Genomic DNA, 57,671 nt, shown 5'->3' on the forward strand with positions numbered 1-57,671 from the left:
ACGTTAAAGTCAGTATCGATTTCCAATGCTGATAAGATACATACATCTAATTGATCAACCATCGCACCCTTATTATCAGGATCAGCATACCAAGAAGCATCGATTTCTTGTTGATCGCGGTTGTTCTTCATTGAATCGGCAGCACCTTTATCAAAGTCTTGAACGTCCATGACTTTCTTAACAAGACCTTCTTCTAAAAGCTTAACGATAGGTGTTGTAATTCCACCTAAAGCAAATGATGCTGTAATATTCTTATCAAGCATTGATTGGCGTAAGAACCGAGCAACGGCTAACGCAGCACCACCTGAACCTGTTTGGAATGAGAAGCCTTGCTTAAAGTATGGTGAGTGAACAATAACATCATTAACCATTTTGGCAATCTTTAAGTCCTTAGGGTTCTTTGTAAACCGAGTAGCACCAGAACCGATTCGATCTGGGTCACCAACCTTGTCAACTTGCACAACATAATCAACTTGTGTTTGCATGATCGAAGCTGGTGTATTAGGATAATCAACCACATTATCAGTTAATAAAACAACCTTATCTGCATATGCAGCATCAACTAAGGCATAACCTAATGAACCGAATGCAGCGTCACCCGTCATTCCATTTGCATTTCCTAAACGATCAGCATTTGGAACACCAAGAAAGGCAACGTCGATCTTAACATCGCCGTTTTCGATGGCACGGGCACGTGCACCGTGTGAACGTAGGATAACAGGATCTTTTAAAATTCCGTGAGAAACGGCTTCACCTAATGTTCCACGCATTCCTGAAGATTCAATATGAGTAACTGTTCCAGCTTTAATGGCTTCAATTACCTTATCGTTCATTACATTTGTTAATGATGAAGGTGCCAAAGTTAAATCTTTGATTCCTTGCTTAATGATTTCATCCATTACCATGTTAAAGATGAAATCACCTTCACGTAAATGGTGGTGGAATGAAATTGTCATTCCATCCTTAACTGTTTCACGAACGACGTCTTTAATTGAAGTTGTTAATTTATCGTTACCAGTTGAAACCCGAACTTTTGGTGCAACCCGTTGAACAACCGGATTCCCGATTTCGGTACTTTCAAATGGCTTATAATCCAACTTCTTCATTAAATCATCTGATAATTCACGTCCGATACTATTCTTCAATGAAATCACCTTCCTCATTGATCAAGTTTGAAGCCTTTGCTAAGCGGATAACCCGTTGAGCACGTAAAGCAACTGGACGGTCAACCATTTGACCATTCAATGCGATAACTCCAGAATTCTTCCGGTGTGCTTCTTCAAGAGCTGCTTCAACATCAAGTGCATTTTCAATTTCAGCACGTGTTGGTTCGTAAATCTTATTAACAACGTCAATTTGGCGCGGATTAATAATTGATTTACCGTCAAAACCAAGCTTGTAGATGTGTTCCGTTTCTTTCTTGAAACCATCCATGTCATCAACTTTTGTGAAGACAGTATCAAAGGCTGCGATGCCAGCTGCCCGTGCAGCATTCAAAATCATGTTCCGGGCAAATTCTAATTCAACCCCATCAACATAACGTTTAGTCTTCAAATCAGTTGTATAGTCTTCAGCTGAAAGCGCAAGGCCGATCATCCGATCAGTACTTTCGGCGATTTCAAGTGATTTCAAAACGCCCCGTGCACTTTCGATCGCTGCCATGACATGTGTTGACCCTGGTTCACGACCAAATTTCTTTTCAGCTTCTTCGATTACCTTAACCAAGTCTTGCATCATTTCTGCTGATTCAACTTTTGGCAACCGAATAACATCGATTCCGGCTTTAACCATTGCGAAAACATCGTCATGAAAATATTTAGTATCATTTCCATTGATCCGAACAACTAATTCAGCATCACCATAATCTTGAGTTTGTAATGCTTGATATACCAACATCCGAGCTGAATCTTTTTCTGCTAATGAAACCGCATCTTCGAGATCGAACATAATCGAGTCGGCACCATAAATTCCAGCGTCACGCACCATTCCGGCGTTGTTTCCTGGAACAAACATCATTGTCCGCCGTAATCTTTCTTCCATTTATAGCACCTCCCAATTTGGTTCATCCATACCTAATGAACGTTGAATTGCAGTAACCAGCCGGGCTTTAATTACACAATCTAAGGCACCCTTGTCAATTGCTTTAACCTTCACACTCTCAATGTTATAAGCTTTAAGAGTATCTTCAATTACTTGAATAATTTGCTTACCATATAAATCTTTTACAGGTGAATCTAAATCAATTTGAATTCCATTATCACTGGCACTCAACGTAAATTGAATATCTGATGATTCAACTGTACCTGCAAGAGCTGTTTTTTCAATTTTCATAATCACACCTCTTTAAAATCTATCCTTTAATAAACCAATGTTCTCTTTAATAAAATCAAACGTTGTCTCCGGAACAAAGTTTTTGATCATCGAAAGATCATCTCTTTGGATTGCTTCACGAACTTGTGTTGCGGTGATGATTTTTCCGCCAACGTTCTTTTTACGTTCAATGATCCGCACTTCAACTTCCGGAGGTAAAACTTTACTTAATTCATCATTGTAAACATCTGTCGTTTTTGAATAAGGTTCGCTTCCAAGATAGCGGCGCGTAATATTCAATGGAGCAGCGATTTTATTTTTAAATAATTCCGCATCGAGTTTTGCTTGAAACCGCCCAACATTTTGATCATCTTTTAAGAAGTATGCCGGAAATGTTGCATAACTTACCATGTATTCTTTACCAGGGACCACGATTACATTTTTCAAATCTTCAGTTCCTGCTTTTACCAATTTAAACCGTTCATCAAATTTGAACAGTGATACATCTTGGCTAACAACAAATACATAAACAGAATCATTTTCCCGACTTGCTTTTTCAACAAGATATCGATGCCCTAACGTAAACGGATTCGCATTCATAACGATTGCTGCAATCTTCTTATCATGTTGATCATTAATCTTTGGTAATTGATCAAGATAATCATTAATATCTGGAGTACCTGTTTCAAGAACAGCTCCATCTTCAACTTCAGCAAGTAAATGAAAGCCAACATAACTAAAACTTTTAATGTATTTAGGTTTGGTGAAAACAAACAAGTGAAAGCGTCCAAGCTGTGCGGCTTCGTTCATTAGCTTGCTGACAACTTGATTAAACATTGCACCTCCATTTTGGTAGGCATCGTCAATCGCAATGTATTTTAAAATGTTTCCCGCAATCGATCCGGTTGCAATGATCTGACCGGCTTCATTCCAAATAAATGTCCGATCGATCGCTGCGGTCTCTTGCGGAGCAAATCCGCTTATTCCATGTTCAATTAAAAATGAGTGCCACCGATCAAAATTCCGTTTAACGTGAAGATCAATTTCTCTAACTTCCATTGTTAACTGCGCTCCTTATTTGATCAAATTACATGAAATTAAGTAAAAGCATAATGACTGGGACAACAATTACGAACAAAGTTGAGGTTGCAACAACCAAATTTGTCGCAAATTGTACATCTCCATGATATTGATCAGCCAAAATCGGCAAAACAGCCAATGAAGGAGTTGCTGATTGAATGATCAATGTCTTCCGGAACATAGAAAACATTCCGATTCCCATGACATGCATTCCAAAGTATACTAATCCGAACATAATCAATGGTGATACAATGAACCGTCCAATTAATGAAATGTTCAAGTATTTATCAAAGCGAATGTTCGAAATTCCAAAGTCTTTTAACATAATTCCGATATACATCAACGATAATGGTGTAACCAAGTTACCCAATCCAGTTAATGTATTCGTAATAAAGGTTGGTAATGTTGTTGCCGCATTCGGCATCCAAATTAAGAATGGGATCGCAATAATGAATCCCCAAATTGGAGCTGGTAAAAAGTGCTTCCAATCAATTTGAACTCCCTTTTTACCATCGGCAGTTGGATCATCGCCAGCGATTACCCAAACACCTAATGTCCAAATAATAATTGTGTTTATGATATAATAAACAAGTAGATATGGAATTGATACTTGACCGAATAACGCAATATTCAATGGCATTCCAATGAATACTGTGTTCGCACCATTAATTCCGGTCATCATCAATCCGCGTTTTCCTTTTGGAACCCGCAGTACTTTAACTGCGATCCAACTGATAACGTAACCTATTAAAATGGCTAAAATCGTATATACAAGACCCTTCGAAAGCGATTTTAGCTGATTCAAATGAAAGCGCTTCAACATAGACGTGAAGATTCCGCAAGGTAACGCGATTTTCATAATTAATTGTGATAATCCCTTTGAGAACTTATCACTAAACCAACCTTTGGCCCGACAAAAATATCCGACGGCCATGAATAAGACAATTGAAATTACACTTTGAATAGAAGTCCAAAAGATTCTCATTACCATCATTCTTCTTTCCGTAGTGAATTATCAATTCTCCTTATCTCTTTGAAAAATCGACGACAGCCTTTGTTACTGTGTCGGCAACACCTCCTTCAAATACGCCCGAAATAATTCTTTCCGGTTCAGGATCAGTTACCATTTGGGCAAGCCCTTCAGCAACCGCTGTTTCAAGTTCAAACGTTACCTTTTTGATTCCTGATTTAAGTAATCCACGGAATAACCCTGGGAAGGCAAGAACATTATTAACTTGGTTTGGATATTGGCTTGAACCGGTTGCAATTACCTTTGCTCCCGCTTCCTTGGCAATTGCTGGATCAATTTCAGGTTTTGGATTTGCCAATGCAAAGATGATTGGATCATTTGCCATCTTTTGAACTTGTTCCTTGCTCAAAACATTAGCATCTGATAATCCAATGAAGACATCTTGACCAACGATTGCTTCGTCAAGATCCTTGAACTTCGTTTGAACCGCACTTTCTTTTGCAACTTCGCGTTGATACTTGTTGTAATTTTGACTATTCGCTGAAACCGGACCATCAATATCAACTAAAGTAATATTCTTGATTCCGGCATTCAAAAGTAACCGTGCAGTTGCCAATCCTGAAGCACCGACCCCATTCAATAAAATTTTGAGATCAGTCAACTTCTTACCGACAACTTTAGCAGCATTGATCAAGGCTGCTAAAACAACGATTGCAGTTCCTTCTTGGTCGTCATGATAAACCGGAATATCCAATTCATTTGCCAATTTTTCTTCAATTTCGAAACACCGTGGAGCCGCAATGTCTTCCAAGTGAATTCCTGCAAATGACTTTGAGATGTTCTTAACTGTTTGAACAAATTCATCAACTGGAACTTGATCAAGTGCTAACGGAATTGCATCAACATCAGCAAGATCCTTGTAAAGCAATGCTTTTCCTTCAATAATTGGCAAGCCGCCTGCTGGACCGATATTACCAAGTCCTAAAACAGCAGTTCCGTCAGTTACCATCGCAACTAATTTTCCGCTTGTTGTATATTTATCCTTAGCATCCGGATCTTTTTCAATTAATTTTGCGATTTGAGCAACTCCTGGAGTATAAGCCTTTCCAAGTTGCTCGCGATTTGTTACATTAAATCTTGGTGCAATACTTAAAACGCCTGGCTTTTCGCCACCGTGCATTTTGAGAATTTCATCTTCATTTTGAGTCATAGTATTAGCCCCTTTCATTAATTCCTTACATTTTTAATGCTAGCACTCATTTTAAAAATTGTAAATAAAGCGTTTATTTTTTAAAAATTTAAAATAATAAGTATAATTTATAGTCGTGGAGGTCTTTTTTGTGAATTCGGAACATGAAATTTTATTGGGCAACATTGCTCAAGATTATTACCTTAGTAATCTTTCAATTAGTGATATTTCAAAAAAATATTCAATCAGTCGATACCTAATCTTGAAATATCTTGACGAGGCGCGTTCGACGGGATTGGTCAGTATCAATATCCATACCATATACCAACGGAATGACGAACTCGAGCAAAGATTAATTAACATGTTTCCAATCAAAAATTTGTATATTCTTAAAAATCCAACGAATCCTGCTGAACGAGATGATTTGGCGAGTACGTTTGCGGCATATCAAATTCAAGCAGCAATCAAAAACGCCCATGTTGTCGGTTTAAGTTGGGGTGATATGATTTTCTCAACATTGAATAAATTCCGTCCAACGCAACAGGACGATTTGGTATTTACTCAATTTCTTGGCGAAAACATGAAGTATCATTCATTAACTGGTTCAACGCGAATGGTCCAACGCGCTGCCGTTAACTACAACGCTCCATACTTTACGATTCCTGGGCCGCTCTACATTTTAAATAAAGATGTTCGCAAACAACTTGCAAAAGAGCCGTCAATGGAAAAAGCGTTTGAACATGCAAAGAAAATGGACATGATCATTTCAAGTGTTGGAACACTGGATTCAATCGAAGCTAACCAACCTTGGTATGATAATATTGATAAGATTTTTCCAGGAGTTGATTTGGATAAAATTGCAGGAATGGTCTTTGCCCGTCCGTATGATATTAACGGACAATTCTTGATTGATGAAAAGGACAGCACTGCCTTTTCAGCTCCGCTTGAAAATATTTTAAATGTTTCAAGACGGTTTGGAATTGTTACACGGAAAAGTAAAACTAATGCTGTGCTTGGTGCATTACGTGGAGGATTCTTTACTGATTTGATCACAACAGAATCGATTGCGTTGAAGATTTTGAAGGAATTAGATAAAGAGTAAAGAAAAAAAGGTATTTCAGTTTGGGGCTGAAATACCTTTTTCACTATATTATTTTATATATTTTCTCATAAAATCAATCTCATCTTGCGTTGCCTTTTTCGCAAACGTACTTCGCTGATCGATCATGAAGTCATGTTTTAACGGATGCTGGTCATCACCATAAACTTTCGCAACATGCGGATGATGCTTTTCCATCAAAAATCCGGCAAACTTCATTGAATCATCGCGAAGATAATCCGCATTACCAGTCGCAATGTAAAGCGGTGGAATCTCAGGAACATAACTTTCTTCAGTTGCCATCATTTCCCGCTTTTGAGCAAGGACCTCTTCAGTAAAGTATGCTTTAGTAGCTGTCCAGAGCGTTTGAGTCAGCATGAAATAAGGAGCACAATTAAGAATGCCGGCACGAAATGTTAACTGTGGCTTTTCATAGCCAAAATATTTCCGATAACTCGGATTGGCATACACTGTTAAATACTGATATGCCATCTGACCGCCGGCACTATCACCGACTAAAAAAACATTATTTAAATCAAAATGATATTCTTCAGCATGTGCAACGACCCAATGAATATAGCAATCAATATCATCGAGTTCGCCCGGAAAGCTGACATCCGGTGCTAAACAATAACTAGCATTGACAACGGCAAAGCCATGCTGAGCTAATCCCATTCCATAATATTGGTATGTTTCCTTTGTTCCATAGCACCAGTTACCGCCATGAATTAAAATGATAACTGGCAACTTTCCCCTTTGATCGACTGGACGATAAATATCCAATAGATTATATTGCGGATCTTTGCCATATTGAAGATTGTCGATCCGTTCAATCCCTTCAAATTGATACGGTAACCCTGCATCCCGTTGATCATCTTCTACTTTCCAGTCATTTCTGAGTTTCATAATTGCCTGAATCTGCTCTTTTGTAGCCATTATTTTCCCCCGTGATTACAAATTGTTTATTAATCCATGATTTCCTTCATACTTGGTAAATACCTAACGACTTCTTCCTCTGTGATATATCCCTGGCTAGTAACAATTCCTAAGAACATACTGATAACATCACTAAAAATATCAACTAATTGAATGATCCCCATTTGGAAGAAACCTTGATGATATGAATAAACCATTTCTTGTCCAGGTTGAAGCTTAACGATATCGGTGCTGCTAAAGCCAATCTCATCGATTGCGCTTTTGGCACGATCAAATGCTTGTTGAAAATCAGCTAACCGGTCGGTGAACATACTCAAAATACTCTCTTCAATATCAACGTTTGGAGCAAGATTAATAAAGAAATCAACTGTAAAATCTCTTAGTAATTCTCCAATTTTATCCATTTGATCAAGCCATACCTTATCTGGATTAGGCTTCTTAATTGCATCCACCGTCAAATCTAATGAATCAGGAAGTTCCTTGTTGAGTGGAACCAATTCGTCTATAACCATTTGCTTAACAAGCTTTTTGAGTTGTTTGTTATCTAATTGAGAATCAGCTTGAGGGATAGATATTTTCTCAGGGATATCAATATCTGCATCCATGTTATCGTCATCAACGGAATCTTGATCTTCCATTAACATATCCCGTAAGTCATCTAATCCGGCATGCGTATCATCAAACAATAAATCATCGATTGGAATTGCGAAGGCATCGCTTAATTTGATCAATGTATCCACGCGTGGAATCGAAGTAATTTTCTTATTTGCAATTTTACTGATCGTTGTAGCACTAAGTCCCGTTTTCTCGGATAATTCTTCAATCGTCAAATCTAATGAATAAAGCCATGAGCTAACGTTTTCACCTAGTGTGTCAATAATTTCATTTTTATCAAAATCTTCTGTCATGTTGATGATCTCCTTATTTTGTTTATTCTCTTATTAAGTTTCACAATCATAAACTTTCATCAAAATTTATCATTGGAAGATATTCTTTGATTTGTTTTTCTGTAATAAATCCAGAATTAACCACCGATTCTAAAAACATCCCAATAATCTCACTACATCTTTCAGACAATTGATAGACCGCCATTAAATATGCTCCTTCGTGCAACTCTACGTTAGCATTTCCATCATTATCAAATCCAAAATTATTAGTCATTAATTCTTTGGTCATATCAAATGCTTTAAAAAGATTATCAAATTGATCTCCGATAAAATTTTCATATTCTGCATCGACCACTTCTAGAACTGAATTTGAAGCTGCCAAAGAAAAATCAATTACTAAATTGTAAATCTTATTGATTTCATCTAACCATACTTTGTCTGGATAGAAATCAATAATCTTATTTAAGGTTAGATCCAATGCCCCTTTTATTTCGTCGATTAAAGGTAATATATTCTCTTTGATGATTTCAATTACTTTTTCTTGATTATATTTTAAATCTTCTTGAGAATCTGAATCATTTTGAATTGCCAAACCACTAAATAACGAATCAAAAGCAATCCCTGAATCTCCAAATAATAGCTCATCCATTGGAATTTCAAAAGTATCACTTAACTTAGTCAGAATTTCCGTTGATGGAATTGAAGTAATTTTCTTTTTTAAAATATCTTCAATCGTTCTTATATCGACTCCTGACTGTTCAGAAAGTTCTTCAGGCGTTAAAGGTAGTGAATGAAGCCATGCTTTAACATTTTCACAAAAAACATCAATTGCTTGTTTTTCAAATTCTTCTTCCATTTAAATTGTCTCCTTATTTTACTTAAGTTAATTGTATCAGGTGTTGGCCCAAATTTATACAGATACTATAAAAGCAGTTCCGCTAACTTGCGAAACTGCTTCAAATCAACCATGAATTAATTCAATTTCTTTATAATCTTCGAAATTTTCAAGTTCTGCATTCCGAATATCAATGTCATTTTGTAAATTTAAAAAGTAATTGTCTGATACCCCAAAGAATTTTCCAAGACGGATTGAAGTATCCACAGTAATTTTACGATGATCATTTAAAATATCTTGAATGCGTGAAACGGGAACATGAATCGCCTTTGCTAAAGCGTATGCGGACAGATCAAAAGGAATCATAAATTCTTCTTTTAAAATTTCACTGATTTTAGGGGTTGGAATATTGTTCATATATTTACTCCTTATTGATTGCGAAAACCTAATGCAGAAAATTATTTAACTTTCAGAGACAAATGATTCTAAAACCGCTTTTTCATTAAGTTTAATCTGATAAATAATTTGTTCATTCACTGAACTGGGTAAAAACTCTTCTTTAACTTCAACGTGTTTTTGTACTTGTACCTGATTTTTATCGATTGATGGTAAACCAGGTAAAATAAGAGTGTTATAAGTTTTTTTAGCACGATTTCCGTATAGAAATCCATATATAAGTTGCTTATGATTTAATCCATTCAATTCCTTCATATATTTTGAATCAAATATATATTGAATATCACTTTCTTCATCAAGATAATAATGATCTGGTTCTAATACATTCTGGCTGTGTGCTTTATCATAACTCTGTGAATCTTTCTGGAAGAAAAATTTTCTAACTTTTTCACTTTCAAAATTAAATTGAGCAGTATCAGGATTGACACCGCTAAAATGATTAGTTAAATATGCATTCACGGCATGTTCCCAAACATTATGAAATTCAAATTGAACCATTGAAAAATCATAGTTATAATTAGTTTCCAATTTTTCAAAAAACCGAATAAGATTAGTGATTAGATTTCTTAAGTGGTCCTTATATGTATGGCTAAGCTCTTTATTTAATTGTTGAACAACATAATCTTTATTATTCAACAATGAATAATTGATTCCAAATTTTTCAAGTTCAGTACTCATTGGAAGTGAAAGCAAATCCTTAAAATACTCTTTTGTATAATTCAACACAAAAGCCACGCATTCGGTTATCAAATTATTAGTTATAATTTTTTCTTTTTGATAAAAGGGAAAATACACAACCGTATTACTTGCAGTATTAATAAAGCTATTCGACTTTCGAAAAGTGGTTTTCCAATCAATATTTCCACTTTGTCCAATCTTTACATTAACGATATTTTCGTAGTATAAACCATATTTTTGGTAAAATTCATAAATTTGATTATAAGCATTAATCGGAAAAGAACAATTAAAATCTTCAACTCCAGATAATCCCTGTGTCCGATTATATATTAAAATCGACATAAGAATGACTTGAATATTTTTAAATTGACTTTCAATACTTAGATTTTTAAAATTCTCAATTTTCATAAAATTATATGGAAGAGATATCAAAGCATCTGTGTCTTTACATATGATTCCCACAAATTGGGAACAGCCATTCTTCACTTCATCTTTTAACTGATATTTTTTAATCAATTCTTTCGCTACAGTTTGCTTATCCATCACAACATCAATATTTTGAATATTATTTATCATGATTATCCTCTTCTTGAACTAAAAGATTCAAATAATCTTTTCCAAGAAATTCATTTGAAAATACTTGCTGCTTATCATAACATTCATATAATTCTGAGAAACTATGAATTGATCTATCAAATAAAGGAGCATTTGCATTCCCAAATGCTGCCATTGAATTTTGAACATCATCCCACAAATATTGCAAAAGTTTGTTCTTTATCAGTTCATCATTTCTCTTAGTGTCGCCAATATCATCAAACTTAATAAAATATGGTCCCAACTGCTTGTCTTCTGTAAGACCTAATCCGTTTTCACGATTTACAATAAATTCGTTAAGTTTAAAAAGTAATTCTGACCATTTAACTTTGCGCTCTGTAGTTTGATCTTCTTTTTCTATTTTAATCGTTAATTTAGGATTGTTATCTTCGTCTGGAATTCCAATTGAAACATATTGCCACGAAAATCTTCTCTTAAATGCATTGTCCATTGGAAATACGTTTTGATCACTTGTGTTAACTGTTCCGATAATATATAAATTCTCAGGCAATTTGATTTTTTTACTGTCTAAAGCATTCTGAGCTTCCTTATCTAAATGATTATAAATCAAATCGTTATTTATTCCATAATCACTCTTTCCCGATTGATTGCGGTCTAAAAGTTGGAAAATATCACCGAATACCGCGGAAACATTCGCACGACTCATTTCTTCTAAAATTAAAAGAACTGGTTCGTCCACTTTTAAAGCACGTTCTAATGCCTTAGTAAAAATTCCTGGTTGATATTTATACGTTGGCTTACCATTTTCATCAACATCTGGTAAAACTTGACCTACAAAATCAGAGTACGAATATTCAGGATGTAAAGTTGATCTAAATACATCTTTGTCAGAAATATTATTATCTTCAACTAATTGTTTTACTTGATATGATTTTCCTGTACCAGGTACGCCATAGTAAATAGTATTTAAATCAATTTGAGGATTTGTTATTTCAACATTATATGATTCATCTTCTTCTGAAATGACGTTTGAATTATTTCTAAATATTTCGTCCAATTTTTCTTTTGTAATCTTTTTTAATAATGATATAAAATATTCTAAGTCCCTCATCATTTCTTCGTTTGAAGGAAGATTTTCTAAATCATAATTTATTGAACATATCACCGCATTTTTGTATTCAAGCGCTTTTTCTAATTCAGTCTGTGTTGGTTGTAATTGTTCATCTCTATCAATTAAATTAATATCATCTGAAGGAATATCCTTACCTAAAATATCTTTGATATTGTTTTTTATATTTTCTACATTCTTTTGAGAAATTAATCCAAGTTGTTCTACACCCAATTGAATGCATAAGGAAACTTTTTTCACCTCTGAAGAATATAAATAATCAACGTATATCCCTCTTTTAGCACTTGTTGTAATCGGTGGATAAAATATTACAATCCAAGGATATGTTGTTACACTTCCTTGTCCTATTGATGCTTGTGCTTTGAACTCTTTAAAATTATTTTGAATAAAAGTTTCTAATGCTTTATTTTCATCTATATTTTTTTAAATCCCTTTACAGATCTTTTTTTCTTGTGATCACTAAACCTTTCTCCCATTTTTTTAATAATTGTTCTTAAGTTCCAATCTTCCATAATTATCCCCTCACAAAAGTTTTATTTATTTAAATTTTCTAATTTCCCTCTTGATTTATCATCAACCGCATAAATATACAACCCATGCACACCACGAGTCATCAAGACATTCAGCGCATTTTGAATTAATGCTAATCCTACACTTTCACTTTTTTCTCCAAATTTACGATTACCTTTTGCTCTATCATCACAGCTTCTAGATTCGTCAAATATCACTTTACCATTTCGATATTTTACTGATGGCCCAATTATCAGTCCACAATAATTCAAGTCAAAACCTTGAACAGTAAAAATTGAACCTACTTCATTAATAGTTTCCGGGATTTCAGCCCAGGCAACATCTTTTCTAGAATAATCAACTTGATAATTCCACGGTTTTTTCCAATCGCCAATTTCAACGTTCCAAAACTCACCGTTTTCTTTTGCTTTACGTTTGTATTCCCAATCATAGGTTGCGACCATCCTTGAAATTCCATATTCTTGATCTTTATCTTTTTCTTTTATCGCCTGTTCTAAATTATATGGATCATCAAAGAATTTAATTTTATAATTATCATCTTGTGGAAGCGGTTTGATTTCTTGCTTATAAATAAAGTCCTTGATCCATTGACTTGTCTTACTATTTGCTTGCATCCGCATCTGATTTTCTAATCTTATGATATTCTTTCCAGCGAGTTTTTCTAATTCATTGAAATCACTATCTCTTAGCATTTCATTTTTAGCTACCATTTGTCTTTCATCTAAGATAGCAATTACAACTTTTGCATGTGATAAAAAGTCTTTTAACTGATTTCCAGAAATATTATTACTAATTTTCTTCGTATAACTCTGATTAAATTGTGTAAGCAAAAGATGTGCTTCATCAATTAAAACAACATCTGCATAATCATTATCTTTAAGAAATGCAATTGGCCTATCAATAACTGAATCTTTAAATCCTAACTTTTTAGATATTTCTTGATAAACCTTTTGTTGTTCATCATGACGGACAAAAATTCTAGCGTCAACATACTCTCCATTACTTAGTTTTGTCTTTTTTAAATCATAAAAAAGATTACTTAAAAGAACCGTTTTACCAGCACCAGCCTCACCTTCAACAAGAATCAATTGTCCTTGTTCGTTATTTTCAAGTGCTTCTTTAACCTTTTCATATATTTTCAATTTCGCTGTTAATTGCTCATTTGTCAATTTATGGAAGGGAGAAGCTTTAAAAATCGCTGTATCTTTAATCAAAGACTCTGCTGGAAATAATTTTTTATTTTTCTGATGAAGTTTCTTCCACATTAACTTAAAAATTTCATCGCGCTCATCAGATGTATAATATTGACTTTGAAAATTATTCCTTCGATTATTTACCTTTTCAATTGCTGGAACGCTTGATAAATAAAGCATTAATTGATTTTCTATATCTAATGTTAATGACTTATTAAAATGATTGTGTCCGATAACGTACATTTCTGAGTCGTTTGCTTTTTCTAAATCTTGCCAATCTTTACGATTTTCATCCTTAGGATCGACTTTTAAATGTTCAAGTGTTCTTTGGCGAATATCGTTAGTTTCTCCAACATATACTCGATATTTATCTTTACGTTTCTCATCTTCAATAATATAAACTGTTGGATAATTTACAATATATTCCTTTTTCTCTTCATTAATTTGATTTGCCACATCGTTGCTTAAATCTTCAATTCCCCAATTTTCCATATTATGATATTTAGTTTTATAAATTACTGGCTCATTAATTTTTTTAGACATTCTTATCTTCCTTCCAATGCCGTCCCTTATTATATTCGAGTTTCGCCTTCATCACGTCAATTGGATCAATTTTTAACTGATCACACATATAAAATAGATAAATCAATGTATCGGCAATTTCACCCTTTAAATGCGTCGTTTCCTCATCAGTTAGTTGGTCAGTCGTTTCCTTCCACTGGAAAATCTCCATGATTTCGGCCGCTTCGATATTTACCGCCTCCGCCAAATTCTTCAGGTTATGATACTCATCCCATCCCCGTGAATGTCTGAATTCGACAAGTTCGTGCATTAATTTTTGGTGATCCATCGTAATTACTCCTTTAAGTCTCAATATTATCTGTTATTATATCGCAAAATCGGCTTAAAAAATAAACCCTTCTTCCAAAATAAGATACATATAAAATTTTCTCTAACTCAAAAAATCATCAACCGCATAATGCAGTCAATGCCTTACAATTTCAATGTTGAAATGCTGCCCGATAACCTTCAATAATTCAACAAGAAGGACTAACTCAGTTTGTATTTTCTTTGAGATTAAATTTAAACTGATAATTTTTTCAATGGTTTATATGAATGAAACAACACCGCAACAATATATACAGAGACTATTCTATCTAAAAGATCAGTTAAAACTTGAACAATAAAAATTGCCCAAAACTTGCTTAATCCAATCCCAAACAGTAATTGGACAATAATCGATGAGCCTGAAGATGTAACTCCACCAAACGCTAAGTAAGTAATTGCCGTTGACAAAATCGTTCCCGGTAATGAGATTAACAGTGCAACAATCCAAACTTTACTAAAACGATCCGGACTAATTTTGCGATACAGAAAACCTGCCAAACACCCTAAAACTAACGCAACCGGAATGTAATACATTGATGTTAAATCTGTTGTCAATCCCATAATGACGTCAGTAATTCCACCGGCTAGCATTCCCCAAATCGGGCCAAAAAGTGCCGCTCCTAAAATCGTTCCAATTGAATCTAAATAAATTGGTAACCGCAACATTAAAGCTAAATTACTTCCAACAATGTTCAGTACGATACAAAACGCTAAAATTGTTATTTTCTTTACTGAAACTTTCTTTGAACTTTTCATTAATCTTTCTCCCCCATAATTGCTGGTAAAATTTGATCAAGTAACCCTAAATCAATTTCGGCTATTCGGTTTAAAAATAGTTTCATAAATTTAATTGAATCAACTTGCGTCAAAACTTTGGCATTGGCATCATGATGGTAAAAGCTCTTTTCATCAACTATTGATTGCCCATTGCCAATCCCCGAATCTGTATTAATTTGAACATAACTCTTAAATCCACTACAAATCTCAGGATCCAATAGGAGCGCAACAGTCAACGGGTCATTAATAACACACCCAATAACTTTTTCTTGTTTCCAGTGAAAATCAAAATAAAAACGTGTTATTTTTCTTATTACAGAGGCAACTTCACTATTTTCTTGCTGGATTAACTCTAATATATTAGGAGTTAAGACGATCTTTCGAGTTACATCTAGTCCAACCATTGTTATCAAAACAGGTGAATGCTTATAAACATATGAAGCAGCATCTGGATCACACCAATAGTTATACTCTGCGACTGGTGAACAGTTTCCATAAGACTTAAATGCGCCACCCATTGAAATTAACGCTTTACATTTTTTCCACGCTTGAATATCTTTTTGCATTGCAATTGCAATATTTGTCAAAGGACCAATCGCAATAACCGTAACATCTGAATTTGCCATTAATGTTTTATTTAGAAATTCACTCGCATTTTGACGACAAATTCCATTCGTTACATCTTCAAAATCACTTTCACCTAAGCCATCTTCACCGTGAGTATCTTGAGCACTTATGTATGGCTTTTTTAACGGTTTTTGAGCACCAGCATATACAGGAATATCTAATCGATTAGTAATCTTTAAAACTTTTAATGCGTTTTTTACACCTTGTTCAACTGGCACATTTCCAGCAACAATCGTTATTCCCATCACATCTAACTCAGGAGACCTTAATGCCAGCCATAACGCCAGAAAATCATCTATTCCCGGATCACAATCAATAACAACTTTTTTCCTTTTATTCATAACTTTCACCCTCCAAAAAATTGATAATAATTATTCCTCATTAATTTATAAACTATATCCGCCATACTATCTTTTATTAGTCGTTTTTTCTAAAAAAATAATAGTTTTTTTGCTATGATTAAAAAAATTATTGTCTTTATTGTATCACGAGAATCACTTTAGAAAACATTCTAATAAAAAAAGCTCTGCTTAATGACTTCAACATTAAACAGAGTTCCTTTACATTTTAAACGCTGCCCGATAACCTTCAATGTAATCAACGATTTCGTGCAACTTCCCATGAAATAATTGATTGAGTTTTTTAAATAATTTTAACGGGAAAAAGCGAAAATGATTAAATCGATCTGCTTTCCCTTTTTGAAATCCTAATTCATAGTCATCACGGACATCGCGAACAGGATTTTCGTAATGATATTCATATTTACCGTCATGGTAATTTCCATAATCACCATTTTCATAATGCTTTTTAACGTAGTCATGTAGCTGTGAATTCATCTTTTTCTCCCTTATTTCTAAATTATTTTAAATAATAATACATTACTGAATCTTTTGCAATAATCGGCGAACGTCCATCGCAATCATTTGCTCTTCATCAGTTGGAATTACAAAAGCCTGAATACTTGAATTGTCACCGGAAATTAACCGTTTTTCTCCGCGAACATCATTCCGTTTATGATCAACCGTTAATCCCAGATAATTGAAATGCTTTAAAATCTGTTCACGAACTTCGATCGCATTTTCACCAATTCCGGCAGTAAACGTAATAGCGTCGATTCCTTGCAACTCCGCAATATATTGTCCAATGTACCGAATCACACTGTTGACATACAATTCAATTGCTAACTGCGCCCGTTGATTGCCTTCAGCTGCGGCCTGTTCAACATCCCGCATGTCAGCTGAAACACCTGAAACGCCCTTGAATCCAGATTTCTTATTTAAGATGTAGATCATTTCATCAATTTTGTTAATATGTAACTTCTTCATGATATATGAGACAAGCGAAACATCGACATCGCCAGAACGCGTTGCCATCTGCACCCCTGAAAGCGGCGTGAAGCCCATTGAAATATCATATGATTTTCCATTTTTGATTGCGCAAATCGACGAACCAGCTCCTAAATGACATGAAATCATCGTTAATTCATCAAGCGACTTATTCATCATCGCTGCGGTCTGCATCGCAATGTATTGATGGCTGATTCCGTGCGCCCCGTACCGCCGAACATGATACTTCGAATACCATTCATACGGAACACTATACATAAAATTTTTCTCCGGTACGGTATGGTGAAATGACGTATCAAACGCTGCCACGCCCATTGCATGCGGCAACAACTTCTTACAAATCTTAATTCCAGTCAAATTTGCCGGATTATGCAACGGTGCCAGTTCCGATAACGCATCGATCTTATTCATCACATCTTCAGTAATTACAACCGACCGATCAAAATATTCGCCGCCAGCAACAACCCGGTGCCCAACCGCCTGAATCTCATTTAAATTTGAAATAATTCCTAACTTGATCAATTGATCGAAAATAAATTGCAATGCAGTCGTATGGTTGGGAATGTTAGTGGTAAACCTCGCAACCTGTTCCCCATACCTGATCTTGATTGGTGATTCTTGTTGGCTAATGCGTTCAACTAACCCTCGTGCAATGACTGCTTCCCCTCGGTCATCGAAAAGTTTGAACTTCAAACTCGAACTTCCACAGTTGATTACTAAAATTTTATTCATAAAAAATGCCTCCTTTGTAATTTAATTTTATGATGTAATGGAGGCGGTTTCAATATAAATTTAAATCGAAGAATTATAATTACATTTATAAAAAATTAAAAAATCCGTTTAATTATAATTATGTTTATAGAAATTGAAAATTTTAGCTTAATTATAAATGTGTTTATAGTTGTCACGAATACAAAAAATTATCTCTAAATTCAGAGATAATTCTCAATTTAACATCCTTCTGAAACAATTGTCTTGGGTTATCAATCCAACAGCCTGTACTTAAACTTATTGATTTAACATCCTTCTGAAACTTATCCGATGTGCCTTGAAAAATGTGGCACGTACTTAAACTTATTGATTTAACATCCTTCTGAAACAACATCTTTATAAAAATTCATTGGTTGATTGTACTTAAACTTATTGATTTAACATCCTTCTGAAACCGCATTGCGGGGCATGTTCAAGGGGACGCAGTACTTAAACTTATTGATTTAACATCCTTCTGAAACGTAACTGTTATGCAAAAAAATTTCGGGGGAGTACTTAAACTTATTGATTTAACATCCTTCTGAAACCACTTGAACACCTAATTGTGCATTTCCGCCGTACTTAAACTTATTGATTTAACATCCTTCTGAAACGTACGCGAATCACAATTTGATTAATCAGAAGTACTTAAACTTATTGATTTAACATCCTTCTGAAACATAATTATCGCGCATTTTATTCCGTAACGAGTACTTAAACTTATTGATTTAACATCCTTCTGAAACAAGTAAAGCAAACGGCGGATAGTTTGCAAAGTACTTAAACTTATTGATTTAACATCCTTCTGAAACTCATTTCATGACCCTCCTTAACTTCTGAATGTACTTAAACTTATTGATTTAACATCCTTCTGAAACCAAGGTTGAACGGTTTGCCAATAGTAAGCAAGTACTTAAACTTATTGATTTAACATCCTTCTGAAACATGATTCAATGTTTACTACTGTTGATAATAGTACTTAAACTTATTGATTTAACATCCTTCTGAAACACTATCTAAGTGTGAAATCACAAAAATATAGTACTTAAACTTATTGATTTAACATCCTTCTGAAACATGTGATATAATAATGTTAAACGATAATAAGTACTTAAACTTATTGATTTAACATCCTTCTGAAACAGTGAAAAACATCGAAAAGCTGAGAGGTAGGTACTTAAACTTATTGATTTAACATCCTTCTGAAACGTCTTAGCGCGTCGCTCAAGGGGTTTAGCGGTACTTAAACTTATTGATTTAACATCCTTCTGAAACCATTAAAACAGACAGCAAACAGCTTGCAATGTACTTAAACTTATTGATTTAACATCCTTCTGAAACACTTACAAGTATAAAGTTACATTCTCCAAAGTACTTAAACTTATTGAGTTAACATCCTTCTGAAACGCCTTAACTATAACACGCGATGTTAAAAAAGTACTTAAACTTATTGATTTAACATCCTTCTGAAACCGGAGTGCCTGAACGGCGCTTTTTTTATTTGTACTTAAACTTATTGATTTAACATCCTTCTGAAACAAGGGACGAAAGTGATTGGGCGCTCGTAAAGTACTTAAACTTATTGATTTAACATCCTTCTGAAACGATTAGGCTTTACTGGAACTATTCCTAAGCGTACTTAAACTTATTGATTTAACATCCTTCTGAAACGTTGCGCGATAGTTTTAAGTTATATGCGCAGTACTTAAACTTATTGATTTAACATCCTTCTGAAACGTTGCGCGATAGTTTTAAGTTATATGCGCAGTACTTAAACTTATTGATTTAACATCCTTCTGAAACGCATACTCAAAAGATTGTGAACTTGGTTGTGTACTTAAACTTATTGATTTAACATCCTTCTGAAACCCGCGTTGGAAACGATTTTTTTGCCTTTAAGTACTTAAACTTATTGATTTAACATCCTTCTGAAACATAACTTGACGCATGGCGCTAATCGCTAAAGTACTTAAACTTATTGATTTAACATCCTTCTGAAACTTATAATAACGGAAATACCATCTGGGTACCGTACTTAAACTTATTGATTTAACATCCTTCTGAAACCTTTAATGCTAATATCGACACATTGGTCGTGTACTTAAACTTATTGATTTAACATCCTTCTGAAACTAACCAGGGCGTCCGTTTCAATATCAACGGGTACTTAAACTTATTGATTTAACATCCTTCTGAAACCGTACTCAATCACTATACATTCCTTTCTTTGTACTTAAACTTATTGATTTAACATCCTTCTGAAACCAAGTGGTACCCAATACAACATTTTAATATGTACTTAAACTTATTGATTTAACATCCTTCTGAAACATGCCATTCTTTAAACCTCCATAAGCTTAAGTACTTAAACTTATTGATTTAACATCCTTCTGAAACATGGATTAGGAATAAATGCTTCAGCAACTAGTACTTAAACTTATTGATTTAACATCCTTCTGAAACTAATAACCTGCTTGATTGAGAATCATTTCCGTACTTAAACTTATTGATTTAACATCCTTCTGAAACCATACGTTGTGGCTTCTGCGTTTGAAAACTGTACTTAAACTTATTGATTTAACATCCTTCTGAAACAGTCTGTGTAAGACAAATCGGGATTGTCTTGTACTTAAACTTATTGATTTAACATCCTTCTGAAACAGTTATTCCGGCGCAGGTTACGGTTTGCCCGTACTTAAACTTATTGATTTAACATCCTTCTGAAACATGACACAAAGAAGAATTTTGATCCAAAGAGTACTTAAACTTATTGATTTAACATCCTTCTGAAACTGGGACGGTACAGCGTTTAGCGGAAATAAGGTACTTAAACTTATTGATTTAACATCCTTCTGAAACTCTTGGGAATATCATGAAGTATCTCACCCGGTACTTAAACTTATTGATTTAACATCCTTCTGAAACCCATCTGATATTTTCCTTTCGTGTAAATAAGTACTTAAACTTATTGATTTAACATCCTTCTGAAACGTGAAGGTGAAGTATATCATCCATTAAATAGTACTTAAACTTATTGATTTAACATCCTTCTGAAACATAACTTGACGCATGGCGCTAATCGCTAAAGTACTTAAACTTATTGATTTAACATCCTTCTGAAACTTATAATAACGGAAATACCATCTGGGTACCGTACTTAAACTTATTGATTTAACATCCTTCTGAAACTCCGCTTGGTAAAATGGAAATGATTCTCAAGTACTTAAACTTATTGATTTAACATCCTTCTGAAACCAATAGTACGGGTCATCAGTTTGTGACTTAGTACTTAAACTTATTGATTTAACATCCTTCTGAAACTAATCTGCGGTAAGTCAACGCCGTTCATTTGTACTTAAACTTATTGATTTAACATCCTTCTGAAACCATTAATTTGATTTATTCGCACTTTCAAGAGTACTTAAACTTATTGATTTAACATCCTTCTGAAACGGACACCTTTTTTAGCAAGGTCGCCCGCGAGTACTTAAACTTATTGATTTAACATCCTTCTGAAACGCGGTCTATTTGTTTATTTAAAATTGTTGCGTACTTAAACTTATTGATTTAACATCCTTCTGAAACAAACAAATCAGGCTTTGCAACTAAACGTGAGTACTTAAACTTATTGATTTAACATCCTTCTGAAACCGATATTTAGTAACAAAAACTAAGTGATAAGTACTTAAACTTATTGATTTAACATCCTTCTGAAACACCTCCTTAATGTAACCATTTATCATAAAGGTACTTAAACTTATTGATTTAACATCCTTCTGAAACGCGTTTCGTGGCGCTTTCGCCGTAAACGCTGTACTTAAACTTATTGATTTAACATCCTTCTGAAACAAAGGTAACGCGTTTAAATACGTGGTGCGCGTACTTAAACTTATTGATTTAACATCCTTCTGAAACAAGTGATACGGAAGCACAAACGGAGTTTAAGTACTTAAACTTATTGATTTAACATCCTTCTGAAACCTTTGGGAAGACATCGGAATATTAATCGTTGTACTTAAACTTATTGATTTAACATCCTTCTGAAACCGGCATTTTATAATTAAGCTCTCATGATTTCAGGGCTGCCAATCAACAAAGTCCTCGTCAATATAATAACAATTACAATTTTTATAAAAATTAAGATCTTCTAATTTTATAAATTCAATAATCAAAGCTGAGGTTTTCAATTCAGCATTCAATTTGACAACTTCTTGTAATTGGTCCTGAGATAAGTAATTAGCGACGTTACTTAATCCAATACAAGAAGTATCATTACACTCTTTATGTAATTTAAAATCTGTTTCGATTATAACATATGGATTCATGCAAATTGAAGGCGCCAAATGGATTTTACTATTTTTAAATACTTTCTTTAAATCTCCATCATAAGAAACCTCTAAAGGCAAATCCATATAAAGCATTGCATCTTGAATAGCAGTGTATAAGTCATTTTCACATTTATTGATCTTATTTCTTTGTTCATCCGTAATTGAGGAAACAAGTGCATTTATTAATTCTGTATTATATTTGCTCATTAAATTCTGACTATCAATGATGTCTCCATCCCAATCCATCGCTTTGCTTATATCGATTCGTTGATAATCATCATCGAAAAAACTAATTTTATCGTTGAATCCTTGTAAACCTAGAATAACATCCGAATATACTGAACGATTATTTGTTCCTAAAACTGTAATCGTTCCTGGTAACAACTCAAGTGGCTTATGCCCTTCATAATTCATTTTCATAATATAATTGTCCTTCCCGATGAATTTCGTACATCATCCTTTTCCTTTCCAACTAGGAAATGCATATCATTATACTGTTTCTCTGTTAGCATTAAAGTTTGAATAATCCCTTCTTTCGGTAAAAATGTACTTATTCTTTTTTCTAAAAAGTTTGCGGCTTTTCGATTAACGCAAACCCTAACATAAACTGAATATTGAATCATCAGAAAACCTTCATTTATTAATTTCTTCCTAAAAATCCGATATGCTTTTCGCTGTTCACTTGTTTCCATTGGTAAATCAAACATGACCATTAATCGCATTATTCGGTACCTCATTTTTAAAATCCACCTCGATTTGCATAGAATCACTTTCTTGATTTAGATAGCTTATACATTTTCTTACATAATCAGGAACAACATTTCTTAATAGCATTGTCTTTCCGTTATAATTTAACTCAACATTCAGCATATCAACTAACCCATATTTAATATCAGGGGTTAACTCATTAAACTTCTGTCCTGACACCCAATAATCAACAACTGGACGAAAACATTCCATTAAGTCTGAGCCCAAATTAAATTGATTCTCATCACTATGATGATGAATACCTAACTGAGTCAAGTATCCTGCTGAAACAATTTCTTTATTAACTGTTGATAATAAAATTGAATAACCATAGTCCAATGCTGCATTTGCTGCCGATGAATTACGCCGACTAAAATTTTGCTCATTGAATAATCTTGGAAAATATTTTTGAGCAACGACCGCTTCGCGATTAGTAGGATCACCGATTTCCAATTTATCAATTTCTCGCTCTAAATCTTCATATCCGATTTTCCTTAATTTCAATACTCTTAACTGGTTAGTCATCTTCAATTTAATAATTTTTGTCCAAAGTTTTTGCTTACGATCGTCCTTCCAAGAAATTTGTTTTTCTAAAACTCCTAAAGAACGATTATTTGGATAATACCCGACTGTTTCGCAAACTGGCTGATTTTTCAAATCTGTAAATATGATTTTTGTATTTTGATGTGCAAGTTCACTTATTAAAGCACTACTAATAACTGCTTGTGTAGTGGAAACTAATAGTAAATCAATATCTTCAATTGGAATTTGATTGATTCCATCTCCAGTTTGAACTCTCATCATATGTGCAGAATATGATAACTTGGCATGTTGCGTTATAATTACTGATCGCCATCCCATAAAAATTCCTCCTTGACAATTTGATTATTTATTCGATACAATTAATTTATCGGGTAGCTCCCGAGTATTTAAATTTATTGATTTAACATCCTGAGTTGAAATCAAACAAGGCTTTTTGCCAAGTTTAAATTTATGAGTTGTTCTATGACAGCCATTTAAAAACCGCTCTTTTTAGAGCGGTTTTTCTTATGTTCAATTTTACAAATCTTTTAATTTCACTCTTCTTTCAGTTAAACCTGTCGGTGATTGATAAATTAATTCAGCATTAGGTGAAAGTTTAATTCCAGTTGGCACTTGTAACTGACCAAATGGAGTTGAAACTTTTATTTTCTTTAAATTACCAAATGAGGCATTTGCATGAAGCCCATCAAGCATATTATTTAGAACATCTTCTTTTTCCTCAATGCTTAATTCTTTAAATAAATCAAATCCATTATTCAATCGTTCTCTAAATTTATTAATATCATACAATGCATAATACTTATTCACTTTGTTAAGAATATCTGCATATACATTCTCTAATTCTTCATCCGTATTCTCTTTTTCTCCAATTCGAGCAAGAATATCAATTGATTTTTTAGAGAGTGTTAATTGGCTTGCATTATATTTATAAGTTGAACTTCCTAAAGTAAATTTCTGATCACCATCAACTACTAATTGACCAAAAGAGATTTTTCCAAGTACAACTTCAAATTCTTTAACTTTCTTAGTTACTTCGCCCGTTTTTCGATTCTTCTTTACTTGAATAAATTGAGGAGTTAATTCTTCTTTCAACACTTTAAGATATTCTTGATTTCCCTCTTTTTCTGCTTGCTGCAGTCTGCTTAATGAACGCATCGGAACTCCGACAACTTGATATTTATCTTTTTGTTTTACAATTGCCAAATAAGCGTCATTATTTGAAGTATATCCACCATAAATGTTAACTGGCTTATTATTTTTAATACGAATCAACTTTTTAGATGATGCTGTTGAAGCTGGGAAAACAGTCTGCTTAAACATATTATTTTCATTCGTATAAACTTCTTTTGAAACTGGTACAATTTTAGCCATGTAAGCTCGTTCAAGGTGTTTAAATACATCTTGCTTATCCATTACGATTTGTCCATCGTATTCAATCACATTTTTATTCTCAATATCACCCAAGAAATTAAATGTTTTTAAATTCTTAATTGCGTTATCACTTAATTTCTTGAAATCATTATATACAAAATAACTTCTTAACTTTGGATATCGATTATACAGATAAAGACCAATTACGTTTACAATGTATGCATCAAATCCATGATGGAAATCATTTAAATTCCGTAACTTAATGAATCCAAATTTTTCTCTAAATTGATGCGTCAATGCTGCTTTGATTTCAATAATCTTAGTATCTTCATTTTGATACTTTTCAGTTAAAATTGTTGAAACCAATTTAACAACTTGTGAAGTTTCAACTAATTGCCGCTTTACAAATCCTTCTTTGGTATACTTTCCGATTGTTCCAGGATCCGTCGTTAAATTCTGGTATTTTTTCTTTGAAATCAGATTAATTTCACTTAACTTTTGCCAAAATCCACGAGTCGTTTTTGCTCCTAATACCTGATTCGGCATTGGATTACTTCCAAACATTTTCACCGGCACATTATCTGATTTACTGTTATTGACTGCACGTGAAACAAGAACTCGATTATCCAACGAATCATCTTTAATAAACGCTTGGGGAAGAATATGATCAATATCGTAATTACTTAAATTATCAATATCTAACTTTTTACCTGTATAAGCATCCCGACCTAATTGAGTAAAGTACAAATACAATCGATCTGAGTAATCTTTATTGTTATTTTTATTTTTCAATTCTGTTAATAATGAATCATCTGTAATCTCTTTGGCAATATTTTTATATACATTTTGAATATATTGCATCCTTGATTTTGTTCGCTCTGATTTTTCATTACTTCGCGTAAACTCAATTGAAATTGCAGATGGTGCATAACCCATTATGTTTTCAATATCGTTAACTACCTTAACAACTTTCCGAATTGCCTTTTTATTTTGCGGTGAAGTATATGCATCTTCTAAAATAGCTTCAACATCATTCTTACCTACAAATTTTTCATTATATTTAGCAATTTGCTCTGAAATATTATCGGATGTAACAATTTGCATTAGGTTATCGTTGGTATTCCACATCCGGTCGATAATCCGTTGACCATCCTCATCAAAAATTCCAGTTAACAGTTTCTTTGATAACCGGCCCCATCCTTGCAATCTCAATCCTTTTAACTTACGATATTCATCTTCGGATAGCCATGAAATTTCCTGAAGCTTGTCCATAAAAATGTCATTATCTTCAAATACTGTTGCCCACTCAATAATTTTTTCTAAATCATCAATGTAGTCGGGATTATCTACTTTTTCGCCAAAAATATCTTTAAATTTCAAGTACGTAGCTAAATTCGAGTTGAATTTAGTCTCATCAGATAATCCTGAAATTTGAGGCGTTGTTAAATATTCTCCAGTACTTTCCAAGTAATTTTGCAACTTCTTTACCGACACTGTTTTACTTTGAGTAAATAAGTTTTCAAAGATTCCTTGTTTTTCAGAAACCGTCAACTTATCATTATTGATTCGAACATTATTTAATTCATTAAGGACTTTAAATCTTTGATACAGCAAACTATTATCAGATAAAACATCTTCCCCTAACAAATACGTATCCTTAGTTGTCATTCGCTTAATGAAATTTTCTGCTGATTGATTTCGATCAACTTTTTCATCAAAATTCCATGGGGTAATTCTTCCCTGTTCTTTTCTGATCATCCATGCAAATTTAGCATTATTATCCTTGTTGGCATCATTCTTTTCAATCATTGGCCCAACATAATATGGAACACGAAATGCAACCAATTCATCTAATTTATATTTAGCTTCATTTCGTCGATTTTCATTTGGATTCAATTCAGCTAACCAAGGATAATATTTTGCTTGATTTTCAATAATTTTATCAAGTTCTTTTTGATGAAGTTGCCGCGGAATTACACCATTTGCAGATGTCCTTTGTTTAGGCATAAAATTGTCCAGTTCAATTGCTTCTTGTAAAGTAGTTGCTTCTTCAAATTCATCATATTTCTTTAAAATTTTAGAAACTTTACCTACAAAATCATCCTTAGAATATGATTTCAATTTTTCATCTTTACGATTAATATAATTTGAATAAGCCTGCTTCAGTAACTTGGCATCTTTTTTATCAACTTTTCGAACTAACTCTTTATATAATTTAAGCTGATTTTGATGTGTTTTATACTTTTCAATCATTGATTGCGATAAACTTTGACCATTGGGAACAATTTCATTCAATGTTACCCAATCATGAATTTCTTTAACTAAACCTGTTAATTCAATTTCATTCTTATCCATACTTGCTTCCAAGCTGGCTAACTTATCATCAATTCCTTCATCACCTAAAGAAAATTTCCATTCTTTTGAATTATCAATTTCTTTTTGTAAAAGAGCATTTAATTGAAACGGTGATCCAGTAATAGCTTTAACTAATTCATTCGTAACCTGTTTATTTACCTTTAATAAAGCTTTATCTGAAGTTTTTTCAAGCAATAACTCCTTAACTTGTTTTTGTTTATCAAGTTTACGTAGCTCAAAATCTAAAAGCACCTTTTCGACTTCATCAATATTTTCATTATTAATTACTACTTTCTTTTCACCCAAAAGATGATTAATAGCATCAATATCCGCTTTCAAATCAATTTTTGAAGTATTAAAAGAATTAACAGGGGCTGATTTAAGGAAATTACCACGATATTTTACAATGTGATGAATTGCAATATAAATCTCACGTAAATCAAACTTTTTATCTTCATTCATTAATTTATCTCTTAAATGATAAATCGTTGGATATTCATCATAAAAATTTGTATCTTTCTTTTCAGGAAATAGTAATGAACCTTGAAACTTTTTATTTGAATCTAACGGTGAAATATTTGAATCTTTTAAACGTGCAAAAAAGGTTGGATCAATTTCTGCCATATAAGGATCAAAAAATTCTTCTAGCAACTTTAACCGCCATTTCCGTCGTGACAATCTTCTTCGAGTTGTTCTAAATCCGCGACGATCAGCTGCTGTTTGCCCTTCTTTGAACAAAGTAACTCCCATCGTTTTCTTATGTTTCTTTTTTAACAAGTGATAATTTTCATCCATGATTGACCAGCCAATCGATGATGTTCCAATATCTAATCCCACATAATAATCTTTCATTTTATTGAATCCTCTCTAGTTTCATATTTTCGTTTTATTGAATTTTCTAATAATAAACACTTTAAAGATAATAATTAAATTATATCAAACATTTATATCTAAAACTACAATTACACAAAAAATCAGGCAATTCACTCACGCCTGATTTCATTTTATTTATAATCTAAATCCATGCTTATCAATATCTTCCTTAGCAGCTTCCAATAAGTCCAAATTTGTTAGTAAATTATCACTTTCTTTTAGATAATTTACGTTCACTTCATACTGCTTTTCAGAAATATTAAAATCCCTTGCCATCCGATAAATCCCAACTGGACATAGAAAAGCTGGTGTATTGCATGCCTCTACACTTAATGATGGAATTGAATCATCAAAAAGCGGTTCTTCGACCTTTACTTCAAATAATTTCTCAACAACCTCATTTGAAAGCTGAATAAAATATGGCACCCGAACTACCTTATACCCATAACTTTCATAAAGTTCTTGATTGGCCATATCTCTTTGTAAATCACTCGGTTTCTGATAATGCGGCAATCCATCAAATTCAACAATCAACTTTAATTGCTCACTTCGATAATCCAGGCGACTTAAGCTTTTCTTTCCATCTTCTTTTATTAGTCCCGTTGTTTTATCATGAACCCAGTCGTCTGTATCGGGAAAAATCACATTTAAATACTCATCTAATCCCGTCCGCGGAATACCAGTAGCCTTATCAATTCCCGCTCTTTCGGCAATTTCACTTGTTTCACGAATAAATCCCCATTGTTTTACCATTTTACCATCATTCTTCTTATAATTTTCTAAACGATTCCACATATCAGAAGGACTAATTTCCCCCTCCATAACTACGTTAAAATCATTATCATAGATAACACTGTAATTACCATCTGATAAAAGACGTGTGAATTCGAGAAATACTTCATCTTTAGCAACTAAAATTTCAACGTAATCTAAGTCTTCATTTTCAATTTTTTTAGGAACATATAAATATTCCTCAAGATGAAGCTTGGCGTTACCTCCATTTATATAAATTATTGGTGCCCAACTATCCTTGAACTCAAAGAGATAATTATCTTTTGGCTTCTTAAACTTTGAAAGCTTATTAATTACATACTGATAAATTCTCTCACTGCCATTATTATCACAACTTGATGAGTAAATATCATAAATCCACTTCACTCTTTTTAAATCCCTTAATTCACTCACAGAATTATCTAATTCATATACAAGAGGATTATCTTCATCAATTTGACGGTAAAAATTACCTTCTTTTTTTAAATAGATTAATCCATTATTCTTATTTAGAAATGTAAATTCCTTTGAATTGTAAGAGCTGCCAAAAAACCACCATCTAAATAAATTATGTCTTTATCTTCCAAAATTTTCACCCTTTACTTATTTTTCCCAGCAAACGAAGAAGCAATTAACGTTATTCCAAAAGTAATTAAAAACGCTGGATCACCAAGATTGACAACAAAACAAAAGAGACCAATGGCTGCCAGTATAAAAATTCCAATCACTTTAAAAGTTTGCCAACCATCTGCTCTTGACTCCATTTCATGCTCTTCAGCTTCAATCTTGCGTCTTGTTTCTTCATCTTCATTTAAAGGGATCTTCCTCTTATCCACTAATTCACTCTCCCAAACCAATTTTCAGCATTAATAATTAATGCCCATCAATAATTCGTTTAACTTCTTCAAGATAATCATCTGTATATTCCGGAACAAGTAAGTCGCCTTCAATTGCATCTAACATTGATAATTGTTAACTTTAATATTCTAATAAATTTTTTTATTTTTAATCAACATAATTAAAATAATTATTCATTTGTTTTATTTGTTTTTCTAAATAAATATACAAATCCTTATTTTCATCATTCGGTATCAAATTTATTCTGTATTGATTATCCTCCCCTTCAACTTTTGGCTTATTTCGCTTCTCATCAAATTTAGGGTAAAGAATAAATAAACTATTCTTTAATGACGTTTGACCAGTAATTTCTTCCATTTTCTTTATTGAGTCAGATTTATATGATTCTTTAATTTCTATCCCATTCACATACTCAATAAATTGCTTTAATGTATGATTTTTACCTTTAGAATAAAAAATAGAATTATAATTTCTATATTTAGTATCCATAATAACTAAAGAAATAATTTTATTTTTCATATCATAAAATTCTATTCTGATATCTGGTCTTTTATGGGTATATCCTAACGCCATTTTTACTGGACTCTCATTATCCCTATTTATTATGGATTTATCATAAACAATTTTTATATATTTACAATTTTTATTATCTAATTCTGAATTTTGCGAATCAAATTCAGAAATAACCGTTTCACCTTCGCGTAATTCACCTAAATTTTCTCTCTTACTCGAGAAAATCCATCCACTTTTAGGAACAAATCCTAATTTTTTTAATGTTTCAATTACTTTAACATACGCCCAAACCTCATATAAAACATCCGTCCGGTGATAATAATATTTGTATTGTCTGCTAAACGAATACTCTTTATCAATAAGTGATTTCATTTTTCGTATTAGCTTGTTAATATATAAATAATTATTGTCATATATATTATCATTAGTTAACTTTACCTGTTCTTGATAATTAACACTCTGAATCCAGGAATTATCCAAGAAATTCACAATCAAGTATCTATACTTTTTTAAAATCTTTAATTCCAATAAAAATGATGATGCACTCTCTTTATCTGGAAAATTATAATTTGTTATCACACGAATTAAATGGTTGACCTTTTTTAATAAAAAAGTTAGCTGTGATCCTAAAATCTTATTTATTCTTAAATTATAGTTAATGCACCGACATTTCGAAAAATATTTTCTATTCTTATTAAAATTTCCTGACTTTTTTATAGTTCCTCTATAATCTAATGGAGAAATCATTCTTTCTGTCCATAAGTATTCATTTTTTATTTCATAGCATGGGTTATTAGTAATATAATAGATCGTCTTTTCGAATTGATTAATTTCATTATGAAAAAGTTCAATTAATTCTAAATCATGTTGTGTAATTCCTTTTTCAGAAGATAAAAAGCCATTATCATTCCTATCAAACCTTCTTGCCAACCCTTGAATAGTATTTTCTAAATCATTTTTTAAACTTTCAAGCTGTTTTTCGCCGATTTGCTTAGGATTCACCTTTAACCATGAAAAGAATTTCTCATTTTGAGAATTTACTACCATTAAGCGGTAATATCCTGGATACAAAGTGTGATCCATAAAATTTCCTTTAAATAGAGGATTATTAATTTCAAATAAAACTATTTCCTTTTGATTGAAATTTACATAGGCACCTTCATCATCTAAATAATATTTATTAGCAGTGTTCTGTTCCAGTTCACTTTCAGCCTCAGCCTCATTTAGTAAAATATTTATTCCATCTAAATATAATCTTGAAGAAGAGTCACCAATCAGTATCAACTTAGCATAAGTATTTTCGTCAATTTCAATTACATTGCTCCAATCAAATTCATTTTCATTAAAAACAAATCTTTCTTCTCTATTATAAGAATTAAGCACAACACTATCTTGCAAAGCCATTTACATGTAACTCCTGACTTTTTTGTTTTAAAACCTCTCTAGATTCATTAAATTCTGATAAATCAGAAAATTCATCAAATATTGATTCAATACTTTGTTCATTATCGCTAGATATCAGACTCTCTATCATTTCTTCATTACCACGTATTTTAGGTAGAATACGACCTGCAACTTGTAAGTCTAATGCTAACTTCCGATCAAAAATGTTTAACTGCGGGGAATTTTTTATAAATGTTTCTATATTTTTTAAAATTCTCCAACTTAATCCTGCACCTGGAAGACTACTACTAATTACAGTATGTAACTTTTCAAAAAATTTTAATTCTCGATCACTTAAGCCAGCACCATTGTTCAAAAATTTTTTATAATCAACAAAGGATACCGTAATTGATTCTTTTAACTTATTTTCGTCTTTTTCTTTTCTTTGACTAAATGGTAAAATTTCAAAATCAATAATATTTGCTCTATCTAATAAGCGATTTGAAATTTGGAATGTAGATTCATCTAAATTCATTGTTCCAATAAATCGAATATTTTCTGGAACTAATATTTTCGAAGGATATCTATCACTATTGTAAAGTCTTGGTTCTAAGCTTGGATTGTATAAAGTTATATATCTTTCTTTTGAAGATCTTTCCAGTACTGAAATAAATTGTGAAAAATAATGTTCAATTCTCGCAATATTCATTTCATCGAATACCACTATATATAATTTATCCTTATTTTTATTAGCTTGAATTATCGTTTCAATTAATTCAGTGTCTCCTGGATGATAATTATTACTTGTACTATCTACAAATCCTAATAAATCCGCATCATCTTGCCAAAATGGACGAACTGAAATCATCTTATATTGTTGGTCATTTAAAATTCCTAATGCATCAGCGTAAACTTCTGTAATCTTAGATTTTCCTGTTCCACTTAAACCAGCCAAAACAGTTAAAACGTTACTTTTAACTGAATTATGAAAATTTATCAAATCTGAATATTTAAACGTTAATCCATATTTATTTTCCACAACATTTATAAAATGTTTTATGAACTTAACTTCATCAATTTGATTTTCATTTTCGTCCTTAGCTTTTTCTTGACCCCGTTCTTCAAAATGCTGAGGGTCAACATCTGACCAATCTAAATAATTAACATTTTCAGAAATCTTATTTAACCCACTTATATTGATCATATTTTCGGGAATATAAGCAATCCTATTCCCATTATTACTTTGTGAAAAAGTAATACAACTATTTACTTTCTCTGACGAAGCATCGTAAGCCTCTATTTCAGCATATTCATCATTCTCTTTATTAAAAACAATTCCACTATTTTCTGATTCAAAAGGTAAATTATAATATATAATGATGTTGTTTATACTTTCCCCCATTAACATTACAATTGGATTTTCATCATTGATTGTGCTCATAAAATTAAAATTCAATTCACTTCGCGACTTTATTGCTTTCTCAAGCAATTCCTGATCATCAAAGCATGGAATACCTACAAATTTATCTTCAGTAGTTAACATTGATGGTTTTTTTCTTATTGTCACATTAATTGCTTTATATTGATTAACAATTCCTTTTTGAGAACATAAGATATTAAATATAAACACCTTATCGCTAAGCTCTTGTGATAATTCCTGCTGATCCATACTTGAAAATTTACTTCTTATACTTTCTGGACAATCACTCGCAAATAATCTTATCGTGGTGATATCCATGTCATCTAAGTTATTTTTATCAAGATTCAACGCTTTGATATACACAAAATTATTATAATTAGAATCTTTACCAATCCCTAAACTATTATTCTCATTATTTAAAATTCCTATATAAAATTTTCCATTATTCATTATTTTTTGATTCATTGATTTTCCTCACATCTAATCTTATTAATTCTTCAATCATTATTTAGATAATAAATTGAAGCTACTTTCTAAGTTTATTGACCCATCTAAAACATTTTATCTTCTATTATTCATTAATGTCAATTAGCTTATATATATTCAAACTCATAGAAAATAAATTTTAACAACTTATTAGTTCATTACCCAATTAGTTCTTTAAATTATATATTTATATAAATAAACATAATTTAATTAATAAAGTACGAAATTTTTTATTTCTCTCCTAAATCTTATTTTTACAAAAAATGTCTAGGTAAAAAATCCTAGACACCTTTAAGTATTGATATTTTACGATAGGCTTATTTTAAGAGTCAATCAATTAAATGTAAAATTTATTCTTCACACTTAATCTTAAAAAGGCTTTAACTTTTATTGCTATCTTTACTTTAACCCCAAATAGGTTCCGTCTTTCTCCTCAATCCCATTCTCTTCCCTTATTATACTCAAGTTTCGCCTTCATCACGTCTATTGGATCAACATTCAACCGGTCGCACATGTAAAATAGATAAATTAACGTATCTGCAATTTCGCCTTTTAAATGCGTTTTTTCATCTTCACTTAACTCATCGCTTGTCTTTTTCCATTGAAAAATTTCTAAAATTTCCGCAGCTTCAATATTTACTGACTTTGCTAAATTTGGCAAGGAATGGGCCTCATCCCATCCGCGCGAGTTTCTGAAATCGATAAGTTCCTGCATTAATTTTTGATGATCCATGATAAATTGCCTCTTTTCGTTTTCACTCTCTTTTATTATACCGTATAAGAAAGCAGCCTTTTCCTCACCGGAAGAGGTTGCTTTTAAACTATCCGTCAAATAAATAAAATTTTAAATTCTACAATAGCCCATATTATTTTTAAATCTCATCAAGCGTACTTAATTTTCCACGTTTCTTTATCATCATAAAAATTTTAATTGATACTGTTCCCATAAGAGCTGCAATAATCAATCTGACAAAATAACTAGGATCAAATATATTTACAATTATTACAATTGGGAATTGAAAAAACATAGCAATTAGAGCAAAAGTGACCAAACTACCTTGAATCAAAACAAACATTCTCGAATGCTTGGTATAAATTTCAAGCTCACCTGAGCGATTTACTCTTGTAAATAATCCCAATTTAATCCCCAAATCGTCCGCAAAATCGGTTGCCTCAATATCATTTCCTTTTTGATCACGTGGCCAAAAATAATCACACTCATCAAAGTAAAGCACATCCGAATCATTTTCCTTAAGTTCCTTGCGCACTGCTTCGACTAACGCATTTAACTGTTCTTCTGTTATTTTCTTTTTCATCTAATAAGCCCTCTCCCATTCCATTAGTTACTTAACTTTCTTTGCATGTTTAACCATCGCTTCCGCCCAGCTGTGCGGATAATCGTTGTTTGAATCATCGGCTTTCTCAATTTCAACATGCATTTTGACCGTAAACTCCATTCTTCATGTGTCCTCCTTCAATTAATTTAACTAACAAAAAACGCCTGGAGATATTCCCCAGACGTCATGAAGAATATCGCTATACACTGGAGCACGTTGCCTTCGCGAAAGGTACGTTGCTGCTGGGTCACCGTGTGTATCCACTATGCCAGCTCTTTATATTCCTAGCCGTTTAATTGTAATTCATATTATACAGGACAGATTTTAACTGTCAACTATTATTATCCTGACTTTGAATCTTCATCTCATTCACTCACAATTTTTGAAAAATACTTTTTCATCTCATCATCGGTAATGACTTCACTTTGCTTCGTATTCCGCCATGGTGATTCCTTGTGAGTCTGCTTCAGGAGCTGTGATGCCGACTATCCCAAACGGTATTTAATACATCGTTAACCTTGGAATTGGCACTCAATTCATTATAATCATTGATATCACTTTCCGAAACTTCACCAACAATTTCACGCTGTCCTTGATATTTCTGATGGACTTTTGAAACTGCCGGACCATATTTCCAAGCTAAAATATCATCTGGAAACATCCGCTGTTTTAAATATACAAGACTTACACCTTGAACATAATACAGAAGTTTCATTGCTTTCATCTGAGTCAGTTCTTCTGCGTTTTCATTTTCAATTAACTCGGCCTTGTTTTTGACCCGCATCCAATTAACAATTTTCAAAACATCGTACATCACATTCGCCTCCAATCTTCTTAATCTATATTAAACTGGATTCCGCCATGACTGTCAATCAAATTTTGAATCAAAAAAAGGCCGCACCCCGTCGAGTGCGACCTTCGATCCGCTCAGCTTAATTTGCAACGTCTTGCAATTTAAACTAATCGGTTATATTCATTTGAACTCTATCTTAGAGAGTACTTGAAGCACCACGGTAGATTGAACCACGACGGCTGTCTACTGTGATTGTTTCGCCTTCCTTGATAGCGTCTGTTGCGTTTTCAGCACCAACAACAACTGGGATACCCATTGAGATACCAACAACAGCTGCGTGTGATGTTAAACCACCGTTTTCAACAACTAATGCTGATGCCTTTTCGATTGCTGGTAAGTAGTCCTTGTCAGTTGTCTTTGTTACAAGTACGCAACCTTCTTCAGCTTTCTTGTTAGCTTCGTCTGCTGACTTAGCAATTACGGCTTTACCGATAACTGTTTCTTCGCCAACACCTTGGCCCTTAACTAATGCAGAACCAACTAATTGGATCTTCATGATGTTTGTTGTACCTTTTTCGCCAACAGGAACACCGGCAACGATTAAGATTAAGTCGCCTTCCTTAGCAAGGCCAGCCTTCTTAGCTTCTTCTGTAGCTAACTTGAACATTTCATCTGTTGTAGCTGGTTTTTCAGCAACAACTGGATATACGCCCCAGTTAACCATCAAGCCACGACGTGTACGATCGTCGAATGTTACGGCTAAGATATCTGCATCTGGACGATACTTAGAAATCATCTTAGCTGTGTAGCCTGATTCTGTAGCGGCAACAATTGTCTTGATGCCTAAGTTTTCAACTGCTTCTGCAGCTGCACGACCAATTGCTTCTGTAACGTCTGTCTTGTCGAAGTCGTTGATTGAGAAGTTCTTGTATTGACGTAACGCATTTTCAGCCTTAACGTCGATCCGTGCCATTGTTGCAACAGCTTCTACAGGGTAGTCACCGTTTGCTGATTCACCTGAAAGCATTGTTGCGTCTGTACCGTCAAATACGGCGTTAGCAACGTCTGATGCTTCGGCACGTGTTGGACGTGGGTTTTCGATCATTGAGTCAAGCATTTGTGTAGCTGTGATAACTGGCTTACCTGCAGCGTTGCACTTCTTGATTAATGACTTTTGTACCAAAGGAACATTTTCAGGTGGGATTTCAACACCCATGTCACCACGAGCGATCATCAAACCATCTGAAACCTTCAAGATTTCATCAAAGTTGTCAATACCTTCTTGTGATTCGATCTTAGGGAAGATTTGAACGTGTTCCATGTGCTTTTCTTCAAGTAATTCACGGATATCTAAGATATCTTGTGGCTTACGTACGAATGAAGCAGCAATGTAGTTGATTTCGTGATCCAAACCAAAGCGGATATCGCTTGAGTCTTTTTCTGTGATCCCTGGTAAGTTGATTGATACGCCAGGAGCGTTAACACCTTTACGTGAACCCAACACACCTTCGTTCAATACCTTACATACCAATTCACGGTTTGCGTCATCTTTCTTTTCGATTTGCATGTCGATCAAACCATCATCAAACAATACGTGACCACCTTCGTGAACGTCATCGTAAAGTCCTGGGTATGTAACAGCGATCTTTTCCTTTGTACCTTCGATTGAGTCGTCCATTGAGATCCGAACTTCATCGCCGATGTGATATTCGATCTTGCCGTCCTTTTGAACAGTTGTCCGAATTTCAGCACCCTTTGTATCAAGTAAGATACCAACTGTCTTACCAGTCTTCTTTTCAGCTTCGTGAACAAGGTTTAACCGACCTAAGTGTTCTTCGTGGTCACCGTGTGAGAAGTTGAAACGGAATACGTTTGCGCCAGCTTCGATTAACTTAACGATTGTGTCTAAATCGTTACTTGCTGGTCCAAGTGTACTAACAATCTTTGTCTTTTTCATGAGTTAGTTCTCCTTCTGTCAAATTAGAATCTTAAACGATCATTTAAGTCAAGCAATGAGACATCTGTCTTGTGCTTGTGGTTTTCCAATGTGTCAATGATATCTGTGGCAACAAGCTTGTTGTCGTGAATACCAATGGCCAAACCGCCTTTACCTTCAAGTAATAAACGTACGGCATAGTCGCCTAACCGGCTTGCCAATACCCGATCCTTAGCTGTTGGCACGCCACCACGTTGGATGTGAGCCAATGTTACAGCCCGGCTGTCAAAGTCGCCGTATTGATCTAATTTTTCTTTGAATTCTTGTGCTGACATTACGCCTTCAGCAAGAACGATCAAAGCGTGGTCTTTGCCGTTTTCACGGTTTTCTTTGATCTTGTTTGCGATTGCTTCAATATCATAATCGCGTTCAGGAATAACGATTGCATCCGCACCTGCAGCAATTCCAGCCCATAATGCGATATCGCCTGCTCCACGACCCATAACTTCAACAACGAATGTCCGTTGGTGTGAAGTTGCAGTGTCGTTGATCCGGTCAAGGGCTTCGGTTGCAACATTTACTGCAGAGTCGAACCCGATTGTAAAGTCTGTTCCTGGGATATCATTATCGATCGTTCCTGGAACACCGATTGAATTGTAACCGTGCTTTGTAAGTTTTTCAGCACCGTGATATGAACCATCGCCGCCGATAACAACTAAAGCATCGATCCCGAACTTCTTAAGTTGTTCGATCCCTTGAAGTTGAACTTCTTCTTGGGCGAATTCTGGGAAACGAGCTGAATAAAGAATTGTACCGCCACGATTGATAATGCCGTCTAATTCTTTAGAGTTCATCTTAAAGATGTTACCTTCAACTAACCCTTTGAATCCGTAGTTGATTCCGTAAGCTTCGAGACCAGCGCTCATTGCAGAACGAGCAATGGCACGAACAGCAGCGTTCATACCTTGTGAATCGCCACCGCTTGTAAGAATACCAATGCGTTTCACTTGTTTTCACCTCGAGTAATAAATCTAATAATATACATTCTCCGGTTACTATCTTATCACTTTTAAATTTAGTTGTCTTTAAATATTTTCAATTATATTTAAGGATTTTCGGAGGATTTAAGGGTTCCTGCGCACTTGATGGTTTAGACCAATTTTATCCATTTTTTACTGAAGGACAACGTTGTCCTTGCCCAGTAATTGAACCAATTTTGCCCTGGTTTGTGCTGAATCACTTAACCAGTACTGCTGCTCCATCACAATTTTTCGTTGCCGCTGCTTTTCATAAATAATCACTGGAACCGCCCCGTGGTTTTGCCGCATCATTTGTAATAATTGCCGACGAAGAGCCGGACTTAATTGATCGACCCGTAAATAATAACAACGATCACTGATTTCAGAACCCCGTTGAATCGTATTTGCAACCAAATTCAGCTTGCCGTTCCGTTCTTGAACCTTACCGGTGATCATCAAAACTTCACCCGAATGCAACAGCCCGCCAAATTGAGCAAACTGTTGCGGAAAGACCGTCATTTCGATTTCGCCGGTTGGATCACTGACATCGACAAAGGCCATCTGCGTTTGGTTCTTAGTTCGAATCAATTTAACGTGTTTAACATATAGAACCGTCCGCACAAAATTTGTAACTTGAATCTGATTAACCGGAACTGTCCGGTAAATTTCAATCAGTTTCCGGTATTGATCGATCGGATGCCCGGATACGTACGTTCCAAGATATTCGGCTTCCTTTTCCAATAACTCGTTGGCAGATAACCCTGCCGTCGGCGCCGTCTTCTTTGGCATCAACTGTTTCAGCAAATCAACGTTGCCGCCGCTTAACTTAATGCCCTCAAGAATTCCCGGCATTTCCGCAAGCAAGTGATTGCGATTAGAATCAAACGAATCAAAAGCCCCGGCATAGATCAGGGCTTCCAACGTTTCCTGATTTAAAAACTTATTATCAATGCGCCGAATGAAATCGACTAAACCATGGAAATAACCGTTTGTCTTGCGTTCATTCAAAAGCGCTTGAATAAAGTCGATCCGTAGCTTTCGAATACTCCGGAAACCAAAGTAAATTTCATGATTCTTTAAAATAAAGTAGATTTGACTTTGATTAACGTCTGGTAAATGAACCTGAACCCCGCGTTCGCGCGCTTCCATCACATAATTCCGCGTCTTTTCAGCGGCACCAACGACGGAATTCAAGACTGCCGCATAAAAGGCCGCCGGATAGTGACATTTAATGTACGCTAACTGAAAGGCTAATTTTGAATATGCCACCGAGTGCGACCGGTTAAAGCCGTAGTTTCCAAACCGTTCGATGAATTCGTAAACTTGAACCGCATCCGCCTGAGCGTACCCTTTACTCATCGCTCCCTGGATAAACTGGTCCCGCATCCGGTCAATTACATCCTGCTTTTTCTTACTCATTGCCCGCCGCAGCAAGTCCGCTTGACCAAGCGTAAAACCGCCCATTTCGGACGCCACCTGCATAACCTGTTCCTGGTAGACAATAATTCCGTAAGTCAGTTGCAAAATTGGTTTTAACCGCGGATTTGGGTACGTGATCGGCGCCTGGCCGTTTTTCCGCCGGATAAACTCATCAATATTTTGAATTGGACCCGGGCGGAACAGCGCGTTAGTTGAAACAATATCTTCAAACCGTTGCGGCCGCAGCTGTTCCAAAACGTTGCGGATTCCGCTTGATTCAAATTGGAAAATTCCCGCAGTATCCGCTTTTTGAAAGACCTGCAGCGTTTGCGGATCCTCCAGACTGATTTGATGAATGTCAAAATTCCGGTCAAAGTCGCGTTTGACAAAGTGAATCGCATTGTCCAGAATCGTTAAGTTACGTAATCCAAGGAAGTCGATTTTTAACAAGCCGACTTCTTCAACTTGTTCCTTCGCAAATTGGGTCAGGTAAATTCCTTCACCGCCGATCTGCACCGGAACAAATTCCCGCAAATCATGATCACTCAAAATCACTCCGGCAGCGTGCGTGCTGTACTGCCGCGGCAAGCCTTCAAGGGCCATCGCCGTTTGGTAAATTTTCTGATTTAATTTACTATCAGCTAACATATTGCGCAACGGTTGTGATTGCTGGTATGCATTCTTTAACGTAACATTGTGCAACCGCGGCATCGCCTTTGACCAATTAGAAATTTCAAATGTATTCTGCCCCATTACCCGACTGACATCGCGAATTACCTGCCGGGCATTCAGGTGCGCAAACGTAATGATTTGAGCCATATGGGTTTGCCCGTATTTTTGATGAACGTAGTCAATGATCTCATCTCGTTTTTGGTCAGGAATATCCAAGTCGATATCCGGCATTTGCGCCCGCTCTTCATTTAAGAACCGTTCAAACAGCAAGCCGTACTCGATTGGGTCAACATCGGTAATAAATAAGGTATATGACACCAGTGAACCAGCAGCAGAACCCCGCCCTGGACCCACTAAAATATCATGCGTATGGGAGAAATTCGTAACGTCCCAGACGATCAAAAAGTAATCATCAAACCCCATCCGGTGAATGACTTCTAATTCGTGATCAAGCCGTTGCTGATACTGTTGCGAATCAGCATTCGGAATCTGAGCTAGCCGCTTCTTCAAGCCTTCCTGACAAAGCTGCCGCAGATACGTTGCCGAATCAATTCCATCCGGCGTTGCATAATGCGGTAACTGCGTTGGCGGAAATTCAAGGTTGATTTGAATTTGATCAACCACGTTACATGCCGTTTGCCAACAGTCTTCAAGACCCGACTGGGTAAATTCTTGATGCAATTCTCCACTTGATTTAAGGTAGTCTTCACCCTTGATCGGGGATGCGAGCTGCTCCGGCATCAACTTTGCATTTGTTCCAATCGCATTTAAAACCTGCAGATCAAATGCTTCTTCAGGATGAAGATACTTAACTGGCTCATTTGCGATCAATCGAATCCCAACCTGATTTTGAAGCTGGCGCAATCCGTAAACCAGGTCATCGTCCATTTGCGGGTTAACGCTTAAATAAACATCTTCAGGGCGCCAAAACCGCAATAACTGCTTTACAAAATCAGCTGCCACTTCAAAACTGTGATTGCGGATTCCTGCAAAGACTGGTGATTTCTCAGTAATGATCACCGTTAAATCTTGCGTGAATGCTTGAATTTGATCCAGCGCTAACGGGCCTTCACCTGCTTCATACCCTTCAACCGTCATCTTGGCCGACGAGATCTTCATTAGATTTTGATAGCCGTTCTTATTTTGCGCTAATAAAATGATTTCTTGGGGATCCGTCCCCTTACCGTTCAATTGCAATGTTAATCCGATCAACGGCTTAATTCCGACTTTTTGGCACGCATGATAAAAATCAAGCACGCCGTACATTACATTAATATCCGTTAATGCCAATGCCTGATAACCAAGTTCTTTCCCGCGGTTAACATATTCATCGATTTTTAATGTACTCTGCAACAAACTGTAACTGCTGATCACTTGTAATGGACTAAACATCACAATCTCCTTTCTAATCACTGTTATCCTTATTATATCAGATTCGATAAGATTCTCTTAAAGAACGATTTGAAAAATTTATCAAACTATACTAGACTACAAGTAAAGAGGTGTTGTTAACATGTTAAAACAACTTACAATTCTCTTTTGGTGCGCAATTTATGGTGAAGTATTCGGATACATTATTTCCGCTTTGAATGGTGCTCCATTCAACTTTGTAACAAGCGGCTTGATCCCAATGATTGCCGGCTGGATCTTAATTAATTTTGTATCGATGTTTCTTAAAGCACCAAACGCCAAAGAAGAAGATAAAAAGTAAAGGCTGCGATTTACCGCAACCTTTATTTTTTATGAAAGAATTTTGATAATTTACCAAGCAAATAAATTGATTTTTCTCATATTTTAGTTTACATATATAAAAGTAATTATCAGCGTGCTAAAATAAGACCTGCTGGCGGGTAAAAACCAGCAGGCCTCTGTGAGTAAGCTATTCAGTCTTGCTGGAGACATTCAAAACAAGACTGACACAGTATAAGAGATTTAGAAAAGGGATTTCTGGGCATGAAATCCCTTTTCCAGTATAAAATTGTAACGTAATTTAAAAACGACCTCAATCATATTATTGTTAAGATTTAGCGACTGATCGTTCGCACTATTTTGAAATCCAAAATATTATTTAATTAATTTTTAAAGACTTAATATCGATTTATTTAAATTTTAATTATTTAGTTGATTTTAATTAGGATTCAAAAGAAAGTTAATATCTTTTTAGATAAATCATTATTAATTTTCAGATTGCTAATAAGATCTTTCTCTTTTTATTTAAATTTGTATAAAATGGTAAAGAAATTCAAGAGAATCATCCCAATTTTGGTTTGGTTTTTAATTGATTTTTAAAATCATTCATGTAAAATAAATTTTGTGCAATCGGTTGCACTAAAAATTCCTCTCTTATAACTTTATTTCACTAAGTATCTCTTCCAGTATTACATAGATACTTGCTCTTACTCATTAAAAGCCCTATATAATGTAAAAGGACATAAGAGAGTTATGAGAAGTTCGCAATGAACTTCTTTTTATTTTGAATTTAATGTGAAAAATTTGTAATTTAAATAAACATTTTCCTGATATGTGTTGCTTATTTTTAGTAATTGATTTACTATTGAAAGTGGTTAGAAACTCAACTAGCCCTATAAAGATGAATCTTCATAGATACTTTATAGTTTTGCTTAACGTTATGAAAGAAGCTGGACAACTTTGTCCAGCTTCTTTTTCGTTTAATTTGATTTTTTCACATCTTCAATAACGCGTTGATTCAACCTTCCAATGCGATATAGCATCAGCATTAAGCTCTTTTCCAAAGCTAACACGTCCGGAACCGCAACATAATGCAACGTCTGATCATCGTCTAATGAGCTTAATTCAATTCTCAAATTTTCGTTCGCTGCGATCCGACTAAACCCTTTGATCAACGTTTTCCGGGTCCCGATATAAACAATAAAATACCCATATTCGTTTTTGATGCGAATAGGATATAATCCGTCGACTAATCCAAGTTCACTCTTTTTAAGCTTTGTTTGGGTTAATAACTCCATTAAATCCTTATTTAATTCCAACTTTCCCGCTCCCTTACCTGTGGTAGGTTCAGTTTACCGGAATTGTTTTGGAATGGAAAGTAGATTGAAAAGGATTAATATATTTTTAAATAATTGACCTTTTAATTGTCGTTAATTGAACGTCCTTCGCTTCTTAGTTTTTCATAATACGTTTGAATTTCACCTGAACCTAAGAATGGACGAATTTCACTAAAGTGTTGATCGATATAATTATGCGCTTGATCTGCCGTATAACCGCATTTTTTAATTAAATATGATGTAACCGTATAGCCGCTATTCCATAACTCATGAATATTATGATAGCCGGCAAAAGTATGATTACTTGCGTTATATAACTCACCGTTTCCTTGGTTATTTGCTACCACTGAAGACCGTGAATTAATATTATTAGTTAACCGACTACTAAACTCAACCTGATTTTGACTTTCTGATGATTCACTTTGCAAACTTTCGCTGTTTAATTTGTTTGAGCTTAAAGACTTGGTTTCAGAACTTTTTTGACTTACCCGAACCGTTTCTTGATTTTCATGATGATGAGTATAAACCGAATAGCCACCTGCTCCAATTACTGAACCGCCAACTAAACATAATAAACCTATTCCGAATTTACCTAATCCCATAGTATCTTCTCCTAACTTCAATTTAACCCTTAAACCTTTCAGCGACCCCAACGTAAAGAGTTAAATTGATAATTAATATTTATAATAAAATTAATTATAAATAGGATTTACTAATATCAAATTCAGAAAGCATTAAAAAAAGGGTAAGTTTAGCACTTATCCTCTTTCATTATTCCGCCTGATCATCCTCAGCCTTAAATACCAAATTATCATTTGCACCCAGGCCAATCGTAACGACACTGTGTGGCATTACTTTGCCGGCAATAATCTCCTTGGCCAATGGCGTTTCCACATGGGTCGTAATGAAGCGTTGCAATGGCCGCGCACCGTATGCTGGATCGTAACCTTCCTTGGCGATCCACTTCCGCGCGTCATCATTAATCTTCAATTCAATTTCTTGTGAACTTAGGCGCGCTGATAACTGGCCGATAAACTTATCAACGATCTTTTCAATGGCGTCAAAGGTTAATGGACTAAATGTAATAATGTCGTCGATCCGGTTCAAGAATTCAGGCTTGAAGTGGGCTTGAGCCAGTTTCATGACCTGTTCCTTGGTTTCCGGCGAAATGACGCCGTCTTCCTTGACATTATCCAATAAAATCTCAGATCCGAGGTTCGACGTCATGATCAAAATCGTATTCTTAAAATCAACCGTCCGGCCTTGGCCATCCGTTAACCGCCCGTCATCTAAGACTTGAAGCAAAATGTTGAAGACGTCTGGATGCGCCTTTTCAATTTCATCAAACAATACGATCGTGTACGGGTTGCGGCGAACCGCTTCGGTCAACTGACCGCCCTCTTCATAGCCGACATAGCCGGGAGCGGCCCCAACAAGCCGGGATACTGATGCTTTTTCCATGTATTCACTCATGTCGATCCGCACCATGTGCTTTTCAGAATCAAATAAATTCTCTGCAAGCGCCTTGGCAAGTTCGGTCTTCCCAACCCCGGTTGGTCCAAGGAACATAAATGATCCTAATGGCTTTGATGGATCTTGCAAGCCGGCCCGCGAACGCAAAACAGCATTCGCAACGGCATCAACGGCTTCATCTTGACCAATGACCCGTTGGTGCAAACTATCAGCCAAGTGAAGCAATTTTTCCCGTTCGCCCTGAACTAATTTAGCAACCGGAATACCAGTTTCCCGGCTAACGACCGCTGCGATTTCATTTTCGGTAACGGATTCTTCAACCAGCCATTCATCCGGCCGGTCTGACTTTTCAAGGTCTTGCAATTCCTTCTCCAACGTTGGAATCGTTCCGTGTTGCAACTTTGCAGCCTTTTCCAAATCATAACTGCTTTCTGCATTTTCCAATTCATGCTTGGCTTTATCCAATTCAGCTTTTTTGTCGCTGACCTTTTGAATATCGGCCTTTTCGTTTTCCCACTTTAATTTCAACTGGTTGACCTTTTCGCGGGTATCAGCTAATTCCTTTTGCAGTTCTGCCAAGCGTTTCTTCGAAGCACTGTCAGTTTCCTTCTTTAAGGCTGCTTCTTCAACTTCCTGCCGCATTAATTGCCGGGTAGCCTGATCAAGTTCATTCGGCATTGAATTCATTTCCACTTGAATTTCAGCACAGGCTTCGTCAACTAAATCGATGGCCTTATCTGGCAAATAGCGATCCGTAATGTACCGGTTTGATAACGTTGCAGCTGCCACCAGCGCATTATCATGGATTCGAACTCCGTGGTGAATTTCATACCGTTCCTTCAAGCCCCGTAAAATCGAAATTGTATCTTCAACAGATGGTTCTTTAACAAGTACCTTTTGGAACCGCCGTTCAAGCGCCTTGTCCTTTTCAACGTATTCGCGGTATTCGTCTAAGGTCGTTGCGCCGATCAAATGCAGTTCACCCCGCGCAAGCATCGGCTTCAGTAAGTTGCCGGCATCCATGCTGCCTTCGGTTTTCCCGGCGCCGACAATGTTATGGATTTCGTCAATAAAGAGAATAATTTGCCCTTCGCTCTTTTGAACTTCCTTTAACACTGCCTTTAACCGTTCTTCAAATTCACCGCGGTACTTTGCCCCCGCGATCAATGATCCCATATCAAGCGAGAAAATCGTCTTATTCTTCAGATTTTCCGGCACATCGTTTTTCGCAATTCGTTGGGCTAAACCTTCAACGATCGCCGTTTTCCCGACACCGGGTTCCCCGATCAAGACCGGATTATTTTTACTTTTCCGTGAAAGGATCCGAATCACGTCACGAATTTCGTCATCGCGGCCGATGATCGGATCTTGCTTGCCGCTGCGGGCCTGCTTTACTAAATCAACCCCATATTTTTCAAGGGCCTTATACTGTTCTTCCTGATTTTTACTTGTCACGTGCTCACCGCCTCGTAAATCATCAATAATTTGTTTTAACTTTTCCTTCGTAACGCCATGATTTTCAAGGAAAAGTTTGAATGGATTGTACTGCAGATCCATTAATGCCAAAATCAACGTGTCAACCGCGACAAATTCGTCGCCAAGTTGCTTTTTCAATTCGTCGGCTTTCTGCATTAATTGGAAAAGGTTTTGACTCAAAGTCTGACCGTATTGAACATTCCCCTCAATTGAAGAAATTTGATCAATTTCATGGTCAAGTTCTTGATTGACTTCCTTTAAATTCAGTCCTGCCTTTTGGTAAATATCTTCGCCTAAATTTCCCGGTTGAACCAGATACTTAAACAAATGCGGAATGTCGATTTCCTGCTGGTGACGGGTAATCGCAATTTGTTGGGCTTCCGCGATCGCATCTTGAACTGCTTGGGTAATACTGTCATTATTCATTTGATTCACTCCAATCGTTAATATAGTTAAAATAACTTCTTATGCTAAATTTTGTAAATTTCAATTTCTATGCTATAATCTTACAATTAGTAAGTGATAGGTGGTAATTTTATGGTTTTGAGTTATTTAATGCTTGCAATCATTGTTTTTATTGCTGCCCTTGTTCAAAGTACCAGCGGATTCGGCTTTGGAATCATCTTCATGGCCATCATGCCGCTGATTTTACCTTACAAGGAATGCAACGTTTTAACCTTAGCGACCGTCCTTTGCTTACAGGCTTATACCGTCATTAAGTTTCGCCGGCACATCAACTACCGGATGGTCATCGTTCCGGCAATTGCCGCTTTGATTTTCGGAAGTATCGGCGTGCACTTAATGATCAGCATGAGCGGGACCGCAATGAACTTTGTTTTAGGAATTTTCCTTTGGGTGCTTGCATTTTACTTAATTTTTCTTGCAAGCCGGGTTCATCTTAAGAAAAATCCAATTACTGGATTCTTCGCCGGTTCCTTCGGCGGTTTTATGGATGGCATGTTTGCCATCGGAGGACCGCCAATGGTTGCCTACTTCGATTCGGTCATGAACGATCCGATGGAATACCAAGCAACCTTGCAACTTTACTTTATGATCACGACCGTGAATGTTCTGTTCAATAACATTATTTGCGGAAACTTCACTGCTAAGTTAGTTGCACCCCTTTCAATTTCAATCGTTTGCTGCTTAGTCGGCACAACGTTGGGAATGCACTTTACGCAGAAAATTTCGATGAAGCTTGTACGCAAATTGGCATACACCGTGATGTTGCTTGCAGGTGCATATCACATTATCAAAGGATTTATTGGTTAAAAACAATGATTACAAAATGAGGCTGAGACATATGTCCCGGCCTCATTTTTTCATCACTTTTTAGAATTTATCTTTTAACTTGTCAAAGAACCCTTCATTGACCTTTTCATTTGATGCTTTCGCATACAACTTCAAAGCTTCGCGTTGGCCCTTGTTCAACTTCTTTGGAATCTGAACATGAACGGTAACTTTTTCATCGCCGTTACCTGAACCACGCAATTTCGGTGCTCCTTTACCTTTCAACCGGAAAGTTGTTCCCGACTGTGTTCCGGCCGGAATGTTCAATTTCACATCCCCGTGAACCGTCTTGACTTGAATTTCTGAACCAAGCGTTGCCTGAACAAAGCTGATTGGTTGATCAAGGTAAATCTCAGCACCGTCACGTTTAAAGGTCTTACTTGGAGCAACACTGAAGATGATGAATAAGTCACCATAAGGGCCGCCGTTATAACCGGCTTCACCTTGACCTTGCAAGCGCATTTGGTTACCATCTTCCACTCCGGCAGGAACGGTTACTTCAACCGCATGCTTTTCGCTTACCCGACCAGTTCCATGACATGTTGGGCATTTTTCCTTGATTTCTTTTCCGGTTCCATGACAAACATCACATTCTTGTTGGGTCATCATGCGGCCAAGCGGCGTTTGCCGTTCAACTTGAATAACTCCCCGTCCGTGACATTTTGAACATGTGACTGGTGACGTCCCCGGTTTGGCCCCCGAACCATTACAGTTCTTGCAAACGGCTTCCCGGTTGTATTCGATTTCGGTCTTCTTGCCGAAGATTCCTTCTTCAAAGGTCAAATGCATTTCATATTGCAGATCCCGACCTTGCCGTGGAGCATTCTGATTCCGGGCACCGCCGCCACCAAAGAATGAACCGAAAATATCTTCAAAGCCGCCAGCACCGCCGAAATTGCTGAAACCGCCAAAGTCGCCGTAACCACCGGCACCGCCGCCACCAAATCCTTGGTCGCCAGTCGTTCCGAATTGATCGTATTGAGCTTTCTTTTGCGGATCACTCAGAATTTCGTAAGCTTCATTGACTTCTTTGAATTTTTCTTCCGCCCCTGGTTCATGGTTCAAATCAGGGTGATATTTCTTTGAAAGTTTTCGATAAGCCTTTTTGATTTCAGCATCAGACGCATCCTTGCTGACACCTAAAACCTCATATGGGTCTTTTTGAGCCATTGTTTTCCTCCAACTTTTTCTTAATCTCTGTTTTAGCCTACCATTTGTTAAAATAAAAAGTCAAAGACCAAAGCGGACTTTGACTTTTTATCCGATTAAATGACAATTAGTTCTTGTCATCTGGGTCTACTTCTTTAAAGTCCCCATCAACTGTGTTGTCATCGTTATTATCGTTTGATGATGCATTGCCGGCATTGGCTGCACCGTCAGCGGCGCCGCCTTGAGCTTGTTGTGCTTGTTGAGCTTGTTGGTATAACTTAACTGACATATCTTGGATAAGTTTTGTTAAGTCATCCTTCTTAGCCTTCATATCATCAATGTTGTTTGCTTCTTGAGCTTTCTTCAAAGCATCACGCGCATCTTCGATCTTCTTAACTTCATCTTCACCGACTTTGCCTTTAATTTCTTCAAGGGTCTTGTCTGTTTGGAATAATAATTGATCAACTTCGTTCTTAAGATCAACTTCTTCTTTCCGCTTCTTGTCGGCAGCTTCGTTTTCCTTAGCTTCCTTAACCATGCGGTCGATTTCTTCATCTGATAAGCCTGAAGAACTCTTGATGGTGATCTTTTGTTCCTTGTTTGTTCCTAAGTCCTTAGCTGAAACATTTACGATTCCGTTCTTATCGATATCGAACTTAACTTCGATTTGAGGAACACCACGAGGAGCAGCTGGAATGTCTGTTAATTGGAAACGACCTAATGTCTTGTTGTCAGCAGCCATTGGACGTTCACCTTGTAATACGTGAATATCAACGGCTGGTTGGTTATCTGCGGCAGTTGAGAACACTTGTGATTTTGATGTTGGAATTGTTGTGTTCCGGTCGATCAACTTCGTGAACACCCCACCCATTGTTTCGATTCCGAGTGACAATGGTGTAACATCAAGCAAAACAACGTCCTTAACATCACCAGTGATAACCCCACCTTGAATAGCAGCCCCTAAAGCAACGGCTTCATCAGGGTTAACTGATTCGTTTGGTGTGTGACCAGTTTCGTTCTTAACAAGTTCCTTAACAGCTGGGATCCGGGTTGAACCACCAACTAAGATAACTTCATCAATATCATCGTTTGTTAAGCCGGCGTCCTTCAAAGCGTTTTGAACTGGGATCCGAGTCTTTTCAACTAAGTCATGTGTTAATTCGTTAAATTTAGCACGCGTCAAAGTTGTTTCCAAGTGTAATGGGCCGCTTTCGCCAGCAGCGATAAATGGTAATGAAATTTGAGCTGATGTAACGCCTGATAAGTCTTTCTTAGCTTTTTCAGCTGCGTCTTTCAACCGTTGCATTGCCATCTTGTCTTGTGAAAGGTCAATGCCGTTATCCTTCTTGAAGTTTTCAATCAACCAGTTCATGATGGCGTTATCGAAGTCATCCCCACCGAGGTGTGTATCACCGTTTGTTGAGAGAACTTGGAATACCCCGTCACCTAATTCAAGGATCGAAACATCAAACGTTCCACCACCAAGGTCGTAAACTAAGATCTTTTCATCTTTGTCAGTCTTGTCCAAACCATAAGCTAAAGCGGCAGCTGTTGGTTCGTTGACGATCCGTTCAACTTTCAAACCAGCGATCTTACCGGCATCCTTTGTTGCTTGCCGTTGAGCATCGTTGAAGTATGCAGGAACAGTGATGACCGCTTGCGTTACCTTTTCGCCAAGGTATGATTCAGCATAATCCTTGATGTATTGAAGAATCATTGCTGAAATTTCTTGTGGCGTGTAATCCTTGCCATCAACGGTTACCTTGTAACCTTCTTCACCCATGTGACGCTTGATTGATGAAATTGTATTTGGGTTTGTGATTGCTTGCCGCTTTGCAACTTCACCAACTTGGGTTTCACCATCTTTGAATGATACAACTGAAGGAGTTGTCCGGTTTCCTTCAGGGTTTGTAATAATCTTTGCTTCTTTACCTTCAAGAACAGCAACTGCAGAGTTTGTTGTCCCTAAATCAATCCCAATAATCTTTGACATTCTGATTAAACCTCTTTCTATTTATTATTGTGCGACTACGACCATTGCTGGGCGTAAAACCCGATCTTTGAGCATGTAACCGTCTTGATAAACTTCAACGACGGTTTCAGCTTTTTGACCCTTTTCAACGGGAACACTCTTAACTGCTTGGTGTTTCGTTGGATCAAACGGCTGATTCAATGCTTCGATTTTAGTAATTTCATTATCTTTTAAGGCCTTTTCCATGTCCTTAGCAACCATTTCAATTCCGTGCTTCAATTGAGCTGAAGCTTCATCTTCAACTTCAATTTGCAATGCCCGGTTAAGATTATCCATCACTGGTAAAATCTCAGTTGCAAGTTTCTGACCTTCATATTTCAATAATTGAGCCTGTTCGTTTTTGAACCGCTTTGTCATATTTTGCATTTCAGCTTCAGCACGAAGATACTTATCTTCCATCTCATCGTACTTTGCTTGCAAATCAGCAAGTTGCTGTTCCAAATCTGATTGGTTATCAGTTTGTTCATTTGACTCGGCGTTCAAATCTTCGGCCGCCTTCTTTGAAACATGCTTTTGTTCTTTTTCATCAACGTTTAAGTCTTCCGCAGCCTTCTTATTTGTCCACTTTTCTTCTTCCTTAGCCAAATCAACACCCCTTTTCCTATTCGTTAAAATTTCGGTAGTAATTGATTAACCGCTTTGATAATTCATCCCGGAACGTATCCAACATTCCGATCACCTGCGAATAATGCATATTCGTTGGTCCAAGAATTGCAATTAACCCATGTCCATGATTACCATCATCGTAAGTTGCAGATACTAAACTGTAATTCAATGCTGAATCATGATCATCATTGATCTTCACAGCAACATCTTCGCCATTGCTTTTAACGAGTTTCCGTAAATCAGTTGGCCGGTCGATCAGTGAATATAACGACTTGACCTTTTCAAGATCATCATCCTGAACAAAGTCCAAAACATTGTGCTTCCCGCTGACGTACATGTGCTCACGCACTGCCTTATCAAGAATATCGCCAAACGTTTCGATAAAGTCATTCGAATTCCGTAAATAACTTGAAACTTGCGGAATGGCTTTGATCAAATGTTCTGAAACTTCGCTCAATGGCAATCCGACGACTTCTTCGTTGATCAACCGGATCACTGCTTCAAGCTGATCGCCATGAATATTTTCAGGAATACTGAAAATTTGATTTTCAACGGAACCATCGCTGGTAACCAGTAAGACCATGACCTGCTGATTACCTAATGGAACCAACCGGAAACCTTCGACCGCGACGTCATTTGAACCAGGTTTTAATGAAATCGCAACGTAATTCGTCATTTGGGATAACAACTGAGCGGATAAAGCAACAATGTCATCAACCTTCGCAAACTCATTGTTCAATGATTTTCGAATCCGACTGACAACGTTGCGGTCAAGTCTATCCGGTTCAAGCAGGTTATCAACGTAGTAACGATACCCTTCAAGCGACGGAATTCTTCCTGAGCTTGAATGCTGCTTCATAATAAACCCTTGACGTTCAAGTGCGGCCATCTCATTCCGAATGGTGGCTGAACTTACATGAATTGGCAATTGTTCTTGCAACTTTTTAGACCCAATCGGCTGCCCGACATCCGTGTAATTCTGAATAATGGCTTTCAGAATTGACAATTGTCTATCTGTTAACATTTACAATCACCTCTTTAGCACTTAACACCCTCAAGTGCTAAGTCAATTATATATTACATAATATCTGTACCTGCGTCAAGGGTTTTACCCACTTTTTTAGCAGATTAATTAACCGAGTGCTAATTATTTAAAATCTTTTGCAAAATACTCCTCAGTATCGATCTGATCCTGCTTCAACTGTGCAATCAACTGGTCAACGGATTCAAATTTGACCGGTGCGCGCAGATATTGATCCCATTCAACCTCAACTTCTTGGCCGTAGATCATCTGATTAAAATCAAAAAGGTTGATCTCGATCGTTAATGGATTATCGCCAAACGTTTCATTATGACTGACCGAACACATTCCTTGATACCACTGACCGTCAACTTTGACCCGGACGGCATACACACCGATTCCCGGAATCCATTGGTCGTCTGCAGGTTGAATATTCAATGTCGGAAAACCTAATTCGCGTCCACGGGCTTCACCGTGAACGACTTTCCCCGGAAAGTTGAACCGGTAACCCAATAGTTGGTTAACCTTTTGAATGTCGCCATGATCAAGGGCCGTCTTGATCTGCGTTGTCCCGATTTTTTCAGCATTCAATACTTGACGATCAACCGTGACAACGTCAAACCGGCCCTGCGCAAACTGTGGCAGAGTTTCCATATTCGCCACGTCTGGTTTCCCATACGTGTAATCAAATCCGGCAACGACGACCTTCGCATGCAGATCGGCCATAAAGTGATCAACAAAATACTGCGGCGTCAACTTAGCCATTGCCTCATCAAAGCGCGCAACGTATGCAATCTCGATGCCTTGCTGTTCAAACCGTTTTAACCGTTGCTTTAAGGGCGTAACATATTTAACTTCCTGCGGATCAATGTTACGAAAATAAATTTTCGGAAAGCGGTCAAACGTCATGATCGCAAGTTTTAAATGGCGTTGCACTGCAATCTGCTTGGCGCGTTGAATAACTGCCTGATGACCGCGATGAACCCCGTCAAAGAAGCCCATTGCAAGCACAACATCCTCATTCGGAATCCTTTGCAAATCAAGCGGTTCAGAAATTTCAATCACTTGCATGTCTTTATCCTTCCTCAGTTAAATCAATCATTTGTTCTGGCCGATATACCTTTTTTGCCGCATCGTATTTATATAATGCGCGCGTCTTCCCGCCAAAGTTTAGAACCAACAACGGAGTATCAGTGTGCATATACTTGGCTTGAAGAAAACCACCGTTTTTAACGATTTTCCATTGTAAGTCCGTTAATTCTGCTTGCGGATATTTGCGGAAAGCATACCCGACCGGGAAAAGAACCTTTTGCAGGTCCTCCCCGTTGTCCTTCATTTTTTGCAGCTCCGCCAATGAGATCGTCTGGTCAAGCGTAAAACCACCGCTTTGAAGCCGGGTCAAGTCGGACATCACTGCAGCCACCCCAAGCTTCTTGCCCAAATCAACGGCCAGGGTCCGGACATAGGTACCCTTTGAACATTCCACTTCAAACTTGGCTTTTTGGAATCCCGTTGTCGCATCAAATTCACTCGGGGCTGTCAGCTTAAAGGACTTGATCGTCACTTTGCGCTGCGGCCGTTCAACTTCTTCGCCAGCCCGCGCATATTCATACAGCCGTTTACCATGAACCTTAACGGCCGAATACATCGGCGGAATTTGAATGATCTCCCCCGTCATTGAAGCCATCATTTGCTGAAGCTGATCATCAGTAAAGGGTTGTTTTAACGGCGTTTCTTCGATTTTTTCACCGTCAAGGTCTTCGGTCGTCGTTGCAAACCCCAACGTGACTTCGCCGCGATATTTCTTTCCGGATTGCATTAAATAGTTAACGGTTTTCGTGCCCTTACCAATACAGATCGGTAAAACACCGTCAACGTTTGGATCAAGCGTGCCGCTATGCCCGACCTTCCGGGTTTGAAAGATCCCGCGGCATTTCATTACCGCATCATTACTGGTCATTCCACGGTCCTTATAAAGTGGTAAAATTCCGTCCATTTGTTCACTTCCTCTTTCCATTTTCCATACTAAAAAGGTGCGACCAAACCACCGTTTATTCCATGGTTTCGTCACACCTTCTTGCTTAAAACTTATCTTGTTGGTGAAGCTTGTTCAACAATTCATCAATGTGGTCACCATACCGCATTGATTCGTCCTGTTCAAATTTAATTTCAGGAGTGACATAGATACTTAAGCGGTGGCCTAATTCACGCCGAATCAAGCCCGTTGCCTTATCTAAGCCGCGTTGTGTTTTTTCCGCATCTGAAGCTAAATCTGAAAGAATGCTGTAATAAATCGTTGCATGCTGCAAATCACCAGTTACTTCGACGCCAGTAATTGTAACCCCTTGAACTCGTGGGTCACGTACACGTTTTTGCAAAATATCATTGACTTCGCGCTGAATTTCTTGAGCGAGTCGGCCAACTCGTACTTGTTGTGCCATTTTACCAGCCTCCCTTAATCTTATTCAACTGGAACTTCTTCCATTACGTATGCTTCAAGTTGGTCGCCAACTTTAATGTCGTTATACTTTTCAATCATTAAACCACATTCGTAGCCGGCTTTAACTTGTTTAACGTCATCCTTGAACCGTTTCAAACTTGCAAGTTTACCGTCATAGATAACCACGCCGTTTCGGATGACCCGCACGCCGCTATCACGTTGGATATAACCATCGATGACGTATGCCCCACCGATCGTTCCCAACTTCGATACCTTGTAAGTTTCACGGATTTCAACTTGACCAGTAACCTTTTCTTGATATTCTGGTTCAAGCATTCCTTTCATCGCGGTTTCAACTTCATCAATTGCCTTGTAAATAACGTTGTGCAACCGAATATCAACACCATCCGCATCGGCTTGTTGCTTAGCAAGCGGTGTTGGCCGGACGTTGAACCCGATGATGATCGCATTTGAAGCTTCGGCTAAGGTAATATCACTTTCGTTGATTGCCCCAACGGCTTGGTGAATGATATTGACCCGCACGCCTTCAACGTCGATCTTTTGGAAACTTTGAGCAAGGGCTTCAACGGAACCTTGAACATCGGCCTTGATGATCAAGTCAACTTCCTTCATTTCGCCTTCCTTGATCGTGTCGAACAAGTTATCCAATGTAACGTGCGTTGTCTTGCTCCGTTCCTTGATCAATGCTTGTTCAGCCCGCTTTTCACCAGCTGCCCGGGCTGTCTTTTCATCGTTGAACGTTACGAACCGGTCACCTGAATCCGGAACATCGTTTAACCCAGTGATTTCAACTGGGGTTCCTGGTTTAGCCTTGTGAACGGCTTTTCCGCGATCGTTGGTCATTGTCCGAACCCGCCCAAAGGTATTGCCGACAACGATTGGATCACCGACGTGCAAGGTTCCTTGTTGAACCAACAATGAAGCAACGGAACCTTTACCCTTATCAAGGCGGGCTTCAATTACTGAACCGGCACCATGTTGTTTCGGGTTGGCCTTCAATTCCATCATTTCAGCTTGAAGCAAGATCATATCAAGCAATTCATCGATGTTTTGCCCTAACTTAGCTGAAATTTCAACGAAGATCGTGTCACCGCCCCAGTCTTCAGGAATCAAACCGTATTCAGTCAATTGTTCCATTACATGGTTTGGATTTGCACCAGGCTTATCGATCTTGTTGACCGCAACAATGATTGGAACCCCGGCTGCTTGGGAGTGGTGGATAGCTTCAATTGTTTGTGGCATTACCCCGTCATCAGCAGCAACAACTAAGACGGTAATATCGGTAATATCAGCCCCACGCGCCCGCATGTTCGTGAAGGCCGCGTGTCCTGGGGTGTCCAAGAAAGTAATCGTCTTACCATCGTGCTTGATTTGGTAAGCCCCGATATGTTGCGTGATTCCCCCGGCTTCACCGGCAGTAATGTGGGAGTGCCGCAAGTGGTCAAGCAACGTTGTCTTCCCGTGGTCAACGTGCCCCATGATCGTAACAACTGGTGGCCGGACTTCAAGGTGTTTGTGGTTCTTTTCTTCGTCTTCAAAGAACTTATCGATATCTGAAACATCGACTTCGACCTTTTCTTCAGCCTTGATGCCGTAATCATCAGCTAAGATTTCAATCGTATCTTTATCAAGAGATTGGTTTTGGTTGACCATCACACCCATCATAAAGAGCTTCTTGATGATTTCAGCTGGTTCACGGTGGATCTTCTTCGCAATATCAGCAACACTCATGCCGACCGTGTAAACAAGGGTTTCTGGTAACGGCTTGTTCTTGCGTTGCGGAACTGGATTCTTCTTTTGGTTCCGCCGGTCTTGCCGCCGTTCCTTCTTGCTCTTCTTTTTGTTCTTCTTATTGAACTTGTTGCGTTGGAAATCATTGCTGTTATTGAAGCCGCCATTGCGCTTGTTCTTCTTGTTAAACTTCTTGTTGTTGCTGAAGTGATTTCCATTTTCACCATTATCATGTGATTGAGCCTTCACATGGTTATTGTTTTGGTTTGAATGATTATTTGCCGGACGTTGATTCTTGAAGTTCTTGTTTTTCTGATCATTGTGTCCGTGATTTTGATTTGCGTGA

The 57,671-nt window shown here is 36.4% G+C and carries 46 protein-coding genes and 1 CRISPR repeat array (2 of these 47 cut by a window edge); of the genes, 3 read left to right on the forward strand and 43 right to left on the reverse strand.

Annotation, left to right across the window (positions count from 1 at the left end; all coding sequences use genetic code 11):
* The 6 genes in view from citF to A3O17_RS06670 are tightly spaced (at most 40 nt apart) and all read right to left on the reverse strand, a layout consistent with a single transcriptional unit that may run on beyond the window.
* Window positions 1-1,145, reverse strand: the 5' portion of a protein-coding gene (gene citF, locus A3O17_RS06645) for a citrate lyase subunit alpha (RefSeq protein ID WP_064213282.1). It extends 394 nt beyond the left edge of the window; only the first 1,145 of its 1,539 coding nucleotides appear in the window; the start codon lies at window positions 1,143-1,145; its stop codon lies off the left edge, out of view.
* Window positions 1,135-2,040 carry a citrate (pro-3S)-lyase subunit beta gene (gene citE / locus A3O17_RS06650; protein ID WP_064213281.1) on the reverse strand — a complete coding sequence of 302 codons (906 nt, stop codon included), beginning with the start codon at window positions 2,038-2,040 and terminating at the stop codon, window positions 1,135-1,137. Before citE ends, citF begins: the two co-directional genes overlap by 11 nt.
* The gene (gene citD, locus A3O17_RS06655; protein ID WP_064213280.1) at window positions 2,041-2,331 is read right to left on the reverse strand and encodes a citrate lyase acyl carrier protein; all 291 of its coding nucleotides are present in this window, start codon (window positions 2,329-2,331) and stop codon (window positions 2,041-2,043) included.
* Window positions 2,332-2,343: 12 nt separating this feature from the next.
* Window positions 2,344-3,369 (reverse strand): [citrate (pro-3S)-lyase] ligase, encoded by a 1,026-nt coding sequence (citC, locus tag A3O17_RS06660; protein ID WP_064213279.1) that lies wholly within the window; start codon window positions 3,367-3,369, stop codon window positions 2,344-2,346.
* A gap of 28 nt (window positions 3,370-3,397) precedes the next feature.
* Window positions 3,398-4,375: an AEC family transporter gene (locus A3O17_RS06665; RefSeq protein WP_064213278.1), complete on the reverse strand. Its 978-nt coding sequence runs from the start codon at window positions 4,373-4,375 to the stop codon at window positions 3,398-3,400.
* A gap of 40 nt (window positions 4,376-4,415) precedes the next feature.
* Window positions 4,416-5,570 carry an NAD(P)-dependent malic enzyme gene (locus A3O17_RS06670; RefSeq protein ID WP_064213277.1) on the reverse strand — a complete coding sequence of 385 codons (1,155 nt, stop codon included), beginning with the start codon at window positions 5,568-5,570 and terminating at the stop codon, window positions 4,416-4,418.
* 130 nt (window positions 5,571-5,700) lie between these two features.
* Between A3O17_RS06670 and A3O17_RS06675 the strand changes: the two genes are divergently transcribed.
* Complete coding sequence (locus tag A3O17_RS06675; protein WP_064213276.1) at window positions 5,701-6,651, forward strand: sugar-binding transcriptional regulator; 951 nt, start codon at window positions 5,701-5,703, stop codon at window positions 6,649-6,651.
* 48 nt (window positions 6,652-6,699) lie between these two features.
* Here the strand turns inward: A3O17_RS06675 and A3O17_RS06680 are convergent, their stop codons facing one another.
* The 26 genes from A3O17_RS06680 to dnaE all read right to left on the reverse strand — a co-directional run bounded on the left by A3O17_RS06680 (window position 6,700) and on the right by dnaE (window position 42,452).
* On the reverse strand, window positions 6,700-7,584 hold the full coding sequence (locus A3O17_RS06680) for an alpha/beta hydrolase (protein ID WP_064213275.1): 885 nt from the start codon (window positions 7,582-7,584) through the stop codon (window positions 6,700-6,702).
* 29 nt (window positions 7,585-7,613) lie between these two features.
* The gene (locus tag A3O17_RS06685) at window positions 7,614-8,492 is read right to left on the reverse strand and encodes a helix-turn-helix domain-containing protein (protein ID WP_064213274.1); all 879 of its coding nucleotides are present in this window, start codon (window positions 8,490-8,492) and stop codon (window positions 7,614-7,616) included.
* A 46-nt stretch (window positions 8,493-8,538) separates the two neighbouring features.
* Complete coding sequence (locus A3O17_RS06690) at window positions 8,539-9,327, reverse strand: helix-turn-helix domain-containing protein (RefSeq protein WP_064213273.1); 789 nt, start codon at window positions 9,325-9,327, stop codon at window positions 8,539-8,541.
* 105 nt (window positions 9,328-9,432) lie between these two features.
* Complete coding sequence (locus A3O17_RS06695; RefSeq protein ID WP_064213272.1) at window positions 9,433-9,723, reverse strand: HigA family addiction module antitoxin; 291 nt, start codon at window positions 9,721-9,723, stop codon at window positions 9,433-9,435.
* 45 nt (window positions 9,724-9,768) lie between these two features.
* Complete coding sequence (locus A3O17_RS06700) at window positions 9,769-11,016, reverse strand: LlaJI family restriction endonuclease (protein ID WP_064213271.1); 1,248 nt, start codon at window positions 11,014-11,016, stop codon at window positions 9,769-9,771.
* Window positions 11,006-12,541: an McrB family protein gene (locus A3O17_RS06705; protein ID WP_225354722.1), complete on the reverse strand. Its 1,536-nt coding sequence runs from the start codon at window positions 12,539-12,541 to the stop codon at window positions 11,006-11,008. Before A3O17_RS06705 ends, A3O17_RS06700 begins: the two co-directional genes overlap by 11 nt.
* Before the next feature lie 116 nt (window positions 12,542-12,657).
* A complete protein-coding gene (locus A3O17_RS06710) occupies window positions 12,658-14,391 on the reverse strand; it encodes a DUF2075 domain-containing protein (RefSeq protein WP_064213270.1) in 1,734 nt (577 codons plus the stop codon).
* Entirely contained in the window at window positions 14,384-14,698 is a 315-nt protein-coding gene (locus A3O17_RS06715; protein ID WP_064208683.1) for a nucleotide pyrophosphohydrolase, read from the reverse strand. The genes A3O17_RS06710 and A3O17_RS06715 overlap by 8 nt, the downstream gene beginning before the upstream one ends.
* Before the next feature lie 233 nt (window positions 14,699-14,931).
* Window positions 14,932-15,492 carry an ECF transporter S component gene (locus tag A3O17_RS06720; protein WP_064208682.1) on the reverse strand — a complete coding sequence of 187 codons (561 nt, stop codon included), beginning with the start codon at window positions 15,490-15,492 and terminating at the stop codon, window positions 14,932-14,934.
* Entirely contained in the window at window positions 15,492-16,481 is a 990-nt protein-coding gene (locus tag A3O17_RS06725) for a nucleoside hydrolase (protein ID WP_064208681.1), read from the reverse strand. Before A3O17_RS06725 ends, A3O17_RS06720 begins: the two co-directional genes overlap by 1 nt.
* 219 nt (window positions 16,482-16,700) lie before the next feature.
* Window positions 16,701-16,976, reverse strand: a complete 276-nt coding sequence (locus tag A3O17_RS06730) for a hypothetical protein (RefSeq protein ID WP_064213269.1) — start codon at window positions 16,974-16,976, stop codon at window positions 16,701-16,703.
* Window positions 16,977-17,018: 42 nt separating this feature from the next.
* Window positions 17,019-18,218 carry an acetate/propionate family kinase gene (locus A3O17_RS06735; protein ID WP_064213268.1) on the reverse strand — a complete coding sequence of 400 codons (1,200 nt, stop codon included), beginning with the start codon at window positions 18,216-18,218 and terminating at the stop codon, window positions 17,019-17,021.
* Between the two features lie 266 nt (window positions 18,219-18,484).
* Window positions 18,485-22,283: a CRISPR direct-repeat array (repeat unit 36 nt; unit sequence GTACTTAAACTTATTGATTTAACATCCTTCTGAAAC).
* A gap of 29 nt (window positions 22,284-22,312) precedes the next feature.
* Entirely contained in the window at window positions 22,313-22,984 is a 672-nt protein-coding gene (csn2, locus tag A3O17_RS06740) for a type II-A CRISPR-associated protein Csn2 (protein ID WP_064213267.1), read from the reverse strand.
* The gene (cas2, locus tag A3O17_RS06745; protein ID WP_064213266.1) at window positions 22,981-23,286 is read right to left on the reverse strand and encodes a CRISPR-associated endonuclease Cas2; all 306 of its coding nucleotides are present in this window, start codon (window positions 23,284-23,286) and stop codon (window positions 22,981-22,983) included. Before cas2 ends, csn2 begins: the two co-directional genes overlap by 4 nt.
* Entirely contained in the window at window positions 23,264-24,172 is a 909-nt protein-coding gene (gene cas1 / locus A3O17_RS06750) for a type II CRISPR-associated endonuclease Cas1 (RefSeq protein WP_064213265.1), read from the reverse strand. The genes cas2 and cas1 overlap by 23 nt, the downstream gene beginning before the upstream one ends.
* Before the next feature lie 198 nt (window positions 24,173-24,370).
* Complete coding sequence (gene cas9 / locus A3O17_RS06755; protein ID WP_064213264.1) at window positions 24,371-28,432, reverse strand: type II CRISPR RNA-guided endonuclease Cas9; 4,062 nt, start codon at window positions 28,430-28,432, stop codon at window positions 24,371-24,373.
* A 156-nt stretch (window positions 28,433-28,588) separates the two neighbouring features.
* On the reverse strand, window positions 28,589-29,611 hold the full coding sequence (locus tag A3O17_RS07970; protein ID WP_225354719.1) for a DUF559 domain-containing protein: 1,023 nt from the start codon (window positions 29,609-29,611) through the stop codon (window positions 28,589-28,591).
* Window positions 29,612-29,823: 212 nt separating this feature from the next.
* Complete coding sequence (locus A3O17_RS06765) at window positions 29,824-30,060, reverse strand: hypothetical protein (RefSeq protein ID WP_064213263.1); 237 nt, start codon at window positions 30,058-30,060, stop codon at window positions 29,824-29,826.
* Window positions 30,061-30,229: 169 nt separating this feature from the next.
* On the reverse strand, window positions 30,230-31,999 hold the full coding sequence (locus A3O17_RS06770; protein WP_064213262.1) for a nuclease domain-containing protein: 1,770 nt from the start codon (window positions 31,997-31,999) through the stop codon (window positions 30,230-30,232).
* Window positions 31,983-33,863, reverse strand: coding sequence for an McrB family protein (locus A3O17_RS07815; protein WP_081255682.1), 1,881 nt, complete (start codon window positions 33,861-33,863; stop codon window positions 31,983-31,985). Before A3O17_RS07815 ends, A3O17_RS06770 begins: the two co-directional genes overlap by 17 nt.
* 454 nt (window positions 33,864-34,317) lie before the next feature.
* The gene (locus A3O17_RS06780; protein ID WP_064213261.1) at window positions 34,318-34,617 is read right to left on the reverse strand and encodes a nucleotide pyrophosphohydrolase; all 300 of its coding nucleotides are present in this window, start codon (window positions 34,615-34,617) and stop codon (window positions 34,318-34,320) included.
* 139 nt (window positions 34,618-34,756) lie between these two features.
* Window positions 34,757-35,200, reverse strand: a complete 444-nt coding sequence (locus A3O17_RS06785; RefSeq protein ID WP_064213260.1) for a hypothetical protein — start codon at window positions 35,198-35,200, stop codon at window positions 34,757-34,759.
* Window positions 35,201-35,687: 487 nt separating this feature from the next.
* On the reverse strand, window positions 35,688-36,035 hold the full coding sequence (locus A3O17_RS06790) for a Panacea domain-containing protein (protein ID WP_225354720.1): 348 nt from the start codon (window positions 36,033-36,035) through the stop codon (window positions 35,688-35,690).
* Window positions 36,036-36,210: 175 nt separating this feature from the next.
* A complete protein-coding gene (pyk, locus tag A3O17_RS06795) occupies window positions 36,211-37,971 on the reverse strand; it encodes a pyruvate kinase (RefSeq protein WP_064213259.1) in 1,761 nt (586 codons plus the stop codon).
* 23 nt (window positions 37,972-37,994) lie between these two features.
* Entirely contained in the window at window positions 37,995-38,957 is a 963-nt protein-coding gene (gene pfkA, locus A3O17_RS06800) for a 6-phosphofructokinase (protein WP_057828013.1), read from the reverse strand.
* A gap of 165 nt (window positions 38,958-39,122) precedes the next feature.
* Window positions 39,123-42,452: a DNA polymerase III subunit alpha gene (gene dnaE / locus A3O17_RS06805; protein ID WP_064213258.1), complete on the reverse strand. Its 3,330-nt coding sequence runs from the start codon at window positions 42,450-42,452 to the stop codon at window positions 39,123-39,125.
* 121 nt (window positions 42,453-42,573) lie between these two features.
* On the opposite strand from dnaE, the gene A3O17_RS06810 reads away from it, so the two are divergent.
* Window positions 42,574-42,771 (forward strand): YjzD family protein, encoded by a 198-nt coding sequence (locus A3O17_RS06810; RefSeq protein WP_057828011.1) that lies wholly within the window; start codon window positions 42,574-42,576, stop codon window positions 42,769-42,771.
* A gap of 958 nt (window positions 42,772-43,729) precedes the next feature.
* Here the strand turns inward: A3O17_RS06810 and A3O17_RS06815 are convergent.
* The 3 genes from A3O17_RS06815 to clpB form a co-directional block, all read right to left on the reverse strand.
* On the reverse strand, window positions 43,730-44,068 hold the full coding sequence (locus A3O17_RS06815) for a hypothetical protein (RefSeq protein ID WP_064213257.1): 339 nt from the start codon (window positions 44,066-44,068) through the stop codon (window positions 43,730-43,732).
* 101 nt (window positions 44,069-44,169) lie between these two features.
* The gene (locus tag A3O17_RS06820) at window positions 44,170-44,688 is read right to left on the reverse strand and encodes a protein-tyrosine phosphatase family protein (protein ID WP_064213256.1); all 519 of its coding nucleotides are present in this window, start codon (window positions 44,686-44,688) and stop codon (window positions 44,170-44,172) included.
* Between the two features lie 169 nt (window positions 44,689-44,857).
* Complete coding sequence (gene clpB / locus A3O17_RS06825) at window positions 44,858-47,461, reverse strand: ATP-dependent chaperone ClpB (RefSeq protein ID WP_064213255.1); 2,604 nt, start codon at window positions 47,459-47,461, stop codon at window positions 44,858-44,860.
* A 111-nt stretch (window positions 47,462-47,572) separates the two neighbouring features.
* On the opposite strand from clpB, the gene A3O17_RS06830 reads away from it, so the two are divergent.
* Window positions 47,573-48,307 (forward strand): sulfite exporter TauE/SafE family protein, encoded by a 735-nt coding sequence (locus A3O17_RS06830; RefSeq protein WP_064213254.1) that lies wholly within the window; start codon window positions 47,573-47,575, stop codon window positions 48,305-48,307.
* 60 nt (window positions 48,308-48,367) lie between these two features.
* Here the strand turns inward: A3O17_RS06830 and dnaJ are convergent, their stop codons facing one another.
* The 8 genes from dnaJ to infB form a co-directional block, all read right to left on the reverse strand.
* A complete protein-coding gene (dnaJ, locus tag A3O17_RS06835) occupies window positions 48,368-49,495 on the reverse strand; it encodes a molecular chaperone DnaJ (RefSeq protein WP_064213253.1) in 1,128 nt (375 codons plus the stop codon).
* Between the two features lie 106 nt (window positions 49,496-49,601).
* Window positions 49,602-51,467, reverse strand: coding sequence for a molecular chaperone DnaK (dnaK, locus tag A3O17_RS06840; RefSeq protein ID WP_064213252.1), 1,866 nt, complete (start codon window positions 51,465-51,467; stop codon window positions 49,602-49,604).
* 24 nt (window positions 51,468-51,491) lie between these two features.
* Window positions 51,492-52,091: a nucleotide exchange factor GrpE gene (gene grpE, locus A3O17_RS06845; protein ID WP_064207651.1), complete on the reverse strand. Its 600-nt coding sequence runs from the start codon at window positions 52,089-52,091 to the stop codon at window positions 51,492-51,494.
* Window positions 52,092-52,107: 16 nt separating this feature from the next.
* Window positions 52,108-53,136 (reverse strand): heat-inducible transcriptional repressor HrcA, encoded by a 1,029-nt coding sequence (hrcA, locus tag A3O17_RS06850; protein WP_064213251.1) that lies wholly within the window; start codon window positions 53,134-53,136, stop codon window positions 52,108-52,110.
* 123 nt (window positions 53,137-53,259) lie between these two features.
* Complete coding sequence (gene ribF, locus A3O17_RS06855; protein ID WP_064213250.1) at window positions 53,260-54,204, reverse strand: riboflavin biosynthesis protein RibF; 945 nt, start codon at window positions 54,202-54,204, stop codon at window positions 53,260-53,262.
* 4 nt (window positions 54,205-54,208) lie between these two features.
* Window positions 54,209-55,129, reverse strand: coding sequence for a tRNA pseudouridine(55) synthase TruB (truB, locus tag A3O17_RS06860; RefSeq protein WP_064213249.1), 921 nt, complete (start codon window positions 55,127-55,129; stop codon window positions 54,209-54,211).
* An 85-nt stretch (window positions 55,130-55,214) separates the two neighbouring features.
* Window positions 55,215-55,574, reverse strand: a complete 360-nt coding sequence (rbfA, locus tag A3O17_RS06865; RefSeq protein ID WP_064213248.1) for a 30S ribosome-binding factor RbfA — start codon at window positions 55,572-55,574, stop codon at window positions 55,215-55,217.
* 20 nt (window positions 55,575-55,594) lie between these two features.
* Window positions 55,595-57,671, reverse strand: the 3' portion of a protein-coding gene (gene infB / locus A3O17_RS06870; protein WP_064213247.1) for a translation initiation factor IF-2. 278 nt of this gene lie beyond the right edge of the window; 2,077 of the gene's 2,355 nt are visible here — the last part of the coding sequence; its start codon lies beyond the right edge, outside the window — the gene reads right to left on this strand; it ends in the stop codon at window positions 55,595-55,597.

It is taken from the genome of Ligilactobacillus aviarius, assembly GCF_001654615.1.
Lineage (GTDB): Bacteria > Bacillota > Bacilli > Lactobacillales > Lactobacillaceae > Ligilactobacillus > Ligilactobacillus aviarius_B.

Excerpts from the sequence above, each read along its gene's own strand:
- citE (WP_064213281.1), bottom strand. The coding sequence starts at position 2,040 with ATGGAAGAAAGATTACGGCGGACAATGATGTTTGTTCCAGGAAACAAC.
- citD (WP_064213280.1), bottom strand. The coding sequence starts at position 2,331 with ATGAAAATTGAAAAAACAGCTCTTGCAGGTACAGTTGAATCATCAGAT.
- citC (WP_064213279.1), bottom strand. The coding sequence starts at position 3,369 with ATGGAAGTTAGAGAAATTGATCTTCACGTTAAACGGAATTTTGATCGG.
- A3O17_RS06665 (WP_064213278.1), bottom strand. The coding sequence starts at position 4,375 with ATGAGAATCTTTTGGACTTCTATTCAAAGTGTAATTTCAATTGTCTTA.
- A3O17_RS06670 (WP_064213277.1), bottom strand. The coding sequence starts at position 5,570 with ATGACTCAAAATGAAGATGAAATTCTCAAAATGCACGGTGGCGAAAAG.
- A3O17_RS06680 (WP_064213275.1), bottom strand. The coding sequence starts at position 7,584 with ATGGCTACAAAAGAGCAGATTCAGGCAATTATGAAACTCAGAAATGAC.
- A3O17_RS06685 (WP_064213274.1), bottom strand. The coding sequence starts at position 8,492 with ATGACAGAAGATTTTGATAAAAATGAAATTATTGACACACTAGGTGAA.
- A3O17_RS06690 (WP_064213273.1), bottom strand. The coding sequence starts at position 9,327 with ATGGAAGAAGAATTTGAAAAACAAGCAATTGATGTTTTTTGTGAAAAT.
- A3O17_RS06695 (WP_064213272.1), bottom strand. The coding sequence starts at position 9,723 with ATGAACAATATTCCAACCCCTAAAATCAGTGAAATTTTAAAAGAAGAA.
- A3O17_RS06700 (WP_064213271.1), bottom strand. The coding sequence starts at position 11,016 with ATGATAAATAATATTCAAAATATTGATGTTGTGATGGATAAGCAAACT.
- A3O17_RS06710 (WP_064213270.1), bottom strand. The coding sequence starts at position 14,391 with ATGTCTAAAAAAATTAATGAGCCAGTAATTTATAAAACTAAATATCAT.
- A3O17_RS06715 (WP_064208683.1), bottom strand. The coding sequence starts at position 14,698 with ATGGATCACCAAAAATTAATGCACGAACTTGTCGAATTCAGACATTCA.
- A3O17_RS06720 (WP_064208682.1), bottom strand. The coding sequence starts at position 15,492 with ATGAAAAGTTCAAAGAAAGTTTCAGTAAAGAAAATAACAATTTTAGCG.
- A3O17_RS06725 (WP_064208681.1), bottom strand. The coding sequence starts at position 16,481 with ATGAATAAAAGGAAAAAAGTTGTTATTGATTGTGATCCGGGAATAGAT.
- A3O17_RS06730 (WP_064213269.1), bottom strand. The coding sequence starts at position 16,976 with ATGAATTCACAGCTACATGACTACGTTAAAAAGCATTATGAAAATGGT.
- A3O17_RS06735 (WP_064213268.1), bottom strand. The coding sequence starts at position 18,218 with ATGAATAAAATTTTAGTAATCAACTGTGGAAGTTCGAGTTTGAAGTTC.
- csn2 (WP_064213267.1), bottom strand. The coding sequence starts at position 22,984 with ATGAAAATGAATTATGAAGGGCATAAGCCACTTGAGTTGTTACCAGGA.
- cas2 (WP_064213266.1), bottom strand. The coding sequence starts at position 23,286 with ATGCGATTAATGGTCATGTTTGATTTACCAATGGAAACAAGTGAACAG.
- cas1 (WP_064213265.1), bottom strand. The coding sequence starts at position 24,172 with ATGGGATGGCGATCAGTAATTATAACGCAACATGCCAAGTTATCATAT.
- cas9 (WP_064213264.1), bottom strand. The coding sequence starts at position 28,432 with ATGAAAGATTATTATGTGGGATTAGATATTGGAACATCATCGATTGGC.
- A3O17_RS06770 (WP_064213262.1), bottom strand. The coding sequence starts at position 31,999 with ATGGCTTTGCAAGATAGTGTTGTGCTTAATTCTTATAATAGAGAAGAA.
- A3O17_RS07815 (WP_081255682.1), bottom strand. The coding sequence starts at position 33,863 with ATGAATCAAAAAATAATGAATAATGGAAAATTTTATATAGGAATTTTA.
- A3O17_RS06780 (WP_064213261.1), bottom strand. The coding sequence starts at position 34,617 with ATGGATCATCAAAAATTAATGCAGGAACTTATCGATTTCAGAAACTCG.
- A3O17_RS06785 (WP_064213260.1), bottom strand. The coding sequence starts at position 35,200 with ATGAAAAAGAAAATAACAGAAGAACAGTTAAATGCGTTAGTCGAAGCA.
- A3O17_RS06790 (WP_225354720.1), bottom strand. The coding sequence starts at position 36,035 with ATGTACGATGTTTTGAAAATTGTTAATTGGATGCGGGTCAAAAACAAG.
- pyk (WP_064213259.1), bottom strand. The coding sequence starts at position 37,971 with ATGAAAAAGACAAAGATTGTTAGTACACTTGGACCAGCAAGTAACGAT.
- dnaE (WP_064213258.1), bottom strand. The coding sequence starts at position 42,452 with ATGTTTAGTCCATTACAAGTGATCAGCAGTTACAGTTTGTTGCAGAGT.
- A3O17_RS06810 (WP_057828011.1), top strand. The coding sequence starts at position 42,574 with ATGTTAAAACAACTTACAATTCTCTTTTGGTGCGCAATTTATGGTGAA.
- A3O17_RS06820 (WP_064213256.1), bottom strand. The coding sequence starts at position 44,688 with ATGGGATTAGGTAAATTCGGAATAGGTTTATTATGTTTAGTTGGCGGT.
- clpB (WP_064213255.1), bottom strand. The coding sequence starts at position 47,461 with ATGAATAATGACAGTATTACCCAAGCAGTTCAAGATGCGATCGCGGAA.
- A3O17_RS06830 (WP_064213254.1), top strand. The coding sequence starts at position 47,573 with ATGGTTTTGAGTTATTTAATGCTTGCAATCATTGTTTTTATTGCTGCC.
- dnaJ (WP_064213253.1), bottom strand. The coding sequence starts at position 49,495 with ATGGCTCAAAAAGACCCATATGAGGTTTTAGGTGTCAGCAAGGATGCG.
- dnaK (WP_064213252.1), bottom strand. The coding sequence starts at position 51,467 with ATGTCAAAGATTATTGGGATTGATTTAGGGACAACAAACTCTGCAGTT.
- hrcA (WP_064213251.1), bottom strand. The coding sequence starts at position 53,136 with ATGTTAACAGATAGACAATTGTCAATTCTGAAAGCCATTATTCAGAAT.
- ribF (WP_064213250.1), bottom strand. The coding sequence starts at position 54,204 with ATGCAAGTGATTGAAATTTCTGAACCGCTTGATTTGCAAAGGATTCCG.
- truB (WP_064213249.1), bottom strand. The coding sequence starts at position 55,129 with ATGGACGGAATTTTACCACTTTATAAGGACCGTGGAATGACCAGTAAT.
- rbfA (WP_064213248.1), bottom strand. The coding sequence starts at position 55,574 with ATGGCACAACAAGTACGAGTTGGCCGACTCGCTCAAGAAATTCAGCGC.